This window comes from Streptomyces sp. PA03-3a (assembly GCF_033792735.1).
Lineage (GTDB): Bacteria > Actinomycetota > Actinomycetes > Streptomycetales > Streptomycetaceae > Actinacidiphila.
The window spans coordinates 1-55155 of the sequence record NZ_JARAVM010000019.1 but is presented as its reverse complement, the minus strand read 5'-3'; the positions used below and the strand labels follow the sequence as shown (position 1 = coordinate 55155).

The window sequence follows — 55155 nt, the reverse complement described above, 5'->3', positions numbered from 1 at the left end:
AAGTCCTTGAAGTCCTTGAAGTCCTTGAAGTCCTTGACGAGCGCGAGGAGCCGGTAGAGCGGGTCGGGGCGGACCGTGTCCTGCTCGGGCAGCGCGGCCAGGGCTCCGGTGAGGGCCTCGGTGTCGCCGTCGCGCAGGGCGAGCGCGGAGGCGAACTCGCCCGCCGCGATCCGGGCGGCGAGATCGCGCGGGGTGCGGCCCTGGCCGTGGCCGGCGAAGCGGGCTCCGCCCGCCGGGCGCAGGCCGTGCGCGGCGGCCTGCCGCACCACCCGTTGCTCCGCGTCGTACGCCTCTCGGGTGCGGAACGGCGCGAGGAGCGCGTCGACGTCGCTGCCCACATCGTGTCCGGCGTCCTTGTCCACGGTGGTGACGAGCACCCCGCCGGGCCGCAGCACCCGGGCGCACTCGGCGATCACCGCGGGCGCGTCCGGCAGCAGATGGAGCACCCACACGGCCGTCACCGCGTCGAGCGAGGCGGTCGCGAACGGCAGCCGGCGTACATCGCCCTGGACGATCCCCGGCCCCACCCGGCCGGCGGCGAGCCGGGCCATGGCCAGGGCGGCGTCGACGCCGAGCACGCGCAGTCCCGGGCGGCCGGTGTAGCGGGCCGTCACCAGACCGGTCCCGCAGCCGATGTCGAGCAGGGTCCGGGCCGGTCGCGGTATCAGCCCGAGCACGGCGCCGGCCGCGGCCTCGGCGCGGGGGACGCCGCCGCGGGTGGCGTCGTAGATCGCTGCCTGCTCCTCGTAGTCCAGCACGCCCGTAGGTTAGCCGTACGCCGTCTACCCGGCGGTAACCGACTGCCTCTAGTCTCACGCCTGTTCCGCGACCGAGCTCCATCCGACTCCAGGAGGGCCCGTGAGACACGGCAGAGCCGCCGCCTGCGCATTCGTCCTGCTCCTCGCCTCGTCCGCCGGCGCGGCCGGTACCGCAACGGCGACCGCGACTGCGGCGACCGCGACTGCGGCGGCCGCCCCCGCGGCGACCGCCGCGGCGCCCCAGCTGCGGCTGGTCACCAGCAACGTGATGATGCTGCCGCGCACGCTCTACCCCAACTGGGGCCAGCTGCACCGCGCCGACCTGATAGCCGCCTCCGGCTACGTCCAGGGCGCCGACGTCCTGGTCTTCCAGGAGGCGTTCGACAACGGGGCGTCCGACCGGCTGCAGGCGAACCTCAAGGGCCGCTACCCCTACCAGACCCCGGTGCTCGGCCGGTCCAAGAGCGGCTGGGACCGCACCGAGGGCGCGTACAGCTCGCTCACGCCCGAGGACGGCGGTGTGACGATTCTCAGCAAGTGGCCGATCCTGGAGAGGGTCCAGCATGTGTACGGCGACGCGTGCGGCGCGGACTGGTTCTCCAACAAGGGCTTCGTGTACGCCGTCCTCGACGTGAACGGCACCCGGGTCCACGTGGTCGGCACCCACACCCAGGCCGACGACTCCGCCTGCGGCAGCGGGGAGGCCGCGAGCGTCCGCGCGGCCCAGAACCGGGAGATCGACGCCTTCCTCGACGCCCGCGCGATTCCGGCCGCCGAGCCGGTGGTCGTCGTGGGCGACCTCAACACCGACGCGGGCGGTGCCGAGTACGCCCGTATGCTCGCCGACCTGGACGTCTCCGCGCCCGACGCCGACCCCGGCCCGGTCGCCAGCTTCGATCCCGCCACCAACTCCGTCGCGTACGACCGCTATCCCGACGACCCCGCACAGCGCCTCGACCACGCGCTCCTGCGCAACGGCCACGCCCGCCCGGCCCGCTGGAACAACCGCGTGGTCGACGAGCACTCCCCGCGCTGGTCGGTCACCAGCTGGGGCACCACTTACACCTTCGACGACTACTCGGACCACTACCCGCTGGTCGCCGGGGACGTGTGAGAGCGCGGAGCGGCGGCCTGCCCGGCCCGCCGGGCCGGGCAGGCCGCCGCCCCGCGTGTGCGCGTCAGTTGAAGGAGGACGGGTCCGGGCCGAGGCGCCCGCCGTTGTCGAGGGCGTCGACCGCGGCCAGGTCCTCGCCGTCGAGCTCGAAGCCGAAGACGTCGATGTTCTCCCGGATCCGCGACGGGGTCACGGACTTGGGGATCACGACGTTGCCGATCTGCAGGTGCCAGCGCAGGACGACCTGGGCCGGGGTCCTGCCGTGCTTGGCGGCGATAGCGGCGAGCGCCGGCTCGTCGAGCAGTCCGCGGCCCTGGCCGAGCGGCGACCAGGCCTCGGTCGCGATGCCGTGGCCCGCGTGGAAGGCCCGCAGCTCGGTCTGCGGGAGGTGGGGGTGCAGTTCGACCTGGTTGAGGACGGGCGCGACGCCGCCCTCGTCGAGCAGGTGCCGCAGCAGGTCGACCGGGAAGTTCGACACGCCGATGGCCCTGGCGCGGCCGTCGGCGTGGATCTTCTCCAGGGCGCGCCACGTCTCCAGGTACAGGCCGCGGGCGGGCGCGGGCCAGTGGATCAGGTAGAGGTCGACGTACTCCAGGCCGAGCTTGCCGAGGGAGGCGTCGAAGGCGCGCAGGGCGTTGTCGTGGCCCTGGTCGGTGTTCCACAGCTTGGTGGTGACGAACAGTTCCTCGCGCGGGATGCCGGAGGCGGCGATGGCGCGGCCGGTGCCCTGTTCGTTCCGGTAGAGCGCGGCGGTGTCGATGCTGCGGTAGCCGGCCTCCAGGGCCGTGGCGACCGCGGTGGCGGCCTCGTCGTCCGGGACCTGCCAGACGCCGAAACCGAGCTGCGGCATGGTCACGCCGTTGTTCAGGGTGATGTCGGGAACATTGCTCACGAGCAGGCCGTCCTCACTTCGTCGGAGTCGGACTCGAGGTCTGTCCCTTGTTCAACGATCTCCGCGCCGGCGGCATTCCCCCTGGTGTCCGTCCTGCGAGCCGCCCCGCGCCCCCGCTGCGAGTCTTTCCAGGAGCCGCTTTACGAGTGGTAGAGGGCCTCGATCTCGCGGGTGTAGGCCTTCTCTATCGCCCTTCTCTTCAGCTTGAGCGACGGTGTGAGCAGCCCGCCCTCCTCCGAGAACTGCCCGGCCAGGATGCGGAAGGTGCGGATCGACTCGGCCTGGGAGACGAGCGTGTTGGCGGCGACGACCGCCCGCCGGACCTCCGTCTCCAGGTCGGGGTCGCGGATCAGCTTGGCGATGGGCAGCTGCGGCTTGGACCGCATGCTCAGCCAGTGCCCGACGCCCTCGGGGTCGAGGGTGATCAGCGCGCCGATGAAGGGCCGGTCGTTGCCGACGACGACGCACTGCGAGACCAGCGGGTGGGAGCGCACCCGGTCCTCCAGCACCACCGGCGAGACGGACTTGCCGCCGCTGGTCACCAGGATCTCCTTCTTCCGCCCGGTGATCGTGAGGTAGCCGTCCTCGTCGAGCGCGCCGAGGTCGCCGGTGGCGAGCCAGCCGTCGTGCAGGACCTCCGCGGTGGCCTTGGGGTTGTTAAGGTACTCGCCGAAGACCTGGCCGCCGTACACCCAGATCTCGCCGTCGTCCGCGATGTGCACCGTGGTGCCCGGGATGGGCACGCCCACGGTGCCGAAACGCGTCTGCTCGGGCGGGTTGGCGACCGCGGCGGCCGTGCTCTCGGTGAGCCCGTACCCCTCGAAGATGCGCACGCCCGCGCCGTCGAAGAAGAGCCCCAGCTGCCGGTCCATCGCCGAGCCGCCGGAGAAGGCGTGCCGGACCTTGCCGCCGAGGGCGGCGCGCACCTTGCCGTAGACCAGCTTCTCGTAGAGCTGGTGCTGCATCCGCAGCGAGGTGCTGGGGCCCGGGCCGGTGCCGAAAGCCCGGGCCTCCATCGCCTCGGCGTGCCGCACCGCCACCTCCACGGCCTTCTCGAAGGGCCCGAGCCGGCCCCCCGCCTCGGCCTTGCGGCGGGCGCCCTGGAAGACCTTCTCGAAGACGTACGGCACGGCGAGCACGAAGGTCGGCTTGAAGGAGGCCATCGCGGGCAGCAGTTCGGCCGCGGCCAGGTTGGGCTGGTGGCCCAGCCGGACCTTGGCGCGCACGGCCGCCACCTCCACCATCCGCCCGAAGACGTGGGCGAGCGGCAGGAAGAGCAGGGTGGAGGCCTCGTCGCCGCGCTTGCTGTGGAAGACCGGCTCGTACCGGGCGACGACGTTGTCGCTCTCCGACATGAAGTTGCCGTGGGTGATCACGCAGCCCTTGGGGCGGCCGGTGGTGCCCGAAGTGTAGATGATCGTCGCGATGGCGTCCGGGGTGACCGCCTGGCGGTACCGGTGCACCAGGTCGTCGTCGACGGCGGCGCCGTGCCGGGCCAGTTCGGACAGCACGTCGGAGTCCAGCTGCCACAGCCGTGTCAGATGGGGGAGTTCGTCGACGACCGCGCCGATCGTCATCGCGTGGTCCTCGTGCTCGACCACGCAGGCGACCGCCTCGGAGTCGTGCAGCATCCAGCGGACCTGGTCGGAGGACGAGGTCGGGTAGATGGGGACGGGCTGGGCGCCGATCGCCCACAGCGCGAAGTCCAGCACCGTCCACTCGTAGCGGGTCCGGGACATCAGGCCGACCCGGTCGCCGAAGCGGATCCCCTGGGCGATCAGGCCCTTGGCGACCGCGAGGACCTCGTCGCGGAACCGGGCGGCCGTGAGGTGTTCCCAGTCCGTGCCGTCCGCTCCGGTGCGGCGGCTCAGCACGATCCGGTCCGGCTCTTCGTCGGCATTGACGAACACGGCGTCCGCCAGACCACCGACCTGGGGTGCCGTCACCAGTGGGGGAATGGTGAACTCGCGCAACGTCGCTCCTCGACCGCCTCGGCGGTCACAGAACGTACCCGATACCACGTGGGGTGGGGAGGGGAGTGACATTCGGCTGTGAAGGCCCGGGTGGGCTCCCTCACACTCGTGTGACGAGCCGATTCCCGGTTACCGCAAGGAACACGGTGCGGGAGGACGGTTCCCGGGCGGACCGGGGTCCGCCCGGACTCTGCACCAAATCCCCTCGAGGGGATCACGGCCGCTCTACAGTCCCCACCGGCTCGGGGGCCGCCGCCGGCGCCCCGCCCGGCCGTTCGCGGACCAGGACGAGCACGACCGCGCCCGCCAGCAGGCCGGCGGCACCCGCCGCCAGGGCCGCCGCGTTCAGGCCCGAGGCGAAGGCGGCGTGCAGCGCCTGGTCCGCCGCCGCGCGCCGGCCGGAGGGGACCCGGGCCAGCAGCTCCCGTGCGCCTCCGCCCGCGAGAGCGCGGGCCGTCGCGTGCGGGTCGGGGGCCCCGGCGTCCCGCAGGGAGTGCTCCATCCGCGTGGAGAGCAGGGTCCCGAACACGGCGACGCCGAGGGCGTACCCCAGCTGCCGGAAGGTGTTGACCGCGCCACCCGCCATGCCCGCCCGCCGCGGCGGCACCGAGGAGAGCGCCGCGCCCGCGATCGCCGGATTGACCAGCCCGACACCGAGGCCCGCCACGACCAGCCCCGCGGTCAGGGCGCTCCAGCCGGAGCCGGCGTCGAGCACCGTCTGTGCCAGCGCGCCGGCCCCGATGAGGACCATCCCGCCGCCGATCACCAGACGGTACGGAGCGCCGTGCAGGAATCGGCCGCCCACCGCCGAGGCCACGAAAGCCGCCAGTGCCAGGGGTATCAGCACCAGGCCGCCGCGGACCGGGCTCAGGCCGAGCAGCGTCTGCAGCCACAGCGAGGTGTACGGCAGGAAGCCGAAGGCCGTCCCGCTGAGCGCCAGCGCGCCGATCATGATCGCGGTGAAGGACGGGTTGCGGAACAGCGCCAGATCCAGCATCGGCTGTGCGGCGCGCCGCTCCACCGCCACGAACACCACCAGCGCCGCCACCGCGCCGCCGAACGTCCACGCCGTACGGGCCGAGGCCCAGCCGGCCTCGTCCGCGCGGATCACGGCGAAGGTGAGCAGCCCGGCGAACGCGGTGAAGGACGCCGTGCCCGGCCAGTCGATCCGTGCCTCGCCGTGGCCCCGCGACTCCTTCACCAACCGCAGCGTCAGGGCGATGGCCGCGACGCTCACCGGCAGGTTGACGTAGAAGATCCAGCGCCAGTCCAGCGCCTGGGTCAGCAGCCCGCCCAGCACCGGCCCGAGCGCCGCCGCCGCGCCGCTGACCGCGCCCCACACGCCCAGTGCCACCGACCGGTCGCGGCCCTGGTAGGCCGCGCCGAGCAGCGAGAGCGTCGTGGCGAACATCGCCGTCGCACCGACGCCCTGCACCGCGCGCATCGCCACCAGGGCCCCCGCTCCGGGCGCGAGCCCGCAGGCGAGGGAGGCCGCCGCGAACAGGGCCGTGCCCGCGACGTACATCCTGCGCCGGCCGATCACGTCGGCCGCGGAGCCGGCTCCCAGCAGCAGCGCGGCCAGCGCCAGCGCGTAGACGTCGATCATCCACTGGAGGTCGGACAGCGTCGCGTCCAGGGCGTCCGCGATGTCGGGCAGCGCGACGACGACGATCGTCACGTCGATGAGCAGCATGAAGGTGCCCAGGCAGACCGCCGCCAGCGGTCCCCACTTGCGCATGGTCCTTCTCCGTTCCGTTCTTCCGTATCGTGACGGCCTTCCGTACCTTCGCGAGAAGACCCGGGCTTCCTCCAGCCACCGGCCGAATCGCGACGGAATCCGACGCAGCAGAGGAGCAAACGATGGATTCCCACGCGCTCGACGAGCTGGACATGCGGCTGCTGCACTCCCTGCAGCTCGACGGGCGCGCCCCTTTCAGCCGGATCGCCGAGGTCCTCGGCGTCTCCGACCAGACCGTCGCCCGGCGCTACCGCCGGCTCCGCGGCGACCTCGGGATGCGCGTGCTCGGACTGCCCGAGCAGGAGCTGCTCGGACGCACCCGCTGGGCGCTGCGGCTGCGCAGCACCCCCGAGGCGGCCGAGTCCCTCGCGAAGGCCCTGGCCCGACGGGACGACACCGCCTGGATCTCGCTGATGTCGGGCGGCACGGAGGTGATATGCGTGACGCGCCCCCGCAGCCACGACGAGCACGACGCACTGCTGCTCGGGCGTCTGCCGCGCACCCCGAGCATCGTGGAGATCGGCGCCCACAGCATCCTGCACACCTTCTACGGCGGCGCCCTGGGCTGGTACGCCAAGCGCGGCGCGCTCACCGACGCGGAGGTCGCCGCGCTGCGGCCGCCCCCGCCCGAGCCGCCGTCCGGCACCGTGGTGCTGGACGCCACCGACGAGGCGCTGCTGGCCGTCCTGGCCAGGGACGGCCGCGCCTCCTACCCCGAACTCCACCGCGCCACCGGCCTGTCGGAGTCGGCGGCCAAGCGGCGGCTGGAGCAACTGCGGGGCTCGGGCGTGCTCTACACCGACGTGCAGCTCGACACGGCGTGGGTCGGCCACGCCACCCGCGCCATCTTCTGGATCACGGCCGCCCCCTCCGCCCTGTCCTCCGTCGGGCAGGCGCTGGCCGCACACCCCGAGACCGCCTACGTCGCGGCGACCACCGGATCCTCCAACCTCGTCGCCGTGGTCATCTGCAGCAGCACGCCGGAGCTCTACCGCTACCTCAGCGAGTGCGTCGGCGCCCTGGACGGGGTCCGGCACGTGGAGACCGTGCCGTCGCTGCGCCTGGTCAAGCAGATCACGACCGAAGGGATCCGCTGAGGATCGCTGCCGCGAGGGCTTCGGCCGCCTCCTGCGCCGCGGGCCGCCGCCGCCCGTGCAGCAGCACGAAGTCGACCCCGCCGAGCTCCGGCAGTCCCGCGCGGGCCGCGACCCGCACCAGACCGGGCGGGATCAGCCCCTCGGCGTGCGCCATCACCCCGAGGCCCGCACGGGCCGCGGCGATCAGCCCGCTCAGCGAGCCGCTGGTGCACGCGATGCGCCACGCACGGCCGTCGCGCTCCATGACCTCGAGGGCCCGCGCCCGGGTGATCGCCGGGGCCGGGTAGAGGATCAACGGGACGGGCCGCTCGGCCTCGGGGCGGTAGCGCTCGCCGGCGATCCACACCAGCCGGTCGCTCCACACGAGTTGGCCGTGGGTGTCCCCGGCCGCGCGCTTGCCGAGTATCACGTCCAGCCGGCCGGCGGCCAGCTGCCGGTGCAGGGTGGCCGACAGCTCCACCGTCAGCTCCAGGTCCACCTCGGGGTGGTCGCGCCGGAAGCGCTCCAGGATCTCCGGCAGCCGGGTCAGGACGAAGTCCTCCGAGGCGCCCAGGCGCAGCCGGCCGCGCAGCCGGGTGCCCGCGAACCAGCCCGCGGCACGCTCGTTCGCCTCCAGGATCGTCCGGGCGAAGCCGAGCATGGCCTCGCCGTCCTCGGTCAGCTCCACGCTGTGCGTGTCGCGCGTGAAGAACCGCCGGCCGGCGGCCTCCTCCAGCTTGCGCACGTGCTGGCTCACCGTCGACTGGCGCAGGCCCAGCCGACGGCCGGCCTGCGTGAAGCTCAGCGTCTGGGCCACGGCGACGAAGGTCCGCAGCTGCACGGGATCGAACACACCGCCAGCCTACCGCCGCCCATCGCGATACGTGATGACAGTCAGTGCGGTCAAAGTCATTTACGATCACCCGGTCACCGGGCACTCTGGAGAGGGCCCCGTCCAGCACCTGAGGAAGACCATGCGCCGCCTGCGTTACCCGTCCTGGATCCCTGTGGACCCGTACATCGCGGCGCTGCTCGGCACCGTGCTCCTCGCGGCCCTGCTGCCCGCCCGGGGCACCGGCGCCCACCTCGCGGGCGGAGCCTCCACCGGAGCGGTCTGGCTGCTCTTCTTCCTCTACGGCGTGCGCCTGTCCACCCGCGAGGCGATGGACGGACTGCGCCACTGGCGCCTGCACGGCACCGTACTGGCCGCCACCTTCGTCGCCTTCCCGCTGCTCGGGCTGGCCTCGGGCGGACTCGTGCCGTTCCTGCTGACGCCCGAGCTGCACACCGGGCTGCTCTTCCTGTGCCTGGTGCCCTCGACGATCCAGTCCTCGATCGCCTTCACCTCCGTCGCCCGCGGCAACATGGCCGCCGCCATCTGCGCCGGCTCCTTCTCCAGCCTCGCCGGACTCGTGATCACCCCGCTGCTGGCCGCGCTGCTGCTCGGCGGCAGCGGCGCGGGCCTGTCGGCGCACGCGGTCCTCGGCATCGTGCTGCAACTGCTGGTGCCCTTCATGGCGGGCCAGTTCCTGCGGCGATGGATCGGCGGCTTCGTCACCGGCCACAAGAAGGTGCTCGGCCTGGTCGACCGGGGCTCGATCCTGCTGGTCGTCTACACGGCGTTCAGCGAGGGCGTGGTGCGCGGCATCTGGCACCAGGTCACGCCGCTGCGCCTGCTCGCACTGGTGCTGGCCGAGGCCCTGCTGCTGGCCGCGATGCTGGGCCTCACCTCGTACGGCTCGCGCAGGCTCGGCTTCTCCCGCGAGGACCGGGTGGCCATCGTCTTCGCCGGGTCGAAGAAGAGCCTGGCGGCCGGACTGCCCATGGCCACCGTGCTGTTCGGGGCACAGGCCGGGCTGATGGTGCTGCCGCTGATGCTCTTCCACCAGATGCAGCTGATGGTGTGCGCGGTCCTCGCCAAGCGGTGGGCCCGCCGGGCGGAGGCGGCCGCGCCCGCCGCCGCCCCGGCCGCCGCGCGGCCCAGGGAGGCCGTGGCCGGGCGCAGGTGAGCCCGGGGCCGGCCGTACGGCAGCGGCGCCCGGCCCGCTCAGCGCACGGCGTCGGCCACGAGGACGGCCGGCGCCATCCCGAGGAACAGCGTGTACGCGAACAGGGCGCGCCCCCGGTCACCGGCACGCAGCTGCCGCACCAGCACCCAGGCGAAGATCCCCGCCTCCAGCGCCGCCCCGGCGACGCCGACGGGAGGGTGCCACACGCCGACGAGCACGGCGGAGCCGCCGAGCGTGTGCAGCGTGCCGAGGAGCGTGGGCACCCACAGCCGCCGTCCATCGAGGAGGCCCAGCCGGGTCAGCTCGTCGAGCCGCTCCAGGCCCGGCCGCGCACGGGCCGGCTGGGCGACCGCGGAGGGCACGACTTCCAGCAGCAGGAGGACGGTCAGCGCGACGGCGAGTGCGAACACCCGCACAGCGTGCCGTACGTTCGAAGGCGCTCAGTCCTCGCGGCAGATGACGAACCCCGGGTAGGGGTGGCGTCCCGGCCGGTCGCCGATCTCCTCGATCGCCCGCCGGATGTCGTGGAGCTGCTCCACGGTCATCTCCAGCGGCGGCTCGTCGGGCTGGTGGGTGGTGCGGACCGGGTAGTCCACGCCCGGCTCGCGGGTCATCTCGACGTGGCAGCCCAGCACATGGGTGACCCGGCGCTCCGCGGCGAAGGCGACCAGCCGGTCGATGGTGCGCCGGAAGGCGGCCCAGTCCGCCACGTACAGCCGGCCCGGGTAGACGGTGTCGCCGGTCAGCAGGAAGCCCGTCGCGGGGTCGTAGTAGGTGACGGCCGAGGGGTGGTGGCCGGGTGTGGCCAGGCATTCCAGGACCCGCCCGCCGAGGTCCAGGCGCGCCACGCGGTCGGGGTCCTCGGTGAGGCCGAGGAAGCCCCAGGCGCTGTCGCGGTCCGCCGGCACCACGACGGTGTCCGGGCGGCCGGCGAACTGCGCGTCGCCGGCGACGTGGTCGCCGTGCGCGTGGGTGTGCAGCACCAGCAGCTCGTAACCCGGCCGCTGCAGGGCGGGCGGCCGCAGTTCGAACAGCTCGTCCACGACCTCCCGCAGCGGGAAGAACTCCTCCTCCGGCGTGGCCCCCGTGTCCAGGAGCACCGCGCGGTCGTCCCCGAAGAGCAGGAAGAGGAAGGGCGCCTCGTAGTGGACCGCCTTGTTCTGCCGCAGGATGAAGGTGCGTTCGTCGTACTCGAACACCTGGATGTCGGGATCGGTGTTGTGCTTCGCCGACGGCGACCCGTGGATCCAGCGCACGTCGAGCGGCTCCGGCGCCGGAGGGGCGGATGCGTTCATGGCGTGTTCTCCTGCGGGCAGTCGTGGCGCCGGCCGGTCCGGCCCGAGGTCCGTTCCGCCGGGTGGCGCGGGCACCGTTTTGTGCGTCCCACCGGTCGGGAGAGACACTGTCCACGTGACCTCGGAGGCAGCGGTGGCGACGTCCACCCACCATATCGGCGTCCCCGACCGGGGCCGCGACGGCGGCCGGGGCACCTCGCGGCACGCATCCCGGCGGCCGCCGGGACACCGCGCGCGTGACCGCTCTCTCGCCAGTGATCCCGACGGCAACGACATCGCGGCCGTCCCCATGGAGGTGGCCCCCTGATGGCTCCGCGCCTCGTGCTCGTCCGGCACGGCCAGACCGAGTGGTCCAAGAACGGCCGGCACACCGGCAGGACCGACATCCCGCTCACCGATGAGGGCCGGGAGGCGGCCCGCCTGCTGGGCAAGCGCCTCGCCCGGGCGCCCTGGCACGACTTCCCGGGCGCCCGGGTGCGTACCAGCCCCCTCGTGCGCGCCCGCGACACCTGCGAACTCGCCGGGTTCGGCGACCGCGCGCAGACCTGGGACGCGCTGCGGGAGTGGGACTACGGCGAGTACGAGGGCCGCACCTCCCCGGAGATCCGGGAGGAGCGCCCGGGCTGGGTGATCTGGCGTGACGGAGTCGTGGGAGGCGAGACCTCGTGGCAGGTCGCCAACCGCGCGGACGAGGTCGTGGCCTGGGTCAAGGAGGAGGACAGCGACGCGGTCGTCTTCGCGCACGGCCACTTCCTGCGCACCCTGGCCGCCCGCTGGCTGCGGCTGGACCCGATGCGCGGCATGGTGCTGAGCCTGGCCCCGGCCTCGCTGTCGGTCCTCGGCTGGGAGTACGGCGACCCTGCGATCACCCTCTGGAACGACACCGCCCACCTGCAGTGACGCGCTGACCCGCGAGGTGCCCGGCGGGATCAGCGGGCCCAGGGCGGGCTGATCCGCGACCCGTCGGCGAGCACCGCCTCCAGGCCGACGCCCGTGGTCACCCAGACGGATGCGGGGCCGTCGCCGGGGTTCTCCAGGGCCAGGCGCGAGCCGGCGGGCGCCGTGGCGACGTCGCCGGGGGACAGGTCGTGGGTCTCGCCGTCGATGGTCAGGCGCGGGCTGCCGGACAGGACGAGGAAGACCTCCTCGCGGCTGATGGTGTGCGCGGGACCGGCGGTCCCGGCCGGCACCTCGCCGCGCCACGCGCACAGTTCGTGGCTGCCGGTGGCGGTGCGGGCGTACGAGACGAAGCGGACGCCGTGCAGATCGTGGACGACGGCGTCGGAGGAACGGACGACGGGCATGTGGGCTCCTGTTCCCTGATGGGCAAGCAACTTGAGCAAGTTGCTTGCCTGTATGCTCAAGCTCCTTGCGCACTGTGTCAAGGTGGCCCCATGAAGGACGAAGAGGCCCTGGCCATGGCCCTGGGTGTCAACCTGCTCGCCGCCGCCGGCGCCCTCACCGCCGCCATCCACGACGGCGTCCTCGCACGCGGCTTCGACGACCTCCGGCCCGCCCACGGCTTCGCCTTCGCCCGGATGGCGGCGGGCGGCGCGACCGTCACCGAACTCGCCGCACACCTCGGGGTGACCCGCCAGGCGGCCGGGCAACTCGTCGACGAACTCGAGGCCAAGGGCTACGCCGAACGCCGCCCCCACCCGGACGACGCCCGGGCCCGGCTGGTCGTCCTCACCGACCGCGGCCGCGCCTGCACCCGCGCCGCCGAGCAGGCCGCCGCCGACGCCGTACGCCCCTGGGCCGGCGTGCTCGGCGAGGACCGGCTGCGCGCCCTCACCGCGGACCTCGGGCGGCTCGCCCCGGGCGGCCCGGTCCGGCCGACGTGGTAGGCGGCACCCCGGCGTTGGACTTCACCGGCGACTTCGAGACCCACTTCACGCTGCGCGCACCCGGGCCCGGGGACGAGGAGCGGATACGCCGCTGGGCGGAGCGCAACGGCCTCAAGTACACCCGCATCGTGCTGGACCGGGGCGCCACCCCCGACCAACCCATGCTGACGCTGCGCGGCCGCGGCGCCCTCCCCGGGCAGCGCGCCGCCGCCGAGCGGTGGACAGGACGGCTGCGCGCCGAGGGGATCGGCGTCGCACGCGTGAAGATCGAGGCCGCGCCCTGGAACGACGGCGTCCCCCGCACCGGCCCGGAGGCCCGCGCCCTGCCGCCCGGGACCTACTTCGAGCACCACGTGAAGCTCGTCCTCACCGACCAGGCCCGCCTGGACGAGGTCCGGGCGATCGCCGGACGCCACGCCGCCCATGTCTCCCGCAACGCCCGCCGCGACCTCGGCGACCGCGGCCACGAACGCTTCGTCACCCAGCGCTGCTGCGACGTCGGCCGCCCCGAGGCGCGCCGGCGACTCGACGACCTACTCGGGGACCTCGCCGGGGCGGGCTTCACGGCGGTGGAGGTCGAGGAGGAGTTCGTCGTGCACGACGACACGCCCGCCCTTGACGACGGCTGGATCGACGAGGCGCGATGAGCGCCGCCGCGCCACGGGACCCTTCGGCCGTCGCCCGGCGCGCCGTCCTCGACCATCTGCTGGGCCTCGTCGCGCGGTCCCCACTGGCCGAGTACCTCGTGCTGCGCGGGAGCATGGTGATGCCCGCCTGGGTCGGCGCCGCCACCCGCGAACCGGGCGACCTCGACTGGATCGTCCCGCCCTCCCTGGCGGTGCCGATCGAGCCGCTCCACCCGTACCCGTACGTCGACGAGCGGGCCACCGTGCAGCAGTGGCCGGAGGCCGCCGACGGCGCCGCCCGCCCCGAGATCTGGACGGACGAGGAGTTCGGCACCGGCGGGCAGCGGGTCCACGTCCCGCCCGAAGGCCTGCACTGGATCGTCGACCCCGAACCCGACAGCACCGACGACCTCGACGGCCCGCCCGGCGAACTGCTCGAACTGGTCCGGGCCCACCCCGACGCGGCCCCCGGCATACGCCTCGACGCCGAGGCGGCCCGGGACGACGGCAGTTGGACCTGCGCGGAGTACGACACGCCCGGCGTGCGCCTTGTCATCCCCTGGCACGCCGACGGCCTGCCCCCCGGCGAGGTGAGCCTGGACTTCGCCCGCGACGAACGGCTCCCCGAGCCGCCCGTCCTGACCGCCGTGCCGCGCGGCGACGGAGGCCCTCCGGCCGTGGTGCTCACCGCGAGCCGCGAACTCTCCCTCGCCTGGAAGCTGCTGTGGCTGCAGGCCGACGCCGCCGCCGAGGGCCGCGCCCAGGGCAAGGACCTCTACGACGCGGTCCTCCTCGCCGAGGCGCCCGGCACCGCCCTCACGCACCGCCTGCTGCGCCGGGTGATGAGCCGCGAGCCCGGCCACCCGGCATCCGCGCCCCGGCTCACCGAGGTCACCCCGCACTCCGTCGACTGGGACACCTTCCGCGCGGCCCACCCCCACGTCACGGGCTCGGCCGCGGAGTGGCTCGCCCGTCTGTCGCGAGCGCTGGACGGCGCCCTGGCGGACGGTCGCTGACGTGCTGCACCGCCGTGCGAAGCGGTGGGCGCGGCGCCGAGCGGGGTGCCGGGCGCCGTCGAGGGAGCCGTCCCGCTTCACCCGGTGGCGGCAGGTGAGGGCGGTTAGCATGCCAGGAGAACGTGATCGCGGTTAAGGAGGCGGGTCCCATGGCGGACGACATCACGATCCCCGGCATCGACCCCGCGGCCCGGCCGAGCGGCGACGGGTGCGCCGACTGCGGTGCCGGCCAGGGGCCGGGCTGGTGGCTGCACCTGCGCCGCTGCGCGCAGTGCGGGCACATCGGCTGCTGCGACTCCTCGCCCTCCCAGCACGCGACGCGGCACGCGCAGGAGGAGGGCCACCCGTTCATCACCAGCTACGAGCCCGGTGAGAGCTGGTACTGGAACGTCGAGACCGAGGAGTACTACGACGGTCCCGCACTGACCCCGCCGAACTCCCGCCCGGAGGGCCAGCCCTCCCCGGGCCCCGCGGGCAAGGTCCCCGAGGACTGGCAGGCGCAGCTGCACTGACGGCGGCGTCCGGCGCCGCTACGCGGCGCCTTCCGGCATCCGCACCCGGGCCAGCTGACGGGACTGCGCCACGAGGCGGCCCGCCGAGTCCCAGACCTCGGCGTCCTCCTCCATGTAGCCGTCCGCGAAGTTGCGGGTGGAGTGCTTCAGCCGCAGCCATCCCGGCTCCGGCCTGGCCCGCACGTGCGCGGTCAGCTCCAGCGTCGGTGCCCAGCCCGGTATCCCCAGGTCGAAGCTGACCGGCGGCAGGCTGTCCACGGCGAGCAGCAGCATCAGCGGGTCCGGCTCGCGGCCGTCGGGCATCCGCAGCCAGCCCTGCACGATGCCGCGGCCCGAGGGGGCGCCGACCGCCCAGCCGACGGTGTCCGGGTCCAGACGCAGCTCGATGCGCTCCAGCATGGGGGAGTTCTTCAGGAACTCCGGGGGTGCCGCCTCGGTCCCGACGCAGTCCTGCGGCGGCGGCATCTGCGGGGGAGTGGCGGAGGTGCGTACGTCGCCCGCGTGGTCGTGGCCGTCGAGGTCGCCGTAGGTCGCTATCGCCCGCAGCCGCTCCTCGCCGTCCTGCACGAGGGACACCATCCCGGTGGAGACGGTGCGGCCGCGGCGCAGCGTCTCCGTGCGGGCGGTCACCGGGCCCGGGAGGGACGTCGACAGGTAGTAGGCACTGATCGAGAACGGATCGCGGTGCCCCTGTCCGTCGCCGCCCAGTTCCCCGGCGAGGGCCCGGCCGGCGAGGGCGAGCAGCAGCCCGCCGTTGACGCCCATGCCGATCCGCCAGCCCTCGTGGAGCTCGGCGTCGTAGACCGAGGGCTCGCCCGGACGTGCCGTGACGGCGGTCTCGCGGTCGAATCCGTACTTCTCGTGCATCGTCAGTGTTCCTTGAGGTCGAACGAGGTGAAGAGCGCGTCGAGCGCTTCGTCGATGGACGCGGCGCCGGTGCCCAGGGCCAGCGAGCCCCACATCCACAGCTGCGCCACACCGTGCAGCCCGGACCACACGGCGCCGGTGAGCGCCCGGGTGTCCGCCCCGGGCCGCCAGCCCTCCGCCTGCGCGGCGCGCACGAGCACGAGGAGGTGGTCGTCGAAGGCCGACATGCCGGCCCGGCCGAGTTCCCTGTCCCGGGGGTCCAGCAGGTCGTGCCGGAACATCAGGGTGAACATCGCCGGCCGCTCCAGCGCGTACGCCACGTAGCCACGGGAGCCGGCCCGCAGCCGCGCGGCCGCCGAGGCCCCCTCGGGGCACTCCCGTACGGCCGCCCCGGCGCGGGCGCCCAGTTCGCGGAACCCCACGGTGGCGACGGCGGACAGCAGCGCCGCCCGGTGCGGGAAGTGCTTCAGCGGCGCTCCGTGCGACACCTCGGCGCGGCGTGCGATGGCCCGCAGGGTCAGCCCCTCGACGCCTTCGTCGTCCAGGACGGCGAGGGCGGCGTCGAGCAGGCGCGCGCGGGGGGCGGTGGTCACGGTGGACAGTGTCCACTCCGAGGTGGACAGTGTCTACCTCGGGTCGTCCCGTTCTCGGTCACGGCGGGACCGGCCGACGCAGGGGGCGCTACCTCGCCGGCCGGTCCTGCACGCGTGTACGCGTGCTGGGAGGGGTCAGACCCGCCCGGCCGCAGGCGCGGGCAGGGCGATCCGCTCTTCGCCCGCGTACACGTTCATGGAGGTGCCCCGCAGGAAACCGACGAGGGTCAGCCCGGACTCGTCGGCGAGGTCGACGGCGAGGGAGGACGGGGCCGATACGGCGGCGAGGACCGGGATGCCGGCCATCACGGCCTTCTGGGCGAGTTCGAAGGAGGCCCGCCCGGAGACCATGAGGATCTTCCCGGCCAGCGGCAGCAGGTCCTGCTGGAGGGCGCGGCCCACGAGCTTGTCCACGGCGTTGTGGCGGCCGACGTCCTCGCGTACGTCGAGCAGTTCGCCCTCGCCCGTGAAGAGCGCGGCCGCGTGCAGGCCGCCGGTCCGGTCGAAGACCCGCTGCGCGGCGCGCAGCCGGTCGGGGAGCGCGGACAGCAACCCGGGTTCGAGCCGCAGCGGCGAGGGGTCGGCGATGGGCCAACGCGCCGTGGTGCGCACGGCGTCGAGGCTGGCCTTGCCGCACAGGCCGCAGGAGGACGTCGTGTAGACGTTGCGCTCCAGCGTGATGTCGGGGACGGGGACGCCGGGAGCGAGGCGCACGTCGACGACGTTGTAGGTGTTCGACCCGTCGACGGTCGCGCCTGCGCAGTACACGATGTTCGCCAGCTCGTCCGCGCCGCCGAGCACGCCCTCGCTGACCAGGAATCCCGCGGCGAGCGCGAAGTCGTCGCCGGGGGTGCGCATGGTGATCGCGAGTGGCTTGCCGTTGAGCCGGATCTCCAGCGGTTCCTCGGCGACCAGGGTGTCCGCCCGGTGGTCGACCGCTCCGTCCCTGATCCTCAGTACCCGACGCCGTTCGGTGACCCGTCCCATGTCGATCAGTCCCGGTTCTGTACGTGCTGGAAGCCGCATAGGCCCTTGATACAGAGGTTGCCACGGGTGACCGCGCCGTAGTGCGGCGAGGCACCTCGACGAGTCCGCCGGTCCGGGCCGCCAGCGCCCGGACGAATACTGTGTACAGTATTCGTCTCCTTGGGGTCAAGGGGTCGTAAAAGCGGTCCCCGCCGCGATCCGGTCACCGGCGGGCCGACGGGAGTTGGGCGGGGGTTCTGCGGGGTTCCACGGGAGTGCGGAACCGATGGCGGCGAACGCCCGCCGGCAGCCGCGCAATAGCATCGGCCCACGGCGAACGCCGGACGGGTGGGGAGGCGCGCGGTGGTCGGGAAGGCGTTCGCGCCGGGGCGGGGGGCGTGGTGGCGCATCGGGCTCCCGCTCGTCGCCGCGGCGCTGCTGGTCGTCCATCTGGCCGGCGAGAACCGTCCGCGACGGGAGGCGGCGGCGGTGTCCCGCCCGGGGGAGTGCGGCAAGGGCGCGGCGCGGCGGGTCGGCGAGCCGGGCGTGTCGCGGGACCTGGCGATCGGGAGCTACGGCGCGGACAACCTCCCCCGGATGCGGGGAAAGCCGACCTTCAAGGTGCGCCTCACCGTGTCCCCGGGACCGGACCGGCACACGCTGGAGCTGCGGACCCCGCTGACCGGCGCGGTCACCGTGCAGGTGCACGCCGGACGCGGCGGCGGCCTCCTCGCCGGCGCCCGCGGCCTCACCGCGCGGATCGACGAGCCGATGTACGAGGCCGGCCGGGCCCCTCCCGCGACCGGCACCGTCCGCGTGACGGAGGACGACTTCCTGCACCTCGTCGTCGAACTCCCGGACGCCGCCGTCTGTCCGGGGGTGACCATGGGCGACCTCGTCTCCCGGGACCCCGGCGGGAACGACGCCGCGGACCTGACGGTGGTCACCGTCGTCCTCGTCGACCGGGCCTCCGGTGTGCGCATGGAGGCGCAGACCGGAGTGGTTTGACGCACTGCGCCCGGGCTGGGTACAAACGTGCGACTCCACCGTCCCGTACGCCACATGGGGGGCCTCGCGCTCGTGAGCACCACGGACACCGACCAGGGCACCGAGCCGCCGGTCACCACCTGCTACCGGCATCCCAAGCGGGAGACGTATGTGCGCTGCACCCGCTGCGACCGGTTCATATGCCCGGACTGCATGCGTGAGGCGGCGGTCGGCCACCACTGCCCGGAGTGCGTGAAGGAGGGCGGCAGGAGCGTCCGCGAGGCGCGCACCGTCTTCGGCGGCCGGGTGGCGACCTCGGGCGTGCCCGTGGTGACGCAGATCCTGATCGCTCTCAACATCGCCGCCTATCTCGGCGAACTGGTCCGCTCCGACCTCCTCGCGCGCTTCGACGGCCTGGGGCAGGGGCTGTTGGGCCCCGACGGCGTGGCCTACGTGTACGACGGCACCGCGTACCCGGGCTTCGAGGCCGTCGGCATCGCCCACGGCGAGTGGTACCGGCTGATCACCTCGGCCTTCCTCCACAGGCCGCCGGACCAGGGCACCTTCGGGATCCTGCACATCCTGTTCAACATGTTCGCGCTGTGGACCCTCGGCCCGGCCGTCGAGGCGCAGCTGGGGCGGATCCGCTTCGTCTCGCTCTACCTGCTCTCCGCCCTCGGCGGCTCCGTGCTGCCGTACCTGATCGCCCCGCACGAGGGCGGTGTCGGCGCCTCGGGCGCGGTCTTCGGGCTGGGCGCCGCCTACTTCGTCCTCAGCAAGCGCCTGCGCAACGACCCGATCGGCGGGCGGCAGCTCCTGATCGGCCTGCTGGTCTGGATGGCCGTCTCCGCCGCGGTCACGTCCTGGCAGAGCCATCTCGGCGGCCTGCTCACCGGAGGCGCGCTCGGGCTCGTCCTGGCCCACGCGCCCCGCAGGCACCGCGGCCTGTGGCAGGCGGCCGGGATGGCCGTGATGCTGCTGGTGCTGGTGACCCTGGTCGTCCTGAAGACCTCACAGCTCACCGGCACCGCATAGCGGGGGCGCCGCGCCGGAGGTGTGAAGCGGGTCACGATCGGCCCCGGTGCCCACGCCCGCGCTGGGCGCGCGTAGACTGTAGACGAAAGCCAATCATCCCCGGGAAAGGTTGGGGCGTAGATGCTGTCCAGCGGGCTGTCGCAGGGATCCGTGCCCAAGCTCCAGCGTCCGGGGCCCCTGCGCGAGCAGGTGTACGAAGCGCTGCTCGAGCTGATCATCACCCGCTCGCTCACCCCCGGGCAGCATCTGGTGGAGACCGAACTCGCCGGGCACCTCGGGGTGTCCCGCCAGCCCGTGCGCGAGGCCCTGCAGCGGCTCAACACCGAGGGGTGGGTGGACCTCCGCCCCGCCCAGGGGGCCTTCGTCCACGAGCCCACCGACGAGGAGGCCGACCAACTCCTGGTCGTCCGCGCCCTGCTGGAGACGGAGGCGGCCCGCCTCGCCGCGGCCAACGCCACCTCCAAGGGCCTGGAGCGCCTCGAGGAGCTGTGCGAGGCGGGCGAGGCGGCCGTGACCGCCGACGACGTCGACGCGGTCGTCGCGGCCAACGCCGCCCTCCACACCTGCGTCATGGAACTCGCCGGGAACGCGGTGCTCGCCGAACTCGCCCGGCAGGTCGAGCGGCGGGTGCGCTGGTACTACACCCCGGTCGCCCGGCAGCGCGGCATGCAGTCCTGGGTCGAGCACCGCGAGCTGATCGCCGCCATCGCCGAACGCGACGGCGAGCGGGCCCAGCAGGTCATGCGCGTGCACACCGAGCACACCAGGACCTCGTACCACCAGCGGTCCCACGAGGACTGACCGCGCCCCCGGCCCGCCCCGCCGGGCCCCGGCGGCTCAGAACAGCGGCTTGCCGTCGAACCGGCCGAGATCCTCCCGGTAGAGCTCCACGTTGACCCCGTTGGGATCGCGGATGTAGAGGCTGTCCTCCACGCCCCGGTCCGGCCCGAGGTACTCCGTCCCGGTCTCGTCCAGCCGGCGCTTCGCCTCCGTGAACTGCTCGGCGGTCACCGACAGCGCCAGGTGCTGCAGCCCGCCGATCGTCTCGTGCTGCTCGGGGTGGTCGTGGCCGGGGAAGTCGAAGAACCCCAGCAGGTTGCCGTGGCCGATGTCGAAGAAGAAGTGGCTGGAGCCCGCGTAGTCCCGGTTCTCCACCAGCTCCACCAGCGGGAAGCCCAGGAACTCCTGGTAGAAGCGGATGGTCTCCTCTACGTCCCGGCAGATGAACGCGACGTGGTGCACCCCCGCCGCCCTTGTCGCCGGTCGCGCCGCGGGCTCGTGCAGATACCTCCCGCGAAGCTCCTCCCGCCGTGCCCGTACGGCCTCCAGCTGCTCGCCCTGCGGCTCACCCATGATCGATCCCGCCTCTCGTACCCGCGCTTAATGCGGTGCGCGGGAAGTTATACCCGATTAGCCTCCAGGCATGGTGTCCTTCGACCGGCTCGTGGCATTCGCCCTGGTATCGCTGGTGCTCGTGGTGATCCCCGGCCCCAGTGTCCTCTTCGTCATCGGCCGCGCGCTCGCCCACGGGCGCCGCGTCGCGCTGACCTCCGTCGCCGGCAACACGCTCGGCTCGTACGTCCTGGTGGTCGCGGTCGCCCTCGGCGTCGGCCCGGTCGTGGAGCGCTCGGCGCTGCTGTTCGCCGCCCTCAAACTGGCCGGTGCGGCCTACCTGGTGTACCTCGGCGTCAAGGCGCTGCGGCACCGCGGGGACCTCGCCATGGCGTCGGGGGACGCGGGGGCCGCGCGCGGCGCGCTGCGCACGCTCGGCGAGGGCTTCACGGTCGGGGTCTCGAACCCCAAGACGATGGTCTTCTACGCGGCGGTGCTGCCGCAGTTCGTCGACCGCGCGGCCGGTCACGTCACCCTGCAGATGCTGCTGCTCGGCCTGGTCTTCAACGCGATCGCCCTCGTCTCGGACAGCGCCATGGGCCTCGCCGCGGCCGCGGCCCGTTCGTGGTTCGCCCGTTCCCCCCGTCGCCTCTCGCTGGTCGGCGGCGCGGGCGGCCTCGCGATGATCGGCCTCGGTGTGACCGTCGCCGCGACGGGACGTACCGACTGATCGGTGTCCCGCTGGTTAGGCTGGTCGGATGGACGACGGACACGCGGACGACACGGCCGCCCTGAAGCGGCTGCGCCACCTGCGCGGCAGCATCGACAACCTGGACGCGGCCCTGGTGCACCTCCTCGCGGAGCGCTTCAAGGCCACCCAGCAGGTGGGCGAGCTGAAGGCGGCGCACAACATGCCGCCCGCCGATCCGGGGCGCGAGGCGGAGCAGATCGAGCGGCTGCGGCGGATGGCCGAGGAGGCGCACCTCGACCCGGCCTTCGCGGAGAAGTTCCTGAAGTTCATCGTCGAAGAGGTCATCCGGCACCACAAGGCGATCGCCGCCGACCGCTCGGGCTGAGCGCCGCGTGGGCCCCTGCCGTGGAGTTCCACGGCCGGGGCCCACGTCACACCGGCACCGTCTCCCGTGGCCCTGTCGTCGAAGTCCCTCCCGCCCCGCGGCGCCTGGCACGGCACTCCCCCAGCTCCGCTGGGAGGTGCCCCCACGCTGCGTTGTCGAACCGTCCGAGTAGCGCACTACGAGGACGACTCTCCGCCTTGCGATGCGCACCAGACACCGCGGGGCTCGCCCTTCGGGCGGTGGGAGTCACTTCGACGGCAGGGCCTGCGACACGGGGGTGGTCCCGGGACGCCGCGGCGGACGGGAGGAACACCCGGTCGTCGGGCACGAGGTGCCGTACCGGAGCCCCGGGTGCTCTCCGGTGGTCACCTCAGATCGCCTCCCTGCTGGTGGGCTGGGGGTTGGGCGTGATGTCCTTCTTCCTCGGCCGTCCCGGCGGGGTGAGGAAGAGGGCGACGAAGCCGGCGAACAACGAGATCGAACCCGCGAGGGTGAACGCCCCGCTGTGGCCCCAGTGGCTGACGACGAAGGCACCCATGCCGGAGCCGAGCAGACCCGAGACCAGCTTGGAGCTGTAGACCAGGCCGTAGTTGGACGCGTTGTTGTTCTCACCGAAGTAGTCGGCCGTCATCGCCGCGAACATCGGGAAGATCGCGCCGCCGCCGAAGCCGGAGATGGACGAGAAGATCAGGAACAGCGGAAGGTTCTTGATGTCCGCCGACCACAGGATGCCGTACTGCGCGAGACCGAGGACGAGGCAGACGAAGATCAGGCACTGCTTGCGCCCGTACCGGTCGGACAGCCAGCCGATGACCCCGCGGCCCGTGCCGTTGACGATCGCCTTCAGGGACATGGCCGTGGCCACGATCCCGCCGGCGAAGCCCGCCTCCTCACCGATGTCGACCTGGAAGGCGATGCCGAAGATGTTCACGCCCGAGGTGCACAGCAGGCAGAACCACATCAGCGCGACCCGGCCGGTCCGCCATGCCTCGGCGGGGGTGTACTGCCGTACAGCCGGCGGGTTCTTCTCCATGGCACGCCGGGCCCGCGGGTCGTCCGGCACCTTCAGCGGGTCGACGTCGGCGGGCCACCAGTTCTTCGGCGGGTCCTTGAAGAAGTAGCCGGCCACCGCGACGGTCGCCGCGAGGAAGACACCGACCGAGACCAGCACCCAGCGGAAGTTGGTCAGGTCCATGTAGCCGGTGAAGAGGAAGACGAACGGCACCGAGCCGTAGGCGAAACCGCCGTTGACGAAGCCGGTCTTGCCCCCCTTCCGCTCCGGGTACCACTTGCCGACCATGTTCACGCAGGTCGCGTACACCATGCCGGCGCCCATGCCGCTGAACATGCCGAAGCCGATGTACGCGACGATCACGTGCGGTGCGTACGCCAGCGACAGATAGCCCAGGAAGGTGCCCAGGGCGCCGCACATCATTGCGTAGCGCGCCGGCAGCTTCCCGGACTCACGGAGCTTGCCCGCCGGGAAGGCCACCGCGGCCTGGAAGAACACCCAGACCCCGAGCATCCAGAAGATGTGCAGGCTGCTCCACGAATGCGCGGTGTGGAGCGTGTCCTCGGCGGACGCGAACGCGTACTCCGCCGAGCTGATGCCCATCATGCCTACCCACGGCAGGATGACCATCCACTTGCGCTTCCGGCCCATGATGTCCAGGTCGGTCTCGCCGACGCGGAACACCCGGCCGTTGTGGTCGGTCACCTCTCGATAGGTGACGGGTCGTTGGGACGTCGATGTCGTTGACGCCATTGTCATGATTCCCCTGCCTCGAAAGAGTCTGGCCAGCGCCCCCTGGCTGGGCCCGGCACGGGTCGGTCTCCGTGGAGACCGACCCGTGCCGGCCCCCGTGCTCTTTTCGTGCTCCGCGGCGGGTCCGGTTCGCGTGCTTCACGCGGCCCGGTCCCGTCACGGTTGGTGCCTCGGTCAGGGCAGCCCCGCTGCCCCGGCCCACCGGTGGACGGTGCCTGGCACCGCCACCGGTTGCTCTGTGGTGTGCGACCGCACGTTCTCGCGCCGCATGGTGTCCGCCATCGCTCAGATCACCCCGTCGGTCCGCAACCCGGTCAGCTCCTCGGCGGAGAGACCCAGTTCGGTGGTGTAGATGTCGTGGTTGTGTTCGCCGAGGAGGGGTGAGCGGTGGATGGTGGTGGGTGAGTCGGAGAGTTTGAGGGGGTTTCCGACGGTGGTGTAGGTGCCGCGTTCGGGGTGGTCGACCTCGACGACGATCTCGTTGGCCTTGAGGCTTTCGTCGTTGATGATCTCTTTGGTGGACAGGATGGGTCCGCATGGGATGTTGTGGCGGTTGAGTTCTTCGAGGACCTGCCATTTGGGCAGGGTGGTGGTCCATTCCTCGATGAGCTGGAACATTTTGGCGAGTTTGGGCAGCCTGGCTTCGGGGGTGGCCCATTCGGGGTCGTCGGCGAGTTCGGGGTGGCCGATGAGTTGGGCCAGGGGTTGCCAGCCGACGGGTTGCACGATGACATAGACGTAGTCGTTGGGGCCGCCGGGGGCGCATTTGACCGCCCAGCCGGGTTGGCCGCCGCCGGAGGCGTTGCCGGAGCGGGGGACTTCGTCGGTGAAGTCCTCGTTGGGGTATTCGGCGAGCGGTCCGTGGGTCAGGCGTTGCTGGTCGCGGAGTTTGACGCGGCACAGGTTGAGGACGGCGTGCTGCATGGCGACCTGGACGCGTTGGCCGCGTCCGGTGTGGGTGCGCTGGTAGAGGGCGGCCAGGATCCCGGCCACGGCGTGGACGCCGGTGCCCGAATCGCCGATCTGTGCGCCGGTGGCCAGTGGCGGGCCGCCTTCGAAGCCGGTGGTGGCCATGGAGCCGCCCATGGCCTGGGCGACGACCTCGTAGGCCTTGAACGCGGTGTAGGGGCCGTCGCCGAAGCCCTTGATGGAGGCGTAGACGATGCGGGGGTTGATCTCCTGGATCCGCTCCCAGGTGAAGCCCATGCGGTCGATCGCGCCGGGCCCGAAGTTCTCGACCATCACGTCGCTGCGGGCGATCAGGTCGGTCAGGATCTCCCGTCCGCGCGGGGTCTTGGTGTTGAGCGTGATGCTGCGCTTGTTCGCGTTGAGCATTGTGAAGTACAGGCTGTCCGCACCGGGCACGTCCCGTAGTTGACGGCGGGTGATGTCACCGCCGGGCGCCTCCAGCTTCACCACGTCCGCCCCCAGCCACGCCAGCAGCTGCGTCGCCGACGGACCCGACTGGACATGCGTCATGTCCAGAACACGAACACCCTCCAAAGCCTTCGTCACAACCAGGGTTCCTTCCGGTCGGGGGCCCGTGAGCAGGCAGATCGCAAGATTCCGTTCTGCAGTCTGTACATTGCATACAGCCGACGAATACTGTATGCAGACGTTTATCCCGCATCGACGACCCGGTGTCCAGAGGTCTGCACCGGATTATCGTTCGACCCCGAGTCAGGGCAGGTGCGTTTGACGATGGATCTGTTCGAGTACCAAGCACGGGAGCTCTTCGCGCGGCACGGAGTCCCCGTGCTCGACGCCCATGTGGTGGACGACCCCGCCGAGGTCCGGGCCGCGGCCGAACGCCTCGGCGGGCAGGTCGTGGTGAAGGCCCAGGTGAAGACCGGCGGCCGTGGCAAGGCCGGCGGTGTGAAGCTCGCCTCCGACCCTGCGGACGCGGAGGACAAGGCCCGCGCCATCCTCGGCATGGACATCAAGGGCCACACGGTCGGCAAGGTCATGCTGACGCCGACCGCCGACATCCAGGACGAGTACTACGTCTCCTTCCTCCTCGACCGTGCCGAGCGCACCTTCCTCGCCATGGCGTCCGCCCAGGGCGGCATGGACATCGAGGAGGTCGCCGCCACCCGGCCGGAGGCCCTGGCCCGCGTCCCCGTCGACGCCACCGAGGGCGTGACCGAGCAGAAGGCCCGGCAGATCGCCGAAGCCGCCGGGCTCCCCGAGGAGACCGTGCCCGTACTGACCGCGCTGTGGGAGGTCTTCACCGCCGAGGACGCCCTCCTCGTCGAGGTCAACCCGCTGATCCGCACCACGGACGGCCGCGTCCTCGCCCTGGACGGCAAGGTGTCCCTCGACGCCAACGCCCGCTTCCGGCACCCCGCCCACGAGGCGTACGAGACCCCAGGCGAGGGCGACCCGCTGGAGGCCGCCGCCCGCGCCAAGGGCCTCAACTACGTCAAGCTCGACGGCACCGTCGGCGTCATCGGCAACGGCGCGGGACTGGTCATGAGCACCCTCGACGTGGTCGCCCACCACGGCGGGGCCCCCGCCAACTTCCTCGACATCGGCGGCGGCGCCTCCGCCCAGGTCATGGCCGACGGGCTCGGTGTCATCCTCTCCGACCCCGACGTCACCTCCGTCCTCGTCAACGTCTTCGGCGGCATCACCGCATGCGACGCGGTCGCCGACGGCATCGTCCAGGCACTCGGCCTGGTCGAGCTCACCAAGCCCCTCGTCGTCCGCCTCGACGGCAACAACGCCGAGCGCGGCCGGGCCGTGCTCGACGAGGCCGCGGCGTCGCTGGGCCCCCTCGTACAGCGGCTGGACACCATGGACGGCGCGGCCGCGCGGGCCGCCGAGCCCGCAAGGAGCTGATCGCGATGGCCATCTTCCTCGACCGCAACAGCAAGGTGATCGTCCAGGGCATGACCGGCTCGGAGGGCATGAAGCACACCCGCCGCATGCTCGCCTCGGGGACGGACGTCGTCGGCGGCGTCAACCCGCGCAAGGCCGGCACGAGGGTCGAGTTCGACGGGCGCACCGTCCCGGTCTTCGGCTCGGTCAAGGAGGCCGTCGGCATGACCGGCGCCGACGCCGGCGTCGTCTTCGTGCCGCCGCCCTTCGTGCGCGCCGCCGTCGACGAGGCCGTCGACGGCGGGCTCGGGCTCGTCGTCGTCATCACCGAGGGCGTCCCCGTCCACGACACGGTCGCCTTCCGGGCCCGCGCGGTCGCCTCCGGCACCCGCGTCATCGGGCCCAACTGCCCCGGCCTCATCAGCCCCGGACAGTCCAACGCGGGCATCATCCCCGCCGACATCACGACCTCCGGCCGGATCGGCCTGGTGTCCAAGTCCGGCACGCTGACCTACCAGTTGATGTACGAGCTGCGCGACCTCGGCTTCTCCACCGCGGTCGGGATCGGCGGCGACCCCGTCATCGGCACCACCCACATCGACTGCCTGCGCGCCTTCCAGGACGACCCGGAGACCGACCTCATCGTCATGATCGGCGAGATCGGCGGCGACGCGGAGGAGCGCGCCGCCTCCTACATCTCCCGCCTGGTCACCAAGCCGGTCGTCGGCTACGTCGCCGGCTTCACCGCGCCCGAGGGCAAGACCATGGGCCACGCCGGAGCCATCGTCTCCGGCTCCTCCGGCACCGCCCGGGCCAAGAAGGAGGCCTTGGAGGCCGCCGGCGTCAAGGTCGGCAGCACCCCGTCGGAGACCGCACGTCTCGTCCGCGGACTGCTGCGGTGACCCCCGCAGGGGCCGCGGCCGTCGAGCAGCTGCTCATCCGCAGATACGACGTGGGCGCGGCACTCACACCCCTCGACCTGGAGCGCAAGGAGGCCCGCACCGGAGTCGCCATCGTCGCGTGCATGGACTCCCGGCTCGGCGTCGAGGCCATGTTCGGGCTGCGGGCGGGCGACGCGGACGTCATCCGCAACGCGGGCGGCTGCGTCACCCCCGACACCATCCGCTCGCTGCGACTGAGCCAGCTCCGAGGCGGCACCCGCCGGATCGTGCTGGTGCACCACGAGGACTGCGCGGCACTCGGCGACCCCGCCGAGGACCTGCGCGCGTGCATCGAACGCCTCCACGACACCACGGAACTGCCCCGCACCGAGCTGGTACGGGGATTCCTCTACACCCGCGGCGGTGCGCTGCGAGAGATCCGCCCCGAGCGAGCGGAGAACCCGTGACCCTCGCCCTCAAACCCGGGACGGCCTGGACCGACGCCTGGCAGCGGTGTCTTCGGGCCGCCCCGGAGGCGTTCCACGACGACCGCGTCCTCAACCTGTGGGCCGGGGCGTGGCGGCCCGACGGCCGGATCCTGCCGGGCACCAGCCCCGTCGACGGCACCCCCGTCGCCGGGGCGCCCCGGCTCGACGCGGACACCGCCCGGCGGGCCGCCCGCGCCGCCCTGGACCAGCACCGCGCCTGGCGGGTCATCCCCGTCCCCGAGCGCAGGGCGCGGGTCTCGGCCGCCCTGGACGCCCTCAGCGAGCACCGCACGCTGCTCGCCCTCCTGCTGGTCTGGGAGATCGGCAAGCCCTGGCGGCTCGCCCAGGCCGACGTCGACCGGGCCATCGACGGCGTCCGCTGGTACGTCGGCGAGATCGACGACATGGTCGAGTGGCGCCGGCCGCTGCCCGGCCCGGTCGGCAACGTCGCCGGCTGGAACTACCCGATGAGCGTCCTGGTCCACGCCATGCTCGTACAGGCACTGGCCGGCAACGCCGTCGTCGCCAGGACCCCCGCCGACGGGGGCCTGGCCTGCCTCACCCTCGCCTGCGCGCTCATCGCCCGCGAGGACGTACCGGTGACCCTGGTCAGCGGCGGCGACGAGTTCTCCGCGGAGCTGGTGCGTGCCCCCGAGCTGGGCTGCGTCTCCTCCCTCGGCGGCCGGGACACGGGCGTCCGGGCCGCCACAGCCGGGGCCGACCCGGGCAGACGCCATGTCATGGGGCAGGAAGGCCTGAACGCCTGGGGCGTGTGGGACTACAGCGACTGGGAATCCCTCGGCGGCCACATCCGCCGGACCTTCGAGTACGCCAAGCAGCGCTGCACCGCCTACCCGCGCTTCGTCGTGCGGCGCGAACTCTTCGCCGACTTCCTGTCCGCCTACCTGCCCGCCGTGCGGTCCGTACGGCTCGGCCACCCGCTCGCCGTGGACGACCCCGGGGACGACCTCCCCGAGCTCGACTTCGGGCCGCTGATCAACGCGGCCAAGGCCAAGGAACTCGGTGACCTCGTCTCCGAGGCCGTCGACCGCGGCGCGATACCCGTGCACCGCGGCAACCTGGCCGACGCCCGCCTCCTGCCCGGCCAGGACACCTCCGCCTACCTGGCGCCGGTCGCCCTCCTGAATCCGCCCCCCACCTCCCCGCTGCACCAGGCGGAGCCCTTCGGCCCGGTCGACACGATCGTCCTGGCCGACACGGAGGCGGAACTGCTGGCCGCCATGAACACCGGCAACGGCGCCCTCGTCGCCACCCTCTCCACCGACGACGAGGACACCTACGCCCGCCTGGCCCCGGAGATCCGCGCCTTCAAGGTCGGCCACAACCGGCCCCGGTCCCGCGGCGACCGCGCCGAGTACTTCGGCGGCCTCGGGGCCTCCTGGCGCGGCGCCTTCGTCGGCGGCGACCTGCTGGTCCGCGCCGTCACCCAGGGCCCCGCGGACGAGCGCCCGCCGGGGAACTTCCCCGGCTACCACCTCATGCCGCCCGAGGCGGCCTGACCCCGCCGGTGCCGGGGCCGCGTGCGGCCCCGGCACCCCGTGCACCCAGCGGATACGCAGGTGAAACCCACCCCGAATCCTTGGTATCGTTGTGCCTGTCGCCGCGGGGCCAGCCCTGCGGATCACCTGTCCGGGTGGCGGAATGGCAGACGCGCTAGCTTGAGGTGCTAGTGCCCTTTATCGGGCGTGGGGGTTCAAGTCCCCCCTCGGACACTCTTGTGGCTTCCAGTGGGGTGCTGGCGAGGCGCGTGCCCTCGGTGTTTTGCGTTGTGCTGCACCGTACGCCATACGTGGCCCGAGGTTAAGGCACGGCCGGTTCTTCTGGCTGCCGTCAGCCTTGTCGAGCCGGTCCATGGTATCGCCGTTCGTTGCCCCGGAGTCGAACAAGGCGCGGGGTGGTAGTTGGTGGGCCCCGTATCGCAGTCGTGAACGATCGCCGAGATCGCGGTAGACCTTCCCGTCGGCGGCCCCGTGCCGTAGAAATCGGTCATGGAGCCGTCCAACGTCCCCGTTGCCCAAGGTCCGTGGCCCGCCTCAACGTTACTAGGGAGGCTCGACGGGAGGATCGTCGCCGAGCTGGTTGCCGCCGGGCGGCGGCGCACGGTGCTAGCCGGTGAGGTGCTGGTGAGGCAGGGCGGGCAGGAGCGCACACTGCTCCTGCTGCTGAGCGGGGCGGCGAAGGTGCTCGCCACGACGGACAGCGGCCACCAGGCACTGCTCGCGGTCAGGGTCGGGGGGGACTGTGTGGGCGAGATGGGCGCGCTGGACGGTGCGCCGCGCAGCGCCACCGTCACGGCCTGCGGGCCGGTAGAACTGGTGGTGCTCACGCAGGCCACGCTCAGTACCCAGATGGATCGGCACCCCCGACTCTCGCTGGAGTTCGGCCGGACCATCGCGGACCGGTTGCGCTGGGCCAACAGACGGCGGCTCGAATTCGGCGGTTACCCCGTGAAGGTGCGCCTAGCCCGGCTGCTCACCGAGCTGGGACTGGAGCATGGACACTGCGGCCCGGGTGGTATCCGCCTGCCCTTCCGGCTCACCCAGCCTGAACTTGCCGCACTGACTGGAGCGGCTGAGACCACCGTGCACAAGGCGCTGCGTGAACTACGTTTGGAGGGGCTGGTGGAGACGGGATACGGCACCACCGTCCTGTGCGACCCCGGGCGGCTGAGCGCCTTGGCGGAAGAGGCCTGACCGTCAGGGTGCGCGAGTGGCCCAGCGCGGAACCCGCTCGCGGTGATCAGGTCGGCTCCCATGTGCCTCACCAAGGCCCTACCTCACCCAGCCAGCAGTGGCCCTAGCACGACCGCGAGGCCCGCGCAGACCCCCATCGCGACGGTGCCCAGCACCGCGCCCGCGACCAGCCGGAACTTCATCACAGCCAGGCGGGACAGGAAGTCGACAACCTCTTCGTCACTGTCCTCACCTCCGGCGTCCGGCGTCAGGGGGCCAGGGCGTGTGAAGCTGTGCGGCGATGGCGTGTCGGTACGCCACAGCCTCGGCAGCAGGGCCAGGGCCACGCAGAGCGCGCCGCCCACCAGAGCTACCACGAACCCGGCCAGCAGCCCGCCGCCGGCCCAACCCGCAAAACCGCCCTGTCGCCAGGTCGCCGCCATGTCCGCTGCCCAGCTGCCGGACGTGCCGATCAGCGCGGCCTGGGCGGCTGCGAGGACGCCCGCCTTGGTGTCGGCGTGCTGGTGAGCGGCCTGCAGCACGCCCAGCCGAGCGGGCGTTCCAGGGTTTCCCATGATGTCCTCCTCCCTCTGATCCACTCTCCGGCGGTGAGTCCTGCCGGTGAGGTGCAGGGAACACCACGATGGCAGCGCGCACCCCGTCGATGTACGGGATGTGCCCGGCTCCCCGCCGGTAGAACTGGTCGTGCGGACGTCCGCTGCGAGGGGAGCGGACGTCCAGAAAGCATGTGACGGGATGTAATATGGCGCGCCCGCACGGCAGTTATCGCGCCGTGCGTGGAGTGACGCTGCCCACCGGGGGATGAAGAGCGGTGATCCACAGATGACGAACAACTTCCGCAGGCGCCTACTACTCGCGCTCGACGCCCAGGGATATGGTTCGAAGGAGGACTGGCTGCAACGCAGCATCCAGAAGGCCATCCGCGGCCACCTGGATGGCGCGGCCGACGACGCCGGGTTGTCCACCCGATCCTGGGAAATACAGCCTGCCGGTGACGGACTACTGGCCGTACTCCCGCCCGACGTCCCGGAGGACAAAGTCCTCGATCCGCTGTTGCGCTCGTTCGCGCAGCGCCTGCGTGAGCACAATAGGGAGCGCAATGAGGCGAGTGCGCTGAGGATGAGAGCAGCTGTGCACATCGGGCCTGCCACAGTTGCTGCCAATGGCTACTCCGGGGACGGACCGGTCCGTGTCGGACGGCTGCTGGACAGCGGTCCGCTGCGCCGAGCGCTTGCTGCCACGTCCGGCCCCCTGGCGGTGGCCATCAGCGAACCGCTTTATCGGGATGTCATCGTGTCCTCTGGCTGCACCCAGTGGACGGCCGACGATTTCCGCCAGGTTGTTGTTCACGTCAAGGAGACGCGGGAGCCCGCGTGGCTGTGCACCCCGCTGGCTGCGGACATCCACTCCCTCGACCTGAGCGGCCCACCCGCACCGGAGGAACCCCAGACCGTCGCCCGGAATGCAGAGCCGGGGATGGAACGGCTGCCGGAGGAGCGTGCCGCGGGCCCTGGAATCGGCACGCAGGTGAACATGGACGGGGGTGTCGTCTTCCACGGCCCGGTGACGTTCGGGATATCTAAGTGACCGCCCCTGCACCGACCGACCCGGAACCGGCGGACGGCGACCCCAGCCAGGGACCCGAACATCCGAGGCCTCAGGATTCCGGGAACTTAGAACAGCATGAGCCGTCGGCGTCCGGAGACGCCGGCGCGGACCGAGTCCACATCAGCTTCTACGGGAACCAGCACTTCGGTCAGTCCCATTTCGGCATCCGCAACGCCTCTGGTGACTCCCTGCGCACTACCGGCCGGATGCCGCCGAGTGAGTTGGACCGGTTGCTTCACTGCCATGTCCCCGGACCGCTTCATCGTGAGGCTTGCCAGGCCTTGCAGCGTGATCGTGTAGTCGTCTTGTGCGGCGCCGACGGCATCGGCAAGGCCGCGGCTGCAGCCAGGCTGCTGACCGAGACCGTCTCCACCGCCGAGCGTAGCGGGCTGGTAGTCCTCTCGCCCGACACCCAGCCCAGGCGGCTTGCCGACCGCGAATATCGGCGAGACACTGGCTATCTACTGCTCGACCTCCCGGCTGGGACCGAGGCCGACGACTTCGCATGGCGCACCCTCGTCGACCGCGTTCGCGCCTGCGGCGCCCACATGGTCGTCACCACTACCCAGCCACCCCGCCCCGGTGAGCAACGCGCCGTGCGGCAGTTCGCATGGCGGCCACCCGCCGCCGGTGAGGTACTAGCCGCCCATCTTGGGGCCGCCCAGGTGCCGACCGCAGACATCGCACGCGCCCGAAAGTTGGTGCCCCCGCACGCCGCCCCCGTGGAGCTGGCCGCGTGCGCGCGGCGGATCGCTGAGGGCGGCAATATCGACACCGAGTGCGACAGACTGAACAACGGGGCCGAAGCCCGGGCTGCAGTCTGGTTCAAGCGGGAACGCGGACTGCACGAGATTGTCGAAGTCTCCGTTCTCGCCTTCGTCACCGCGGTGGGCCGACGGGAATTCGAGACGCTCCAGGCGGAGCTGGAATCCCGACTCGGCCCCCTGTACAGCTCGGCCCAGGCCCCACCGGAAAACGAGGATGCCGCCGCCGTATCCCCACTCGCGGCCGTCCGCCGGCCCGCAGGGGACCGGCGCCGGGCGCTGACGCAGAACGAGCTGGCTCGTGTCGAGCGAGTACGGTACGCCGGTGGCGAGCGCGAGATCGTCGTATTCAACGACCCGGCGCTGCGACGTTGGGTATTGCGCGGGCTCTGGCACGACCAGCCCGCCGAGTACTGGGACGCGGTCCACGACTGGCTCACCGTGCTGGTTGCTCGCGATACCGACGACTCCACTCTGGCCACCGTGGCCACCGGCCTTGCCCTACTCGGCAGCGCCGCCCTTGACGAAGTCGTCGACCGTTACCTGCATGCCTGGGCCTCAGGTACCGCGGGCGAGGCCGGTCGGACCGCTGCGGTGTGGACTTTGTGGTGGATGTGTCTGGAGGAGACCCAGGCAGCCGCCGCGCTGCTCCTCGCCAATACCTGGGCGCAGAGTGGTCACCCCGACCTGCGCGCCGCGGCCCGTAGTGCTTTCAGCGGCCCACTCGGTGTCGTCTTCCCCCAGGCTGCGGTGCGCCAGTTGTGGCAGCTCACCCGGGTCCTCGGCGATGAGCCCGCTGCGGATGCATGGGGAAGGCTGTTCGGCGCCTTAACGTTCGGGGACCAGGAGGCGGGCATTGTCTTGGACGTCCTGGCCGACCAGTTCACCCGGCGGCGCGCGACGCAAGTTACGCCAGCGACGCTCGACCGTGTTCGTGAGGCGGCGCTCGCAGTCCTCACTGTCCGGAGCCCTGTCAACAACCACGTGGCCCTCGCCGACTACCTCACTCGGCGTCCTGACCACCTGCCCCTCGCGGCCCGGCTGTGGGCCCAACTGCTTGTCCACCGTCCCGTACGCCGGCGCGCCATGCAGGCACTCGCCACCGTGGCGCATGCGGTCCCATTGGCTGCAGGGGCCGCCAGCAGCACGGTCCTTGGCCAATGGGGCAATGCGCTGGCGGCCGAACTACCGGCCGCCGAGCATTCCCACCTCGTCCAGGGCCTGTACCGCGTGGACGGTCGGCGCGGCCCTAACCGGAACCCCTATCCACTCGATGATTTGCTCCGTCCACTCACCGAACCCAGCGCCACGACGGCCCTACAAACCGGACCGAGGTCATGACGACGAACTATCCCCTGGTCGAGGAGAGGGTCCTGCCGCCGACGCAGGCATCCGGGCGCCTGATCCGGCGCCGCCGTCGGGACCTTGGCGAGATACCCATACCCCGTGCCCATGAGGTCCTTGTCTTCCGGCTCGGCGAGAGCTACGTGGCCGACTCCGGGCGCCGAGGTGGCGACGACCCGCTGCTGTGTGACGCCACATCCGTCACGGTGGTCGACACCAGCGCAGGTGTGCCCATCACTGTGGAGACCGAGGTGCCCTCAGCCGAAGCAGAACCCTTCGCCTTGAAAGTCACTTTTGCCTGCACCGTCACCGACCCCGTGGCGGTTGTGCAAGCGGGACTGAACGACCTGCCCGGTGTGCTTCTCGCGCGGGTACGAGCACTGCCCCGCCTCAGCGAGACTTCCGGAAGGTACCGGCTCACCCAGGCGCACGACCTCTCCCACGCTCTCACCGCTCGTCTCACGGCGTACACCGAGATGGAGGACGCGGGACTCTACGGGGTGACCCTCGGCAGTGTTGCCGCCACTGTGCTCTCTCCGGAGGCCGTCGCCAAGCTCCAGCGGCAGCAGGACGAGGAGAGGCGGAGGATGGAAGCTGCAGAGGAGCTGCGGCAGATCAAGCTCACCAACGCCAGACTGCAGGCGGAACTGAAGGAGATGGAGGAAAACCTCCGTCGACAGGCTCAGAGCCAGGAACACCTCACGCGAACCCAACAACGCCGGTTCGGCTACGCGGAGGCCGAGGAGAACCAGGCGCACGAGCAGACGCTGGCGGCCGGTCAGGCCCACTTCCAGCGGGAGCAGGCGATGGCGGAGGCACGGGCGATCGATGGGGACCCCCTGGCCGCAGACCAGATGGCACGCATGCGCGGTGAGATCAGCAGCGATGATGCGGCGGGCCGACTCCGTGCCGACACAGCTTTGCGGAGGGACCGTCGGCATGCGGTGGAAGACAGGAAGTACGAGCAAGACCTGATCGAGGCGCGGCTGACGCGGGAAGACGAACGTGAAACGACACGTCACCGGCAACAACTTGAGCGCGAAGAGCGTCAGGGCACAAAGGAGCTCGAAGCGCAGGAGAGGAAGGAACGCCGAGAAGACGAGAAGGCCACCGCCGAAGAGGAGCGCCGTGCCAGGGCGATGCAGAGGCAGCATGACCACGAGCTGCGGAAGGAACTGATCGCGCGCGGCCATTTCGACGACCAGTACATCCCGGCCGAAGCGATGCTCTCCCAGGAGCCCCGCGCTCAGGACGCCGTCGTCGCACCGGTAACGGACGCGTCGGCGCGGCTGGGACCTGCGCACCGTGGGAAGGCCATACCGCCGTCCACTGGAACCCGCGGCGACGGGGACGGGAGTGGGCCTGGGACGAGCGATGGGACCGCCGACGATCTCGGTGACGTGGGGGAGGAAGAGCGTGCCCGCTGACCGTGAGGAAGAGGCGCGGGCCATCGTCCGCACGCGACCGCTCGCCCGCTTGGCCGCGTTCAGCCGCCGCCTGATTGGCGTCGACGAGGAGCTGTTGCGCTACGCACCAGCCGAACGCGCCCGCTACGCCCGCTACGGACTCATCGTCGTTAACACCGCCTTCCTGGGCGGTATCTCGATGATGATCGCCTTGGACATCGTACTGCCCGCCACGCCCTGGCCGGTTCTGCTACTTATCGCCGTTGTGTGGGGGTGGATCCTCTACGTCCTCGACTCCTGGATGGTCGCCGGTTCGCATGGTTACGCGGGCGGTGAAGCGGTGCTGCGGCTGCTGCCACGGCTCGCACTGTCAGTGATCTTGAGCGTGTTTATCGCCGAGCCCCTGCTATTCCACATTTTCGGTCGTGAGCTTCGGCAAGAGATGTCGGTTACCCGCGTCGAGCGGATCGCCACCGAGACTGGGCTGTGGAAACAGTGCAATCCAGCGGATGGTTCGGACAGGCCTGCAGAGGGGTGTGCCAGCCACCAGATTGTGCTTGCCGGCTCGCCCGCGGCGCTCGCCGACGACATCGCCGAAAACGAACGCGCGGCCGCCACCCTCGCCCGTCGAATCGACGGCGAGGACAAGAAGCTCCAGGCCAAACTCGCTACCGAGCGGCGCGAGTGCGGCCGCGACAAGTGGATCAACTTCGGCGGGGTTTGGGACGTCAGCGAAACCTGCAAGCGCGCCCGCGCTGACACTTCCGACTTCAAGTCGACGAGCAGGCTGGACGCATTCCGCGAGCAGCACGCGGCCCTCGTCGCCAAGGGAGAGAAGTTCGCCGCTCGGAAGGAGGCGGCCGCCGCCGACTACCGGAAGCTGCGCGACGAAGCGATCGAGGCTGAGGTGGCGGAGTTCACCCGCAACCAGGAGAAGGACGGGTTGCTGCTGCGTGCAGACGCCCTGCACAAGGTCGCGGGCAACAGCGGCTTCGCGCTGTTCATCGTGATCGTGCTCCACCTGATCCTTATCGCCGTTGACGCGATGCCCATCCTTGCCAAGCTGATGAGCGGCCCCTCCACCTATGACAGGCTCCTGCGCGAACGCGAGGAAGCGGATCTGCGCCGGCACCGCGATGATCTAGCCGTACGGCTCGCGGAGTTGGACGCACAGAACGGCGCTCGGCGCGAAGAGGCTCGGCTACGTGAGGCGAGTGCCCGCGAGCAATTGGAACATGAGTACCGCATGGACCGAACCGAGAGGGAGCGCCTGCGCAGGGAGGAACTCGATGCCCGCACTGACCGGCTGATGGGCACCTGAAGGCGGAGCCGGGTCGATGACGCTCCTTCTTGTGCCGTACCGTCATCTAATTTGCTGGCTAGTGGCGTTGAGCACTGCCGGTGCTGCCTGGATAGCAGCGGGGTAAGGCGATCGTGGCGATGTCGACCCGATCTTCGGTCGCATGCAGTGCCTTGGCCCGCCGTGCCCCAGGGGGCGGACGGATGTGTCTGGCCCCGGGGTCCCGGCGGTACCCCCGTCAGCTGGGCAGGATGTTGTGGTTGACCCGGAAGGTGTTGGTCGGGTCGTATGTCTTCTTCGCGGCGGTCAGTCGGCGGTAGCGCTCGGGGCCGTAGGCCTGGCTCAACCGGTCGGGGTCGGTGGCCTCCTCGACGGAGAGGAAGTTGACCATCCTGCGGTCGTCGGCCCAGGGCTCCATCGCCTTCATGACCTCCTCGAGTGCGCCGACGAGGAATCCGGCCTGGTCCGGGGAGCCCACGCCGAAGCCGAAGAGGACGAACGGAAGCCCCCGGGTGGACACGGCGTTGGGCACCGCGGGCTCACGGTCGAGCGCACCGCCGAGCATGCGGATCTCGACGCTGGCCAGTGGGGAGTGCGACCCGGGACCGAGCAGTTCGATCAGCTTGTCGGCTGCCTCGGCGGGGAGCGCGCGCAGCATCGTGGTGCGGTCGTAGTAGGGCATCGGTGTGGGAGGGTCGAGGTGGATGGCTCCCATGGCGGTGTAGGGCATCTCGCCCACGGTGTCGAGGAGCGCCGGGGCGGCCGCGCGCAGGGGTGCGATCAGCCGGTCGCCCTCGTCGGCCGGACCGAGGAAGGCGAAGCGCACGTGCACCACGAACGCCCCGCGCAGCGACTGCGGCAACTCCGGCAGCGGGGGCAGTCGTTGCACGGCCAGTGAGGAGGACATCTCCTGCGGCATGTCCGCCTGCCAGGTGCGCCAGGCGTGCAGGACATCGGCGAGGTGTTCGCCGGGGAAGTGGATGCCGCCGCCGTAGAAGCGGGTCAGCGGGAACAGGTCGAACTCCATCGCGGTGACCACACCGAAATTGCCCTTGCCTCCGAGCAGCGCCCAGAACAGTTCGGGGTCGCTGCCGGCCGTGACGTGCCGCAACTCGCCGTCGGCGGTCACCACCTCCAGTGAGCGGACGTGGTCGGCCGCGTATCCCAGGCTCCGGCCGAGGACGGGACTGAGTCCGCCGCCGAGGGTGTAGCCGGCCACGCCCACCAGCGGAGCGGAACCGCTCACCGGGGCCAGGCCCACCTCGGCCGCCCGGTCGATCACCTCCTGCCAGACCACCCCGGCCTCGACCCGCACGCGTCGCCTGCCGGCGTCGACCGCGATGCCCTTCATACGCCGGGTGGAGATCAGAACCCCGCCCCGGGCGGCGTCGACCTGCTGGTGTCCCGTGGTCTTCACCGTCACAGGCCGGCCCTGACGGGCCGCGAAGGAGACCGCCGCCCGCACGTCGGCCGCGTCCGCGGCACCGACCGCGAGCGCCGGTTCAAGGCGGACGTTGAGGTTGAAAAGCCGGCACTCGGCGTCGTAACCCTCATCGCCGGGCAGCAGGACCGGACCGCTCACCAGCGATGCGAGTTCGGCCGCCTCCGCAGCCGACACGGGTGGGAACGGATCGTCGAAAGTCATGAGTCCCTCGTGAAATGTGCCGCGGGACGCCCCGACGGGCAGATGGCCGCCGAGTCGTCCCACGCGTGCGAGTCGATGCCGCATCGATGGCGGCAAGGCCGTCTCTCCGGGCAGGCTTGGGTCTTATAGATTACCTATGCAATCTAACATCTCCAGGAGGCCGGTACCGGTCGGGCGGTGGTCGATCAGGCGTTGGCGCGCAGCGGCTGCATGGCCCTCGACCAGCTGACGAGCTGGTCGAGCATGGCCTCCGCGGTGGCCTGGTGGTGCGGGCCCGGCTTGAAGACGCTGTAGTTCTCGAAGTCGGCCAGGAGGGACAGCGCGACCTGCGCGCGCACCGTGACGATCTGCAGCTCACTGGCGATGAGACGGAGGTGCTCCACGGCGCGGACGCCACCGTCGGCGCCGTATCCCACGAAGCCCGCGGCCTTGTTGTTCCACTCCGCGTACAGGTAGTCGATGGCGTTCTTCAGGGCGCCCGTGGTCGAGTGGTTGTACTCCGGGGTGACGAACACATAGCCGTCGAACTCGGCGATCCTCGACGCCCACGCTTTGGTGTGGTCGTTCTGGTACTGCCCGAGCGACGGGGGAAGCGCCTCGTCGAGGAGCGGCAGCGGGTGGTCCGCCAGGTCCACGAGCTCGAACTCCGCATCGGAGCGCTGCTTGGCGATGTCGAGTATCCAGTCCGCCACGGCGGCGCCGTTGCGCCCGGGGCGGGTGCTGCCGAGGATGATCGCGATCTTGGTCATGTCGTGCCTTTCGTGGGTGCGGCGCACATGGAGCGCGGAGGCGGTGCCCCGCGCCGGAGCCGAACGTGCCCGGCCACCGGAGGAGGGTGCACGCGAGGTGGCTCCTCTTGGGGTATCCGCCCTGGTCGAGTGCCGCGGACTCGGTGCCGACGTCGTCGTCGGTGGCGACCGTAGGACGAGGGAATCGGGATGGCAACCAGGGCGAGATGCCCCATGTGACCCATCTGTGGGCCGCCGGCCGGTCGCGTGAGTGGGAGGGCGGCGGGGGCCCGGCGGGGCGGGAACTTCGGTCGAGGCGCCTGTCGGCGGCGGCCGTTCCGCCGTCCGAAGGCGCCGCGCGGCGTCGGCGGCACGTCCCGCCGCCGAGGGGTCCGGCACTCCGGTGGCCGGCTCCTCGGCGCCGTGCACGGACCCGAATCCCTGCACGGGAAGGCAAGTCGGCCGACGGATCCGTGCACGGGGAGGCAAGAGACCGCGACCGGCGTGCCGCTTGGTGTGGGAGGGCCGGCGAGGTCGCGCTCAGGGACAGGCGGGTGCGGCCTCGCCGGGGAACTCGCGGCTTCGGTGGCGCCACTCGCGGGGGCTCACGCCGTACGCGGCTTTGAAGACGCGGCTGAAATGGGGCGCGCTGGCGAACCCCCACCGGTGGGCGATCGCCTCGATCGTCATGAATCGGTGCACGGGCGACGCCAGTTCCTTCCTGCACTCCTCGAGGCGCTGCGTCCTTATCCAGTCGCCGAGTGCGATGCCCGCTCGGGACAGGGTCAGGTAGAGCTGGCGTACGGAGACATGGTGCGCGGCGGCGATGCGTGCGGCGGTCAGGTCGGGTTCTGCCAGATGGAGGCGGACGTATTCCTCGACGCGCTGGAGAAGTGTGTCGTACAAAGGCCCCCGGGCCAGGTCGTCGCGGCCGAGGCCCGTGGTGACCACGGCCCTGATCAGGTCGACGCTGGGCTGCGCGAACAGGGCGGCCTCGGTCTCGCCGAGAGCGGCCTGGCTGCGGGCCAGCCGGGCGAAGAACGCCACTGCGGCGCCCACGAGCGGGCGTTCCGAGCCGAGCCGTACGGCCGCGACCTGGCGGAGCAGGGAGGACCGCAGCCCCAGGACGTGTGTGGGAACGCGGACGACGACCGTGCGCACGGGGCTCCGAAAGAAGATCTCGTAGGGCCTCGCGTTCTCGATCACCGTGAGATCGCCCGCCCGGATCTCACCCTGGTTGCCTCCCTGGCTGAACCGGGTGACCCCCGATTCCTGCAGGGCGACGAGAACGTGCGGAGCCATGTCCTCCTTCAGCGGGGCGGTCGCTCGCCGGAGTCCGGCCACATTCCAGTCGATTCCGGTGACTTCCACCGGACCCACCGCGTTGATGTTCGCAACGGCCCTCAGACGATCGGGGTTCGGAGGCAGGTCCACCTCTATTCGGCCGTTCACCGACCGGGAGAGTTCGCGGATGGCGTCCGCGCGATCGCCGGGGGTCAGCGACCTCAGGTCGAACCGAATTGCCATGTGCGCTTTCTCCCTGGCCGATCGCGAGGCGGCCGTTGCCGGACGGGCCTCCACGGTACAGCGGCCATTGGTCCACTTTGCGATCTTAGGCGCATTGTTCATGATTTTTCGCTTGGTCGGGTTGTCCGTGGTCGAACCCTCGGATTGCCGGGATGGGGGCGCGGTGGGTGCGGGGCCCGTTCTGGTCTCCCGCGAGGCGACGGTACGGGACGATCCCGATGCCGGTCGTCGTGTCGATGCTGAACTCCTACTCCGGCTGGGCGGCCGCGGCGTCGGGAGCCCTGCTGGAGAACGACCTCCTGATCATCACCGGCGCCCTGGTCGGCTCCTCCGGCGCCTATCTGTCCTCCGTCATGTGCAAGGCGACGAACTGGTCCTTCCTCTCCGTGATCGCCGGCGGGTTCGGCATCGAGGCCGGCCCGGCCGACGACAGGGACTACGGAGAGCACCGCGAGATCACCGCCGAGGGCGTCGCCGAACTCCTCGGAACGGCAGACTCGGTGATCATCACCCCCGGCTACGGCATGGCCGTGGCCCAGGCCCAGTACGGCGTCGCCGAGTTGACCCGCAAGCTCAGGGGCCGGGGCGTCAAGGTCCGCTTCGGCATCCACCCGGTCGCGGGCCGGCTGCCCGGCCACATGAACGTCCTGCTCGCCGAGGCCAAGGTCCCCTACGACATCGTGCTGGAGATGGACGAGGTCAACGACGACTTCGACGGGACCTTCGTCGTCCTCGTCATCGGCGCCAACGACACCGTCAACCCCGCGGCGGCCGAGGACCCGGGCTCGCCCCTCGCCGGCATGCCGGTCCTCCAGGTCTGGAACGCCGAGAACGTCGTCGTCTTCAAGCGCTCGATGGCCTCCGGTTACGCCGGCGTCCGGAACCCCCTCTTCTACCGCGACAACTCCGCCATGCTCTTCGGCGACGCCAAGGAGCGTGTTGACGACATCCTCAGGGTCCTCTGACCGGCTGTCGGTGGGGTCCGCTACCGTCGGAGCATGTCGATCACCGCACACCTGCGCGATTCGGTGAGGCTGCCGGGTGGCGGCGCACTCGTCAACGGCTTCGCGCTGGACAGCCGCGGGGGCGGCGCGTGCCGCGCCCTCCTCGACGACGGGCGCGAGCTGGCGGTCCGCGACCTGGACGAGGTGTTCGCGGGTGGCCGTGCGCCGAGCGTCGTGTTCCCCCTTCCCTGGCCGGGCTGGGACCGCGGCGTCCACTCGGTGAGTCCCGACGGCACGTTCGCGGTGTTCTCGGGCCAGCGCGCGGTACGGGCGGTGGGCAGGGGCGGCGAGACTCTGTGGGAGTACCGGCACGCCTGCTGGGGGCCCGCGATCGGCCACGCGCACACGGGGGACGAGCAGGAGGTGTGCCCGGGGAACGAGCACGGCTCCTGCCGGGTCTCGCAGGACGGACGGTTCGTCTGGGCGCACGTCGTGGCCGAGCCGGCGGAGGACGAGTGGGAGGAGCGCTGGGTCGTCCTGGACGCCCGGGACGGAAGGGAGCTGGCCCGGCTGCCGCTGGACAGCGCGGCATCCGGCTCGCACCAGCTGTCCCACCCGGACGGTGTCCACATGGGCCTCTGCATCGGCATGGGCCAGGACGGCGTTCTGCTGCACTGGGCGCGCTGGGACGGCGGCGAGCTGGCCGGCTGGGACCTGAACGAGGGCTTGGACCGGATCCTGACGGACGTCCATGAGGGGTACCCGGGCTTCCTGACCGTCGAGCACAGCGGATGGGACCTGCAACTGCACGCTGCGGACGGCACCGTGCTCGCCGAGGTGTCGCCGGAGCCGGCCGGCGACGAGGACGACCCGACCCGCTGGGACTACGGCTGCGGCTTCGTGGACGCCGGCACGGTCATCGCCTCGACGATCGACTCCGCGGAGGGGCCCGAAGAGGCCCGCCACTGGCTGCTCGACGCCCGCACCCTGGAGATACGAGGGGCCGTCGCGTATCCCACGGGCCCCGTCGACAGCTATGTGCGTCCGCTCGGCGACGGGACCTGGCTCACCTGGGACGACAGCAGCGGGACGCTGAACCGCTGGGCGGCAGCGGCACGGTGAGCACGCGCGGCCGGGGCGCACGCACGGCCGGCGCGCGCCCCGGCCGTGGTGTGCGGGAGCGGGTTCCCTCAGCCCTTCAGACCGTCTTGAGGTTGCAGAACTCCCGGATGCCCTCCGCGGCGAGCTCGCGCCCGATGCCCGAGTCCTTCACGCCGCCGAAGGGCAGCTCGGGGTAGGAGACGCTCATGCCGTTGACGAAGACGGCGCCCGCCTCGAGCCGCGGGATCAGGAACCGCTCCTCCTCGGGGTCGGTGGTCCACACCGACGAACTGAGGCCGAAGGTGGTGTCGTTGGCGAGCGCGGCGGCCTGTTCGATGTCGTCGACCCGGTGGACGACGGCCAGCGGACCGAAGGCCTCCTGTCCGTACACCCGCATGTCGGAGGTGACCTCCTCCAGCACCGCCGGCTCGAAGAACCAGCCCCCGGTACCGACCGCCGACCCGCCGCACCGCAGGACGGCCCCCTTCGAGACGGCGTCGTCGACCAGTTCGGCGAGCTCGCGCCGCCCCGACTCCGTGGCGATCGGCCCGATCTCGGTGTCCCCGTCGAGCGGGTCGCCGACGGTCAGCGCCTTCGTGCCCGCGACACGCGCACCCGACCCAGAACGAGGCTCTGGGGGAGGCGTTCCTCGCCCTCGCGGGCAAGCCGTTGCACACGCACCGCTGAAGCCCGGGGCCGTCCCCGACCGGGCTGGCGCGCGCCGGGCGGGGCGCTCGGCCCGGACAGGGGGTGAGCGGCGTCCGGAACTCCTCGCCCTTCCCGGGCAGACCCCCGGGTCCCGGGACGACGCTTCCCCCAGGTGGTCACGCCGAGGAGCGTCAACGAGTGTCGGGAAGCGCCGCCACGGGGGCTCATCCTCCGGTGCTTCCGCCCTCCCGCGGGACTTCGCGCGGACCGGTTCGGCCGGCGGTGCCGCGCCCGGCCCCTCGCGCCGAGCCTCCCGGCGAATTCTTTTCCCGGCCGCTCTGGACATCCACGGCGTCTGCCGCAACCATGGTTACTCCATACGGTATGCAATCTGCAGTATGGAATCTCGACGTACCACTCCTGACCCGGCGTTGGATGTGAGGTGGCCGTTGTGACGAAGGCTTTGGAGGGTGTTCGTGTTCTGGACATGACGCATGTCCAGTCGGGTCCGTCGGCGACGCAGTTGCTGGCGTGGCTGGGGGCGGACGTGGTGAAGCTGGAGGCGCCCGGCGGTGACATCACCCGGCGTCAACTACGGGACGTGCCCGGTGCGGACAGCCTGTACTTCACGATGCTCAACGCGAACAAGCGCAGCATCACGCTCAACACCAAGACCCCGCGCGGACGGGAGATCCTGACCGACCTGATCGCCCGCAGCGACGTGATGGTCGAGAACTTCGGGCCCGGCGCGGTCGACCGCATGGGCTTCACCTGGGAGCGGATCCAGGAGATCAACCCGCGCATCGTCTACGCCTCCATCAAGGGCTTCGGCGACGGCCCCTACACCGCGTTCAAGGCCTACGAGGTCGTCGCCCAGGCCATGGGCGGCTCCATGGCCACCACCGGCTTCGAAGGCGGCCCGCCACTGGCCACCGGCGCGCAGATCGGGGACTCGGGCACCGGCGTCCACGCGGTGGCCGGGATCCTGGCCGCCCTCTACCAGCGCACCCACACCGGACGCGGCCAACGCGTCCAGGTCGCCATGCAGCACGCCGTCCTCAACCTGTGCCGCGTCAAACTCCGCGACCAGCAACGCCTGACCCACGGACCACTGGCCGAATACCCCAACGAGGACTTCACCGACGAAGTCCCCCGCTCCGGCAACGCCTCCGGCGGCGGCCAACCCGGCTGGGCGGTCAAATGCGCCCCCGGCGGCCCCAACGACTACGTCTACGTCATCGTCCAACCCGTCGGCTGGCAACCCCTGGCCCAACTCATCGGCCACCCCGAACTCGCCGACGACCCCGAATGGGCCACCCCCGAAGCCAGGCTGCCCAAACTCGCCAAAATGTTCCAGCTCATCGAGGAATGGACCACCACCCTGCCCAAATGGCAGGTCCTCGAAGAACTCAACCGCCACAACATCCCATGCGGACCCATCCTGTCCACCAAAGAGATCATCAACGACGAAAGCCTCAAGGCCAACGAGATCGTCGTCGAGGTCGACCACCCCGAACGCGGCACCTACACCACCGTCGGAAACCCCCTCAAACTCTCCGACTCACCCACCACCATCCACCGCTCACCCCTCCTCGGCGAACACAACCACGACATCTACACCACCGAACTCGGCATCCACGAGGACGAGTTGCCGGGGCTCAAGGCACAAGGAGTGATCTGACCATGACCGCGGACCACGCGCGCCGTCCCGCCGGCGGCGACACCACCCGGCGGTGCGAGCCGCCGCCGTACCGGCGGCGCCCGGAGCACGGCACGCCGGCGCGGCCGACCCCGCCGCCGTACCGGGGGCGCTGCGCGCTGCGGTCCGGCCTGCGTTGATTCACGGCGTCTATCGACCACCGGGAGGAAGCCGGAGCCGCGCGGGAGCCGCCGTGGTCCACCCCGAACCGGCCGCTCACGTGCATGATCGCAGCACGTGGGGGGCCGCACCAGAAAAGGAGCGCACCGGAGTCATGTCGACGTCAACGTACGGTTCCGCACAGCCCGGCGGCAGCGCCGCGGGCGGGGAGACGGTCATCGACCGCCTCGTGGAGTCCAACCGCAAGTACGCCGCGGGGTTCGACGACCCCGGCATGGGCGCCCGGCCGGTGCTCCAGGTCGCCGTGGTGGCCTGCATGGACGCCCGGATCGACCTGCACGCCGCCCTCGGCCTGGCGCTGGGCGACTGCCACACCATCCGCAACGCCGGCGGCGTGGTCACCGACGACACCATCCGGTCGCTGACCATCAGCCAGCGGGCGCTGAAGACCCGCAGCGTGATACTGATCCACCACACCGGCTGCGGCCTGCAGACCCTCACCGAGGACTTCCGGCACGAGCTGGAGATGGAGGTCGGCCAGCGCCCCGCGTGGGCGGTGGAGGCGTTCCAGGACGTCGACCAGGACGTAAGGCAGTCGATGCAGCGGGTGCGCACGTCCCCGTTCCTGCCCCATACCGACGACGTCCGGGGCTTTGTCTTCGACGTCACCACGGGGCTGCTGCGGGAGATCGACCCGCAGCCCTGAGTGTCTGGGGCACGACGCCCCGTCCAGACCTGCGCGCGGACCGGCGGACGGCAACCTGCCGGGAGACGCGGGACGGCTGCTCCCGGCGGCTGGTCCGCGCGCACGCCGGCGGGGCGGCCGGCCCGCACGCACATCCGCGTGCCCGGCCGCCCCGTCCGTCGGCGTGCCCACATCCGCTGCCTGACGGCAGATCAGCAACCGTTCCCGAGGGGGTCACCTCGTGTCGTACCGCAACGCCTTCTCCCGTGTCCTGAGCGACGTCATCGCGCCCCGTGCCGAGCGGACCGGCAGGGAGGGGAGCTTCCCGCGCGGCGCGGTGACCGCCCTGGGCGAGGCGGGTCTGCTCGGGCTGACCGTCTCCGCCGACCTGGGCGGCGGTGGCCGGGGTCCGGCCGAGGCCGCCGAGGTCGTCGCGCGGATCGCCGGCAGCTGCCCGGTGACCGCCGCCGTGCTCCAGTCCCACTACGCGGCGGTCGCCGTGATCGAGGCGTGCGGAAGTGCCTGGGTGCGCGGCGAGATAGCCGCCGGACGCCACCTGAGCAGCCTCGCCCTGGCGGACGGTGCGTACGGCGCCGCGGGGGCGACCGCCACCCGCTCCGGTGAGGTGGTCGCCCTGAGCGCCCGCAAGCGCGAGGTGGTCGCGGCGGGGGAGGCCGACAGCTACGTCTGGTCGTCCTCGCCGCTGGCCGCCGCGGACGGGCTGACCCTGTGGCTGGTGCCCGCGCACGCGCCCGACCTGTTCGTCCCGGCCCGGCCGGACGGGGCGGGGCCGCACGGCAGCGCCACCTCGTCGGTGGTCGCCGACCCGGTCCTCGTCCCCGCCGACGCGATGCTCGGGGAGGACGGCGCGGGGCACGACGTCGTGCGGCGCACGGTGCTGCCGTGGCTGCTCGCACTGCGGGACGCCGTGGGAGCCGCGGCCGTCCACCCGTCGGTGGCGGCCGCGGAATCGGCCCCCTCGGCGCGGGCCGGGGCGGCTCAGCTCAGTGCCGTCGCCCCCGCCGCGACCGCCTTGCGATAGTCGCCGGTGCGTTCGGTGTGCTTGCGCATGATCTCGCCGGCGCGTTCCGCGTCGCCCTTGGCGATGGCCTTGATGAGCTGGGCGTGCTCGTTCCAGGCGTCCTTGCCGCGGGGCTTGGCGATGGGGGTGTAGTACCACCGCACCTTCCGGCTCACCTGCGAGATCAGCTCGGCCAGCACGGCGTTGGCGGCGATGGACGTGATGAAGGAGTGCAGCGCCGTGTTGGCCGTGACCAGGCGCTCCACGTCGCCCGCGGCGAGCGCCTTGATCCCCGCCTGCTGCAGCTCCCAGAGGTGTTCGACGTCCTCGGGCTTGGCGTTCCCGGCGGCGAGCCGGGCCGAGTAGGTCTCCAGCACCGAGCGGACGCCGAGCAGTTGGGCGGCCTCCTCCTCGGTGGGGGAGTGGACGAAGGCGCCCTGGGCGGGGCGCAGGTCGACCCAGCCGTCGGTCTGCAGGCGCTGCAGGGCTTCTCGTACCGGCTGGCGGGAGACCCCGAGGTGTTCGGCGAGTTCGGCCTCGACCAGGTGCTGGCCGGGTGTCAGGGACCCGCTGATGATGAGTTCGATGAGGGCGTCGTACACGGCCTGGCGCAGTGGTGCGGGGCGGGCGACCCGGTGGGTCGCCGCGGCCGTCAGGGCCTCGCGCATGGTTCCCCCGTTCTGCCACCGAGCCTGTGGGCCGACGGCTCTGGACTGGTGGCCGCCGTGAGGGTCGCCGGCGGCGGGACGAGTCAGTATACAGGTTTTGGTATGCAACATGCCTTCTGTCGCGGCAAGGCGCGTCGTGGTGCCGGGACTTGGGAAAGTCCAGGCCGCAGGATTCTGTATGCAGAAGTTTGTATGCGGTATCGTCGCGGTGTACTGCCGGCACCGTCGGGAAGGCGAAGCGGCTCTCTGACGATCCCGCGCCGGCACTCCCTGACCTGGCGAAGGCGGAGTGGTCAATGACGATCGGCGGGAGTGACATGACGGTCGAAGACACGGTCCGGACGGTGGTGGCCGACCATCGGGATCAGCGCGGCGCGCTGCTGCCGGTACTGCACGCCCTGCAGGCCGAGCTGGGGTGCGTACCCAAAGAGGCGATACCGGTGCTCGCCGACGAGTTCAACCTCTCCAGGGCCGACGTCCACGGAGTGGTGACCTTCTACCACGACTTCCGCCGCGAGCCGGCGGGACGGACCACGGTGCGCATCTGCCGCGCCGAGGCGTGCCAGGCCCTCGGGTCCGACGCGCTGGTGGGCTACGCGCGGGAGGCGGGACTGGCGCTGGGGGAGACGACCCCCGACGGCTCGGTCACCGTCGAGCAGGTCTTCTGCCTCGGCAACTGCGCCCTGGGGCCCTCGGTCGAGGTCGACGGCCGGTTGTACGGACGAGTGGACACGGCCCGGTTGGGCTCCATCCTCAAGGGGACGGTCGCATGACGAAGGACTCTTCCGACTCCGCGGTGACGGTCTACGTCCCGCGCGACTCGGCGGCCAGATCGGTCGGCGCGGACGAGGTTGCGGACGCGCTGCGGCGCGCCGCGGCGGAACGGGAGGCGCCCGTCGAGGTGGTGCGCAACGGCTCCCGCGGCATGCTGTGGCTGGAGCCGCTGGTCGAGGTGGTCACACCGGCCGGCCGCGTCGGGTACGGGCCGGTGGCCCCCTCGGACGTCGAGGGACTGCTGGCCGCGGGCATGCTCGAGGGCGCCGACCACCCGCTGCGCCTCGGCGTCGTCGACGAACTGCCCTGGCTGGCCCGCCAGACCCGGGTCACCTTCTCCCGGATCGGGATCACCGACCCCCTCTCGCCGGAGGACTACCTGCGCCACGGCGGCCTGGCCGGACTGCGCACGGCCCTCGGCATGGCCCCCGCCGACGTCGTCACCGAGGTGACCGACTCCGGTCTGCGCGGACGCGGCGGCGCCGGCTTCCCGGCGGGCATCAAGTGGAAGACCGTCCTGGACTGCGCCGACGAACTCAAGTTCGTCTGCTGCAACGCCGACGAGGGCGACAGCGGCACCTTCGCCGACCGCATGGTCATGGAGGGCGACCCCTTCATGCTCATCGAGGGCATGACGATCGCCGCGCACTCCGTCGGCGCGCGCGAGGGCTACCTCTACATCCGCTCCGAGTACCCCGACGCGGTGGCCACGATGCGCGCCGCGATCGCCATCGCCCACGAGCAGGGGTGGCTCGGCAAGGGCATCCTCGGCTCCCCCCTCGACTTCGAACTGCACGTCCGCGTCGGCGCCGGAGCGTACATCTGCGGCGAGGAGACCTCCATGCTGGAGAGCCTGGAGGGCAAGCGCGGAACCGTCCGCGCCAAGCCGCCGATCCCCGCGATCGAGGGCCTGTTCGGCAAGCCGACGGTCGTCAACAACGTCCTCACGCTCGCCACGGTGCCGGTCATCCTCGCCGAGGGCGCGAAGGCGTACCAGGAACTCGGCGTGGAACGCTCGCGCGGCACCCAGGTGTTCCAGCTCGGCGGCAACATCGCCCGCGGCGGGATCGTGGAGACCGCCTTCGGCGTCACGCTGCGCGAACTGGTCGAGGACTACGGCGGCGGCACCTTCTCCGGGCGCCCGGTCCGCACGGTGCAGGTCGGCGGGCCGCTCGGCGCCTACCTGCCGACGTCGATGTTCGACCTGCCGATGGACTACGAGGCGTTCGCCGAGGCGGGCGCCATGCTCGGCCACGGCGGCGTCGTCGTCTTCGACGAGTCCGTCGACATGGCCGCCCAGGCCCGGTTCGCGATGGAGTTCTGCGCCGAGGAGTCCTGCGGCAAGTGCACGCCCTGCCGGGTGGGCTCGGTCCGCGGCGTCGAGGTGATCGACAAGATCGTGGCCGGTCAGCAGCGGGACGAGAACCTGGCCCTGCTCGAGGATTTGTGCGAGCTGATGACCGACGGCTCCCTGTGCGCGATGGGCGGCCTCACGCCGATGCCCGTGCGCAGCGCCATCGCGCACTTCCCCGACGACTTCCTCGCCCGCGACCCCGGCCGGGCGATCCCACGCACGCACGCCCATGGAGGCAGGACGGAGGGCACGGCATGACACTCCTCAAGGAACCCGACTTCGGCACACCGGAGCGGCCCGGACCGGCGACGGTCTCGGTGGAAGTGGACGGGATGGCGGTGACGGTGCCCGAGGGCACATCGGTGATGCGCGCCGCCGCGCTCGCCGGCATCGACATCCCCAAGCTCTGCGCCACCGACAGCCTGGAGCCGTTCGGCTCCTGCCGGCTGTGCGTCGTGGAGATCGACGGCCGGCGGGGCACCCCCGCGTCGTGCACCACGCCGGTGGCGGCCGGGATGAGCGTGCGGACCCAGACCCCCAAGGTGGAGAAGCTCCGCCAGGGCGTCATGGAGCTGTACATATCCGACCACCCGCTGGACTGCCTCACCTGCCCCGCCAACGGCGACTGCGAGCTGCAGGACATGGCCGGCGTGGTCGGGCTGCGGCAGGTCCGCTACGGCTACGAGGGCGAGAACCACCTCGACGCCGAGAAGGACACCTCCAACCCGTACTTCGACTTCGACGCCTCCAAGTGCATCGCCTGCTCCCGCTGCGTACGCGCCTGCGGCGAGGTGCAGGGCACCTTCGCCCTGACCATCGAGGGCCGCGGCTTTGACTCCAAGGTGTCGGCCGGCGCCGGCGAGACCTTCATGGAGTCCGAGTGCGTCTCCTGCGGCGCCTGCGTGCAGGCCTGCCCGACCTCCACGCTCCAGGAGAAGTCGGTGGTCGAGCTCGGCATGCCGACCCGCTCGGTGATCACGACCTGCGCGTACTGCGGGGTCGGCTGCTCGTTCAAGGCGGAGCTGCGCGGCGACGAGCTGGTGCGGATGGTGCCCCACAAGGACGGCGGCGCCAACGAGGGGCACTCCTGCGTCAAGGGCCGCTTCGCCTTCGGCTACGCCAGCCACCCCGACCGGATGCTCAAGCCCATGGTCCGGGAGAAGATCACCGACCCGTGGCGCGAGGTCGAGTGGGACGAGGCGATCGGCACGGTCGCCCGCCGGATGCTCGAACTCCAGGAGCGGTACGGATCGGGCGCGATCGGCGCCATCACCTCCTCGCGGTGCACCAACGAAGAGGTGTACGTCGTCCAGAAGATGGTGCGCGCCGCCTTCGGCAACAACAACGTCGACACCTGCGCCCGGGTCTGCCACTCCCCGACGGGGTACGGGCTCAAGCAGACCTTCGGCGAGTCGGCCGGCACCCAGGACTTCCGGTCCGTCGCCGAGGCCGACGTCATCATGGTGATCGGCGCCAACCCCACCGACGGGCACCCGGTGTTCGCCTCGCGGATGAAGCGCCGGCTGCGCGAGGGCGCCAAGCTCATCGTCGTCGACCCGCGCCGCATCGACCTGGTGCGCTCCCCGCACGTCCAGGCCGAGCACCACCTCCAGCTGCGGCCCAGCACCAACGTGGCCGTCGTGAACGCCATGGCGCACGTGGTGGTCACCGAGGGGCTGGTCGACCGGGCCTTCGTGGACGAGCGGTGCGAGGACTTCGAGGGGTGGGAGGAGTTCATCGCCCGCCCGGAGAACAGCCCGGAGGCCACGGAGGAGCTCACCGGCGTGCCGGCCGAGGAGCTGCGCGCGGCGGCACGGCTGTACGCGCAGGCCCCCAACGGGGCGATCTACTACGGGCTGGGCGTCACCGAGCACAGCCAGGGCTCCACCATGGTGATGGGCATGGCCAACCTCGCGATGGCCTGCGGCAACATCGGCCGCGACGGCGTCGGCGTCAACCCGCTGCGCGGCCAGAACAACGTGCAGGGCTCCTGCGACATGGGCTCGTTCCCGCACGAGCTGCCGGGCTACCGGCACGTCTCGGACGACGCGGTGCGCACCGTCTTCGAGAACCTCTGGGGCGGCACGATCCTCGCCGAGCCCGGGCTGCGCATTCCGAACATGTTCGACGCGGCCATCGACGGGACCTTCCGCGGCCTGTTCGTGCACGGTGAGGACATCGCCCAGTCCGACCCCAACCTCAAGCACGTCACCGCGGCGCTGGAGGCCATGGAACTGGTCGTCGTGCAGGACCTGTTCCTCAACGAGACGGCGAAGTTCGCGCACGTCTTCCTGCCCGGCGCGTCCTTCCTGGAGAAGGACGGCACCTTCACCAACGCCGAGCGCCGCATCAACCGGGTGCGCGCGGTGATGAAGCCGAAGACGGGCAAGCACGAGTGGCAGATCGTCTCCGAGATCGCCACCGCCATGGGCCACCCCATGGCGTACGACCACCCGAGCCAGATCATGGACGAGATCGCCCAGGTCACGCCGACCTTCACGGGTGTCTCCTTCCAGCTGCTGGACAAGCTGGGCAGCGTCCAGTGGCCGTGCAACGAGCAGGCCCCCGAAGGCACGCCCATCATGCACGTGGACGAGTTCGTGCGGGGCAAGGGCAGGTTCGTGGTCACCACCTTCGTGCCGACCGCCGAGCGCAGCACCAGGCGCTTCCCGCTGATCCTGACCACCGGCCGGATCCTCAGCCAGTACAACGTCGGGGCGCAGACCCGCCGCACCGGCAACGTCGCCTGGCACCCGGAGGACGTGCTGGAGCTCCATCCCCACGACGCCGAGGTCCGGGGCATCGTGGACGGCGACATGGTGACCCTGGCGAGCCGGGTGGGGGAGACGAGGCTGAAGGCCGAGATCTCCGACCGGATGCCGCCCGGGGTCGTCTACACCACCTTCCACCACCCGGTGACCGGGGCCAACGTGGTGACCACCGAGAACTCCGACTGGGCGACCAACTGCCCGGAGTACAAGGTGACCGCGGTCCAGGTGGGGCTCGCCCGCCCGCGCCGCGACGACGGCGCGGAACAGGACCGGGGCCGGGAGCGGGACGAGCTGCTGACGGTGGTGGACTGAGATGGCCGGCGCCGTGCCGGCGGAGCGCCGGATGGCCAACGACATCGCGGCCAACCTCGTCCACCTGCCGGGCGACAGCGCGGCCGAGGCCGTCGCGGGGCACATCGGCAGGTTCTGGGACCCGCGGATGCGCACCCGGCTGTTCGCATTCGTCGACGCCGGGGCGGACGGTCTGGACCCCCTGGTGGTCGAGGCGGTGAAGCTGCTGCGCTGACGACGCGGAGGCCCCGGGCCGGGGCCCGGAATGCCGCGGGAGCACGGAAACGCGCTCCCGCGGCGACGACGGGGCGTGCCGGGCCTCGGGCGGGTACACGGACGGGTGAGCCCTCCCCGGTGAACCCGGGGTGCCCGGCTGCGCCGACCCCTGCCCGGCTCCCGTCCCGGGCCCGCGCGGTCCCCTGCCCGGCTCCCGTCCCGGGCCCGCGCGGTCCCCTGCCCCGCAGGCCCCGTCCGTCGTGCCGACCCGATCTGTGTTAAGGTGAAGTAGTTGCAGTTGTGGTACCCATAGGAATTATGTGCGCCTGACGGATTCTTCTCCCGCAGGCGCATTATTTGTTCTCCGGCATCTCCGGGTGGGCCCTCTGCCTAAAGAAGGAGAATGTCATGGCACAGGGAACCGTCAAGTGGTTCAACTCTGAAAAGGGCTTCGGCTTCATCGAGCAGGACGGCGGCGGCCCCGACGTCTTCGCCCACTACTCGAACATCGCCACCCAGGGCTTTCGCGAGCTCCAGGAGGGCCAGCGGGTGAGCTTCGACGTCACGCAGGGCCAGAAGGGCCCGCAGGCGGAGAACATCGTCCCCGCCTGATCGCCGGACGCGTACCCGCTCACCGGGGTCCGCACCGTCATGGTGCGGACCCCGGTTTGCGCTGTTCTCAGGAAGGCACATCACCGCATGTCCCGCAGGCCCCAGAAATCGAATCGGCGCGTGTCGTCGTCCGCACCCTCCGCACCGTCGCCGAGAGAATTCCGGTTGCCGGAAAGCACGACACCCGCACTCCCCGCGGTCGAGGACTTCGCCGCTCTCGACATGCCCGCGGGACTGCTGAAGACCCTCACCGCGCAGGGCGTGACCACCCCCTTCCCCATCCAGGCCGCCACGCTGCCCAACTCGATCGCGGGCCGTGACCTGCTGGGGCGGGGCCGCACCGGCTCCGGCAAGACCCTCGCCTTCGGCCTGGCACTGCTGGCCCGCACGGCCGGAATGCGAGCGGAGCCCAAGGCCCCGCTCGCCCTCGTGCTGGTACCCACCCGCGAACTTGCCCAGCAGGTGACGGACGCGCTGACCCCGTACGCGACGGCGGTGAACCTGCGGATGGCCACCGTGGTCGGCGGGCTGTCCATGACCAAGCAGGCCGCCACGCTGCGGCGCGGCGTCGAGGTACTGGTGGCCACCCCCGGCAGGCTCAACGACCTGGTGGAACACGGCGACTGCGTGCTCGGCAACGTCGGCATCACGGTGCTGGACGAGGCCGACCAGATGACCGACATGGGCTTCCTGCCGCAGATCACCAGGCTGATCGAGCGCGTGCGGCCCGACGGACAGCGGATGCTCTTCTCGGCCACCCTGGACGGCAACATCGACCGCCTGGTGCAGCGGTTCCTGACCGACCCCGTGGTGCACTCCGTGGACCCGTCCGCGGGTGCGGTGACCACCATGGAGCACCATGTGTTCCACGTCCTGGACGAGACCGACAAGAAGGCCGTCACCACGCGCATCGCGGCGCGTGACGGCCGGGTCATCCTCTTCCTCGACACCAAGCGGTCCGCCGACCGGCTCGCCAAGCGGCTGCTGGCCGTCGGCGTCCCCGCGGCGGCACTGCACGGCGGCCGTTCCCAGCCGCAGCGCAACCGCACGCTGGAGCAGTTCAAGAACGGCCAGGTGACGGCGCTGGTCGCCACGAACGTGGCGGCCCGCGGCATACACGTCGACGACCTCGACCTCGTCGTGAACGTCGACCCGCCCACCGACCACAAGGACTACCTCCACCGCGGCGGCCGCACGGCCCGTGCCGGCGGCTCCGGCAGGGTGGTCACGCTGGTCCTGCCCGACCAGAAGCGGGACATGACCCGGCTGATGTCGGACGCGGGGATCCGTCCCCGGACCGCCCGGATCACGTCGAGCGCGGAGGAGCTGACCACGCTCACGGGCGCCCGTGAGCCGTCCGGCGTCGCCATCACCATCGAGGTACCCCAGCCGGCGCCCGCGCCGAGGGCGTCCCGCGACAAGAACGGCGGCGAGAACGGCGGGCGGCCCGCTCGCCGGCGCCGCAGCGGCGGCGGAACCGGGGCGGCGACGGGTGCGGCTCCCGGGACGGGTGGCCGGGGCTCGGACCGCCGCGCCGCGGCCGGAACGG

Annotated in this window: 53 protein-coding genes, 1 tRNA gene and 2 pseudogenes (1 of these 56 only partly in view); 36 read left to right on the top strand and 20 right to left on the bottom strand. The window is 71.6% G+C overall.

The window, feature by feature from the left end:
* Positions 1-758 carry the 5' portion of a class I SAM-dependent methyltransferase gene (locus PV342_RS22970; protein ID WP_500318565.1) on the bottom strand. It extends 31 nt beyond the left edge of the window, so only the first 758 of its 789 coding nucleotides appear in the window; it begins with the start codon at positions 756-758; its stop codon lies beyond the left edge, outside the window.
* A gap of 100 nt (positions 759-858) precedes the next feature.
* Between PV342_RS22970 and sph the strand changes: the two genes are divergently transcribed.
* Positions 859-1872 (top strand): sphingomyelin phosphodiesterase, encoded by a 1014-nt coding sequence (gene sph / locus PV342_RS22965; RefSeq protein WP_400796419.1) that lies wholly within the window; start codon positions 859-861, stop codon positions 1870-1872.
* 64 nt (positions 1873-1936) lie between these two features.
* Here sph and PV342_RS22960 read toward each other — a convergent pair whose 3' ends face one another.
* The 3 genes from PV342_RS22960 to PV342_RS22950 all read right to left on the bottom strand — a co-directional run bounded on the left by PV342_RS22960 (position 1937) and on the right by PV342_RS22950 (position 6475).
* On the bottom strand, positions 1937-2764 hold the full coding sequence (locus PV342_RS22960; RefSeq protein WP_500318564.1) for an aldo/keto reductase: 828 nt from the start codon (positions 2762-2764) through the stop codon (positions 1937-1939).
* A gap of 140 nt (positions 2765-2904) precedes the next feature.
* Positions 2905-4737 carry an AMP-dependent synthetase/ligase gene (locus PV342_RS22955; RefSeq protein ID WP_361007886.1) on the bottom strand — a complete coding sequence of 611 codons (1833 nt, stop codon included), beginning with the start codon at positions 4735-4737 and terminating at the stop codon, positions 2905-2907.
* 214 nt (positions 4738-4951) lie between these two features.
* Positions 4952-6475 carry an MFS transporter gene (locus tag PV342_RS22950; RefSeq protein ID WP_500318563.1) on the bottom strand — a complete coding sequence of 508 codons (1524 nt, stop codon included), beginning with the start codon at positions 6473-6475 and terminating at the stop codon, positions 4952-4954.
* A gap of 122 nt (positions 6476-6597) precedes the next feature.
* Here PV342_RS22950 and PV342_RS22945 point away from each other — a divergent pair, with 122 nt between their 5' ends.
* Entirely contained in the window at positions 6598-7572 is a 975-nt protein-coding gene (locus tag PV342_RS22945; protein WP_400796431.1) for an Lrp/AsnC family transcriptional regulator, read from the top strand.
* Here the strand turns inward: PV342_RS22945 and PV342_RS22940 are convergent.
* Positions 7550-8404, bottom strand: a complete 855-nt coding sequence (locus PV342_RS22940) for a LysR substrate-binding domain-containing protein (protein ID WP_361007880.1) — start codon at positions 8402-8404, stop codon at positions 7550-7552. The genes PV342_RS22945 and PV342_RS22940 overlap by 23 nt on opposite strands.
* A gap of 121 nt (positions 8405-8525) precedes the next feature.
* On the opposite strand from PV342_RS22940, the gene PV342_RS22935 reads away from it, so the two are divergent.
* Positions 8526-9560, top strand: coding sequence for a bile acid:sodium symporter family protein (locus tag PV342_RS22935; RefSeq protein WP_500318562.1), 1035 nt, complete (start codon positions 8526-8528; stop codon positions 9558-9560).
* 38 nt (positions 9561-9598) lie between these two features.
* Here the strand turns inward: PV342_RS22935 and PV342_RS22930 are convergent, their stop codons facing one another.
* Both PV342_RS22930 and PV342_RS22925 read right to left on the bottom strand, forming a co-directional pair.
* Positions 9599-9970 carry a hypothetical protein gene (locus PV342_RS22930; protein ID WP_500318561.1) on the bottom strand — a complete coding sequence of 124 codons (372 nt, stop codon included), beginning with the start codon at positions 9968-9970 and terminating at the stop codon, positions 9599-9601.
* Between the two features lie 30 nt (positions 9971-10000).
* Entirely contained in the window at positions 10001-10855 is an 855-nt protein-coding gene (locus PV342_RS22925; RefSeq protein WP_400796443.1) for an MBL fold metallo-hydrolase, read from the bottom strand.
* Positions 10856-10970: 115 nt separating this feature from the next.
* Here PV342_RS22925 and PV342_RS22920 point away from each other — a divergent pair, with 115 nt between their 5' ends.
* Positions 10971-11162, top strand: coding sequence for a hypothetical protein (locus tag PV342_RS22920; RefSeq protein WP_386986222.1), 192 nt, complete (start codon positions 10971-10973; stop codon positions 11160-11162).
* Positions 11162-11755, top strand: coding sequence for a histidine phosphatase family protein (locus PV342_RS22915; RefSeq protein ID WP_386986219.1), 594 nt, complete (start codon positions 11162-11164; stop codon positions 11753-11755). The genes PV342_RS22920 and PV342_RS22915 overlap by 1 nt, the downstream gene beginning before the upstream one ends.
* Before the next feature lie 29 nt (positions 11756-11784).
* Here PV342_RS22915 and PV342_RS22910 read toward each other — a convergent pair whose 3' ends face one another.
* Positions 11785-12159, bottom strand: coding sequence for a cupin domain-containing protein (locus PV342_RS22910; protein ID WP_400796446.1), 375 nt, complete (start codon positions 12157-12159; stop codon positions 11785-11787).
* A 90-nt stretch (positions 12160-12249) separates the two neighbouring features.
* Here PV342_RS22910 and PV342_RS22905 point away from each other — a divergent pair, with 90 nt between their 5' ends.
* The 4 genes from PV342_RS22905 (at position 12250) to PV342_RS22890 (ending at position 14856) form a co-directional block, all read left to right on the top strand.
* Positions 12250-12702 carry a MarR family winged helix-turn-helix transcriptional regulator gene (locus PV342_RS22905; RefSeq protein WP_391575637.1) on the top strand — a complete coding sequence of 151 codons (453 nt, stop codon included), beginning with the start codon at positions 12250-12252 and terminating at the stop codon, positions 12700-12702.
* A 14-nt stretch (positions 12703-12716) separates the two neighbouring features.
* Positions 12717-13349: a hypothetical protein gene (locus PV342_RS22900; RefSeq protein WP_500318560.1), complete on the top strand. Its 633-nt coding sequence runs from the start codon at positions 12717-12719 to the stop codon at positions 13347-13349.
* Positions 13346-14344 carry a nucleotidyl transferase AbiEii/AbiGii toxin family protein gene (locus tag PV342_RS22895; protein WP_500318559.1) on the top strand — a complete coding sequence of 333 codons (999 nt, stop codon included), beginning with the start codon at positions 13346-13348 and terminating at the stop codon, positions 14342-14344. The genes PV342_RS22900 and PV342_RS22895 overlap by 4 nt, the downstream gene beginning before the upstream one ends.
* A gap of 149 nt (positions 14345-14493) precedes the next feature.
* On the top strand, positions 14494-14856 hold the full coding sequence (locus tag PV342_RS22890) for a UBP-type zinc finger domain-containing protein (RefSeq protein ID WP_386986207.1): 363 nt from the start codon (positions 14494-14496) through the stop codon (positions 14854-14856).
* Positions 14857-14874: 18 nt separating this feature from the next.
* Here PV342_RS22890 and PV342_RS22885 read toward each other — a convergent pair whose 3' ends face one another.
* The 3 genes from PV342_RS22885 to fdhD form a co-directional block, all read right to left on the bottom strand.
* Entirely contained in the window at positions 14875-15723 is an 849-nt protein-coding gene (locus PV342_RS22885) for a thioesterase family protein (RefSeq protein ID WP_500318558.1), read from the bottom strand.
* A 2-nt stretch (positions 15724-15725) separates the two neighbouring features.
* Positions 15726-16316 (bottom strand): TetR/AcrR family transcriptional regulator, encoded by a 591-nt coding sequence (locus PV342_RS22880; protein WP_400796460.1) that lies wholly within the window; start codon positions 16314-16316, stop codon positions 15726-15728.
* Positions 16317-16451: 135 nt separating this feature from the next.
* Positions 16452-17303, bottom strand: coding sequence for a formate dehydrogenase accessory sulfurtransferase FdhD (fdhD, locus tag PV342_RS22875; RefSeq protein ID WP_089229164.1), 852 nt, complete (start codon positions 17301-17303; stop codon positions 16452-16454).
* Between the two features lie 342 nt (positions 17304-17645).
* On the opposite strand from fdhD, the gene PV342_RS22870 reads away from it, so the two are divergent.
* The 3 genes from PV342_RS22870 (at position 17646) to PV342_RS22860 (ending at position 20105) form a co-directional block, all read left to right on the top strand.
* Positions 17646-18290 (top strand): hypothetical protein, encoded by a 645-nt coding sequence (locus PV342_RS22870; protein ID WP_400796463.1) that lies wholly within the window; start codon positions 17646-17648, stop codon positions 18288-18290.
* 54 nt (positions 18291-18344) lie between these two features.
* Complete coding sequence (locus tag PV342_RS22865; protein ID WP_406270976.1) at positions 18345-19304, top strand: rhomboid family intramembrane serine protease; 960 nt, start codon at positions 18345-18347, stop codon at positions 19302-19304.
* 120 nt (positions 19305-19424) lie between these two features.
* Complete coding sequence (locus PV342_RS22860; protein WP_018562940.1) at positions 19425-20105, top strand: GntR family transcriptional regulator; 681 nt, start codon at positions 19425-19427, stop codon at positions 20103-20105.
* 36 nt (positions 20106-20141) lie between these two features.
* Here the strand turns inward: PV342_RS22860 and PV342_RS22855 are convergent, their stop codons facing one another.
* The gene (locus PV342_RS22855) at positions 20142-20657 is read right to left on the bottom strand and encodes a VOC family protein (protein WP_500318557.1); all 516 of its coding nucleotides are present in this window, start codon (positions 20655-20657) and stop codon (positions 20142-20144) included.
* 70 nt (positions 20658-20727) lie between these two features.
* Here PV342_RS22855 and PV342_RS22850 point away from each other — a divergent pair, with 70 nt between their 5' ends.
* Positions 20728-21366 carry a LysE family translocator gene (locus tag PV342_RS22850; RefSeq protein ID WP_386986191.1) on the top strand — a complete coding sequence of 213 codons (639 nt, stop codon included), beginning with the start codon at positions 20728-20730 and terminating at the stop codon, positions 21364-21366.
* 28 nt (positions 21367-21394) lie between these two features.
* Positions 21395-21712 carry a chorismate mutase gene (locus PV342_RS22845; protein WP_018562943.1) on the top strand — a complete coding sequence of 106 codons (318 nt, stop codon included), beginning with the start codon at positions 21395-21397 and terminating at the stop codon, positions 21710-21712.
* 370 nt (positions 21713-22082) lie between these two features.
* Here PV342_RS22845 and PV342_RS22840 read toward each other — a convergent pair whose 3' ends face one another.
* Both PV342_RS22840 and frc (PV342_RS22835) read right to left on the bottom strand, forming a co-directional pair.
* Entirely contained in the window at positions 22083-23477 is a 1395-nt protein-coding gene (locus PV342_RS22840; protein ID WP_392618739.1) for an OFA family MFS transporter, read from the bottom strand.
* A gap of 285 nt (positions 23478-23762) precedes the next feature.
* Positions 23763-24992 (bottom strand): formyl-CoA transferase, encoded by a 1230-nt coding sequence (gene frc / locus PV342_RS22835; protein ID WP_391575646.1) that lies wholly within the window; start codon positions 24990-24992, stop codon positions 23763-23765.
* A 186-nt stretch (positions 24993-25178) separates the two neighbouring features.
* Between frc (PV342_RS22835) and sucC the strand changes: the two genes are divergently transcribed.
* From sucC to PV342_RS22805, 6 genes are all read left to right on the top strand, one after another.
* Positions 25179-26318: an ADP-forming succinate--CoA ligase subunit beta gene (sucC, locus tag PV342_RS22830; RefSeq protein ID WP_500318556.1), complete on the top strand. Its 1140-nt coding sequence runs from the start codon at positions 25179-25181 to the stop codon at positions 26316-26318.
* 5 nt (positions 26319-26323) lie between these two features.
* The gene (sucD, locus tag PV342_RS22825; RefSeq protein ID WP_500318555.1) at positions 26324-27199 is read left to right on the top strand and encodes a succinate--CoA ligase subunit alpha; all 876 of its coding nucleotides are present in this window, start codon (positions 26324-26326) and stop codon (positions 27197-27199) included.
* On the top strand, positions 27196-27645 hold the full coding sequence (locus PV342_RS22820; RefSeq protein ID WP_500318554.1) for a carbonic anhydrase: 450 nt from the start codon (positions 27196-27198) through the stop codon (positions 27643-27645). Before sucD ends, PV342_RS22820 begins: the two co-directional genes overlap by 4 nt.
* The gene (locus PV342_RS22815; RefSeq protein WP_500318553.1) at positions 27642-29186 is read left to right on the top strand and encodes an aldehyde dehydrogenase family protein; all 1545 of its coding nucleotides are present in this window, start codon (positions 27642-27644) and stop codon (positions 29184-29186) included. Before PV342_RS22820 ends, PV342_RS22815 begins: the two co-directional genes overlap by 4 nt.
* Positions 29187-29314: 128 nt before the next feature.
* Positions 29315-29399: transfer RNA gene (locus tag PV342_RS22810), tRNA-Leu, on the top strand.
* 276 nt (positions 29400-29675) lie between these two features.
* Positions 29676-30380 (top strand): Crp/Fnr family transcriptional regulator, encoded by a 705-nt coding sequence (locus PV342_RS22805; protein ID WP_500318552.1) that lies wholly within the window; start codon positions 29676-29678, stop codon positions 30378-30380.
* 83 nt (positions 30381-30463) lie between these two features.
* Here PV342_RS22805 and PV342_RS22800 read toward each other — a convergent pair whose 3' ends face one another.
* Entirely contained in the window at positions 30464-30934 is a 471-nt protein-coding gene (locus PV342_RS22800) for a Pycsar system effector family protein (protein ID WP_396349205.1), read from the bottom strand.
* Positions 30935-31202: 268 nt separating this feature from the next.
* Between PV342_RS22800 and PV342_RS22795 the strand changes: the two genes are divergently transcribed.
* The 4 genes from PV342_RS22795 to PV342_RS22780 are packed head-to-tail and all read left to right on the top strand — an operon-like array spanning position 31203 to position 36823.
* Positions 31203-31967: a nucleotidyl cyclase domain-containing protein gene (locus tag PV342_RS22795; protein ID WP_396349206.1), complete on the top strand. Its 765-nt coding sequence runs from the start codon at positions 31203-31205 to the stop codon at positions 31965-31967.
* A complete protein-coding gene (locus tag PV342_RS22790; protein WP_500318551.1) occupies positions 31964-34093 on the top strand; it encodes an ATP-binding protein in 2130 nt (709 codons plus the stop codon). The genes PV342_RS22795 and PV342_RS22790 overlap by 4 nt, the downstream gene beginning before the upstream one ends.
* On the top strand, positions 34090-35523 hold the full coding sequence (locus tag PV342_RS22785) for a hypothetical protein (protein ID WP_500318550.1): 1434 nt from the start codon (positions 34090-34092) through the stop codon (positions 35521-35523). The genes PV342_RS22790 and PV342_RS22785 overlap by 4 nt, the downstream gene beginning before the upstream one ends.
* On the top strand, positions 35513-36823 hold the full coding sequence (locus PV342_RS22780; RefSeq protein WP_500318549.1) for a DUF4407 domain-containing protein: 1311 nt from the start codon (positions 35513-35515) through the stop codon (positions 36821-36823). Before PV342_RS22785 ends, PV342_RS22780 begins: the two co-directional genes overlap by 11 nt.
* 217 nt (positions 36824-37040) lie before the next feature.
* On the opposite strand, the gene PV342_RS22775 is transcribed toward PV342_RS22780, so the two are convergent.
* From PV342_RS22775 to PV342_RS22765, 3 genes are all read right to left on the bottom strand, one after another.
* Positions 37041-38447 carry an FAD-binding oxidoreductase gene (locus PV342_RS22775; protein ID WP_500318548.1) on the bottom strand — a complete coding sequence of 469 codons (1407 nt, stop codon included), beginning with the start codon at positions 38445-38447 and terminating at the stop codon, positions 37041-37043.
* A gap of 185 nt (positions 38448-38632) precedes the next feature.
* Positions 38633-39196 (bottom strand): NADPH-dependent FMN reductase, encoded by a 564-nt coding sequence (locus tag PV342_RS22770; RefSeq protein ID WP_500318547.1) that lies wholly within the window; start codon positions 39194-39196, stop codon positions 38633-38635.
* 519 nt (positions 39197-39715) lie between these two features.
* Positions 39716-40702, bottom strand: coding sequence for a helix-turn-helix domain-containing protein (locus PV342_RS22765; protein WP_500318546.1), 987 nt, complete (start codon positions 40700-40702; stop codon positions 39716-39718).
* A gap of 218 nt (positions 40703-40920) precedes the next feature.
* Here PV342_RS22765 and PV342_RS22760 point away from each other — a divergent pair.
* Both PV342_RS22760 and PV342_RS22755 read left to right on the top strand, forming a co-directional pair.
* Positions 40921-41667, top strand: a pseudogene (locus PV342_RS22760) (NAD(P)(+) transhydrogenase (Re/Si-specific) subunit beta); the annotation flags it as partial.
* A gap of 33 nt (positions 41668-41700) precedes the next feature.
* Entirely contained in the window at positions 41701-42768 is a 1068-nt protein-coding gene (locus PV342_RS22755) for a hypothetical protein (protein WP_500318545.1), read from the top strand.
* Between the two features lie 76 nt (positions 42769-42844).
* Here PV342_RS22755 and PV342_RS22750 read toward each other — a convergent pair.
* Positions 42845-43339 (bottom strand): annotated as a pseudogene (locus tag PV342_RS22750) (aldehyde dehydrogenase family protein); the annotation flags it as partial.
* Positions 43340-43846: 507 nt separating this feature from the next.
* Between PV342_RS22750 and frc (PV342_RS22745) the strand changes: the two are divergent.
* The 4 genes from frc (PV342_RS22745) to PV342_RS22730 all read left to right on the top strand — a co-directional run bounded on the left by frc (PV342_RS22745) (position 43847) and on the right by PV342_RS22730 (position 46941).
* Positions 43847-45076 (top strand): formyl-CoA transferase, encoded by a 1230-nt coding sequence (frc, locus tag PV342_RS22745; protein ID WP_500318544.1) that lies wholly within the window; start codon positions 43847-43849, stop codon positions 45074-45076.
* Between the two features lie 2 nt (positions 45077-45078).
* Positions 45079-45234 (top strand): hypothetical protein, encoded by a 156-nt coding sequence (locus tag PV342_RS22740; protein WP_500318543.1) that lies wholly within the window; start codon positions 45079-45081, stop codon positions 45232-45234.
* A 134-nt stretch (positions 45235-45368) separates the two neighbouring features.
* Positions 45369-45920, top strand: a complete 552-nt coding sequence (locus PV342_RS22735; RefSeq protein ID WP_500318542.1) for a beta-class carbonic anhydrase — start codon at positions 45369-45371, stop codon at positions 45918-45920.
* A gap of 220 nt (positions 45921-46140) precedes the next feature.
* Entirely contained in the window at positions 46141-46941 is an 801-nt protein-coding gene (locus tag PV342_RS22730; protein ID WP_500318541.1) for an acyl-CoA dehydrogenase family protein, read from the top strand.
* Here the strand turns inward: PV342_RS22730 and PV342_RS22725 are convergent.
* On the bottom strand, positions 46899-47588 hold the full coding sequence (locus PV342_RS22725; protein WP_500318540.1) for a GntR family transcriptional regulator: 690 nt from the start codon (positions 47586-47588) through the stop codon (positions 46899-46901). The two genes, PV342_RS22730 and PV342_RS22725, sit on opposite strands and share 43 nt — an antisense overlap.
* Before the next feature lie 317 nt (positions 47589-47905).
* On the opposite strand from PV342_RS22725, the gene PV342_RS22720 reads away from it, so the two are divergent.
* The 6 genes from PV342_RS22720 to PV342_RS22695 all read left to right on the top strand — a co-directional run.
* Positions 47906-48361 carry a formate dehydrogenase subunit gamma gene (locus PV342_RS22720; RefSeq protein ID WP_386986120.1) on the top strand — a complete coding sequence of 152 codons (456 nt, stop codon included), beginning with the start codon at positions 47906-47908 and terminating at the stop codon, positions 48359-48361.
* On the top strand, positions 48358-49974 hold the full coding sequence (locus tag PV342_RS22715) for a formate dehydrogenase beta subunit (RefSeq protein WP_386986118.1): 1617 nt from the start codon (positions 48358-48360) through the stop codon (positions 49972-49974). Before PV342_RS22720 ends, PV342_RS22715 begins: the two co-directional genes overlap by 4 nt.
* A complete protein-coding gene (fdhF, locus tag PV342_RS22710; protein ID WP_500318539.1) occupies positions 49971-52799 on the top strand; it encodes a formate dehydrogenase subunit alpha in 2829 nt (942 codons plus the stop codon). The genes PV342_RS22715 and fdhF overlap by 4 nt, the downstream gene beginning before the upstream one ends.
* 1 nt (position 52800) lies before the next feature.
* Positions 52801-53013 carry a formate dehydrogenase subunit delta gene (locus PV342_RS22705; protein WP_386986112.1) on the top strand — a complete coding sequence of 71 codons (213 nt, stop codon included), beginning with the start codon at positions 52801-52803 and terminating at the stop codon, positions 53011-53013.
* Positions 53014-53402: 389 nt separating this feature from the next.
* A complete protein-coding gene (locus tag PV342_RS22700; protein WP_007502648.1) occupies positions 53403-53606 on the top strand; it encodes a cold-shock protein in 204 nt (67 codons plus the stop codon).
* 87 nt (positions 53607-53693) lie between these two features.
* Positions 53694-55155, top strand: a 1462-nt coding sequence (locus PV342_RS22695) for a DEAD/DEAH box helicase (RefSeq protein WP_500318538.1), incomplete at its 3' end; no start/stop codon positions are given.

Bases quoted from the DNA above. Each gene is read 5' to 3' on its own strand.
- PV342_RS22910 (WP_400796446.1), bottom strand. From the start codon at position 12,159: ATGCCCGTCGTCCGTTCCTCCGACGCCGTCGTCCACGATCTGCACGGC.
- PV342_RS22725 (WP_500318540.1), bottom strand. From the start codon at position 47,588: ATGCGCGAGGCCCTGACGGCCGCGGCGACCCACCGGGTCGCCCGCCCC.
- PV342_RS22840 (WP_392618739.1), bottom strand. From the start codon at position 23,477: ATGGCGTCAACGACATCGACGTCCCAACGACCCGTCACCTATCGAGAG.
- PV342_RS22865 (WP_406270976.1), top strand. From the start codon at position 18,345: ATGGGGGGCCTCGCGCTCGTGAGCACCACGGACACCGACCAGGGCACC.
- PV342_RS22915 (WP_386986219.1), top strand. From the start codon at position 11,162: ATGGCTCCGCGCCTCGTGCTCGTCCGGCACGGCCAGACCGAGTGGTCC.
- PV342_RS22935 (WP_500318562.1), top strand. From the start codon at position 8,526: ATGCGCCGCCTGCGTTACCCGTCCTGGATCCCTGTGGACCCGTACATC.
- PV342_RS22895 (WP_500318559.1), top strand. From the start codon at position 13,346: ATGAGCGCCGCCGCGCCACGGGACCCTTCGGCCGTCGCCCGGCGCGCC.
- PV342_RS22795 (WP_396349206.1), top strand. From the start codon at position 31,203: ATGACGAACAACTTCCGCAGGCGCCTACTACTCGCGCTCGACGCCCAG.
- PV342_RS22720 (WP_386986120.1), top strand. From the start codon at position 47,906: ATGACGGTCGAAGACACGGTCCGGACGGTGGTGGCCGACCATCGGGAT.
- sucD (WP_500318555.1), top strand. From the start codon at position 26,324: ATGGCCATCTTCCTCGACCGCAACAGCAAGGTGATCGTCCAGGGCATG.
- PV342_RS22905 (WP_391575637.1), top strand. From the start codon at position 12,250: ATGAAGGACGAAGAGGCCCTGGCCATGGCCCTGGGTGTCAACCTGCTC.
- PV342_RS22735 (WP_500318542.1), top strand. From the start codon at position 45,369: ATGTCGACGTCAACGTACGGTTCCGCACAGCCCGGCGGCAGCGCCGCG.
- fdhF (WP_500318539.1), top strand. From the start codon at position 49,971: ATGACACTCCTCAAGGAACCCGACTTCGGCACACCGGAGCGGCCCGGA.
- fdhD (WP_089229164.1), bottom strand. From the start codon at position 17,303: ATGGGACGGGTCACCGAACGGCGTCGGGTACTGAGGATCAGGGACGGA.
- PV342_RS22950 (WP_500318563.1), bottom strand. From the start codon at position 6,475: ATGCGCAAGTGGGGACCGCTGGCGGCGGTCTGCCTGGGCACCTTCATG.
- PV342_RS22755 (WP_500318545.1), top strand. From the start codon at position 41,701: ATGTCGATCACCGCACACCTGCGCGATTCGGTGAGGCTGCCGGGTGGC.
- PV342_RS22845 (WP_018562943.1), top strand. From the start codon at position 21,395: ATGGACGACGGACACGCGGACGACACGGCCGCCCTGAAGCGGCTGCGC.
- PV342_RS22945 (WP_400796431.1), top strand. From the start codon at position 6,598: ATGGATTCCCACGCGCTCGACGAGCTGGACATGCGGCTGCTGCACTCC.
- PV342_RS22925 (WP_400796443.1), bottom strand. From the start codon at position 10,855: ATGAACGCATCCGCCCCTCCGGCGCCGGAGCCGCTCGACGTGCGCTGG.
- PV342_RS22860 (WP_018562940.1), top strand. From the start codon at position 19,425: ATGCTGTCCAGCGGGCTGTCGCAGGGATCCGTGCCCAAGCTCCAGCGT.
- PV342_RS22770 (WP_500318547.1), bottom strand. From the start codon at position 39,196: ATGACCAAGATCGCGATCATCCTCGGCAGCACCCGCCCCGGGCGCAAC.
- PV342_RS22705 (WP_386986112.1), top strand. From the start codon at position 52,801: ATGGCCGGCGCCGTGCCGGCGGAGCGCCGGATGGCCAACGACATCGCG.
- PV342_RS22740 (WP_500318543.1), top strand. From the start codon at position 45,079: ATGACCGCGGACCACGCGCGCCGTCCCGCCGGCGGCGACACCACCCGG.
- PV342_RS22805 (WP_500318552.1), top strand. From the start codon at position 29,676: ATGGAGCCGTCCAACGTCCCCGTTGCCCAAGGTCCGTGGCCCGCCTCA.
- PV342_RS22785 (WP_500318550.1), top strand. From the start codon at position 34,090: ATGACGACGAACTATCCCCTGGTCGAGGAGAGGGTCCTGCCGCCGACG.
- PV342_RS22775 (WP_500318548.1), bottom strand. From the start codon at position 38,447: ATGACTTTCGACGATCCGTTCCCACCCGTGTCGGCTGCGGAGGCGGCC.
- PV342_RS22765 (WP_500318546.1), bottom strand. From the start codon at position 40,702: ATGGCAATTCGGTTCGACCTGAGGTCGCTGACCCCCGGCGATCGCGCG.
- PV342_RS22700 (WP_007502648.1), top strand. From the start codon at position 53,403: ATGGCACAGGGAACCGTCAAGTGGTTCAACTCTGAAAAGGGCTTCGGC.
- PV342_RS22850 (WP_386986191.1), top strand. From the start codon at position 20,728: ATGGTGTCCTTCGACCGGCTCGTGGCATTCGCCCTGGTATCGCTGGTG.
- PV342_RS22855 (WP_500318557.1), bottom strand. From the start codon at position 20,657: ATGGGTGAGCCGCAGGGCGAGCAGCTGGAGGCCGTACGGGCACGGCGG.
- PV342_RS22715 (WP_386986118.1), top strand. From the start codon at position 48,358: ATGACGAAGGACTCTTCCGACTCCGCGGTGACGGTCTACGTCCCGCGC.
- sucC (WP_500318556.1), top strand. From the start codon at position 25,179: ATGGATCTGTTCGAGTACCAAGCACGGGAGCTCTTCGCGCGGCACGGA.
- PV342_RS22890 (WP_386986207.1), top strand. From the start codon at position 14,494: ATGGCGGACGACATCACGATCCCCGGCATCGACCCCGCGGCCCGGCCG.
- PV342_RS22800 (WP_396349205.1), bottom strand. From the start codon at position 30,934: ATGGGAAACCCTGGAACGCCCGCTCGGCTGGGCGTGCTGCAGGCCGCT.
- PV342_RS22885 (WP_500318558.1), bottom strand. From the start codon at position 15,723: ATGCACGAGAAGTACGGATTCGACCGCGAGACCGCCGTCACGGCACGT.